Origin of the sequence: Salinarimonas ramus, from assembly GCF_014645695.1 — a bacterium.
In the GTDB taxonomy this organism is placed as follows: domain Bacteria; phylum Pseudomonadota; class Alphaproteobacteria; order Rhizobiales; family Beijerinckiaceae; genus Salinarimonas; species Salinarimonas ramus.
On sequence record NZ_BMMF01000015.1, the window covers coordinates 113,164 to 169,248 of the forward strand.

Consider the following 56,085-nt stretch of genomic DNA (forward strand, 5'->3'; position numbering starts at 1 on the left):
GGTCGAACCGCAGCAGCGAGCCGACGAGGAACACGGTCAGCGCGAGATAGGGAAACCATCCGAAAAGGATGTGATTGAGCGCGGTTTCCATGACACGGGCTCCTCAGCTGCGGTCGGTTGCGGACGAATGGGTGAAGACCGTGCGCGGACCCAGCATGCCGGGCGTCTCGAGCCCCGGCGCGGGGCGGCGCGCCTGGCGCACCTTCGCCGCAAGGGAATCGACCCCGCATTCCGCGGTGGCGGCGCCGGGGCCGAAGCGGACCTCCTCCTCCTCCCAGACCCGGTCGAGGGCTTCGAGGTCGTTGGGGTCCGTCTCCTCGATCTCGGCCAGCGCCTCGAAGGAGGACGCTTCGGGCGCGTGGGCGGCGAGCGCCATGAGCGCCGCGAACACTGCGGCATAGGGGCTCTCCTTGCGGGCGAGCCGGTCGCGCAGCGCCTCGAAGACGTGCGCCGGCTCGGCGAGGAGCGCGCGGGCCTCCTCGCGCGGCAGCGTGGACGCGTACTCGAGGAAGAGCGGCAGGAAGTCCGGCAGCTCGGTCGAGGCGATCTCGAACCCGGCGCCGTCGTAAAGCGCCTTCAAGTCCACCATCGCCTGGCCGCGGTCTCGGCTCTCGCCGTGGACGTGCTCGAACAGGTTGAGCGAATGCGCGCGCGTACGGTCGAAGAGGAGCACGTAGGCCTCCTCCAGATCGTACAGGTCCTCGGTCGCGACGCGCGCGAGGAGCGGCTCCAGTGCATCACGCGCCGGGGCGTCGAGCGCGGCCTCGACGGCGATGCCTTCGCGGATGGCGGGGATCGCGCGCACGAGCTCGCGGCTCGGGTAGGTGAGGAGCGCCGACAGCGCTTTCAGCGTGAGCATGGGTGTGATCCTTCTCTCGCGGCCGCCGTCAGGCGACCTCCATCGGGGTCTTGCCCTGCTTGCGGGTCTTTCCGCCGAACAGGCCAGTCTTGGTGTCGCCGCCGGAGCAGCCGTTTCCGAAGGAGAAGCCGCAGGAGCCGCGCAGGTCGTAGGCGTCCTCGATGCTGGTTTCGCGATGCGAGGTCGGGATCACGAAGCGATCCTCGTAGTTCGCGATCGCCATGATCCGGTACATCTCCTCGATCTGCGCGCCCGAGAGCCCGACCTTGCCGGCGATCGCCTCGTCGAGCACGCCGTCGATCGTCTTGGCGCGCATGTAGGCGCGCATGGCGAGCATGCGCTCGAGGCCGGTCACGACGGGCTCCTCGCGGCCCGCGGTGAGGAGATTGGCGAGATAGCGCACGGGGATGCGCAGGTTCTTGACGTCCGGCATCTCGCCGTCGACGCCGATCTTGCCGGCCTCCGCGGCGGACTGGATCGGCGAGAGCGGCGGCACGTACCAGACCATGGGGAGCGTGCGGTACTCGGGGTGGAGCGGGAAGGCGATCTTCCACTCCATGGCCATCTTGTAGACCGGCGAGCGCTTGGCCGCCTCGAGCCAAGCGTCCGGGATGCTCTCGGCGCGCGCCTTGGCGATGACCGCGGGGTCGTTGGGGTCGAGGAACAGCTTCAGCTGCGCCTCGTAGAGATCGCCCTCGTCCGGGGTCGAGGCGGCCTCCTGGATGCGGTCGGCGTCATACAGCACGACGCCGAGATAGCGGATGCGCCCGACGCAGGTCTCCGAGCACACGGTCGGCTGGCCCGCCTCGAGGCGCGGATAGCAGAGCGTGCACTTCTCCGACTTGCCGCTCTCCCAGTTGAAGTAGATCTTCTTGTAGGGGCACCCCGAAACGCACATGCGCCAGCCGCGGCACTTGTCCTGGTCGATCAGGACGACGCCGTCCTCCTCGCGCTTGTAGATCGCGCCCGAGGGGCAGGCGGCGGCGCAGGTCGGGTTGAGGCAGTGCTCGCACAGCCTCGGCAGGTACATCATGAAGGTGTTCTCGAACTGGCCGTAGATCTCCTTCTCGACGCCCTCGAAATTGGCGTCCTTGGAGCGGCCGGCGAACTCGCCGCCGAGGATCTCCTCCCAGTTCGGGCCCCACTCGATCTTCTGGAGGCGCTCGCCGCTGATCTTGGAGCGCGGGCGCGCGGTAGGGAAGGCCGAGCCTTCGCGGGCGGTCTGGAGATGCTCGTAGTCGAAATCGAAAGGCTCGTAATAATCGTCGATCTCGGGCAGGTCGGGGTTGGCGAAGATGTTCGCCAGAACCCGCCACTTGGAGCCGATGCGCGGCTCGATCTCACCCGACGCCTTGCGACGCCAGCCGCCCTTCCACTTGGCCTGGTTCTCCCAGTCCTTAGGATAGCCGATGCCGGGCTTCGTCTCGACGTTGTTGAACCAGGCGTATTCCATGCCTTCCCGGTTCGTCCAGACGTTCTTGCAGGTCACCGAGCAGGTGTGGCAGCCGATGCACTTGTCGAGATTGAGAACCATCGCGATCTGGGCGCGGATTTTCATGGTCGTATCCCCTTCGCGCGGCGGGCCTCGTCGGCTCTCGGGCGCTTCGTCTGTCGAGGAATGAGTAGCCTGGAAGAAGTCCAGGCAACATTCAGATCATGCCCCTAAGGGCTGCCCCGGAGCCCGCGTCGCGCGGGCTCCGGAGGCATCGCGGCTCACTCGGCGGCGACCGCCGGGACGGGCTCGTCGTCGAGCCAATCGACCTTGGTCATCTTGCGGACGACGACGAATTCGTCGCGGTTGGCGCCCACGGTCCCGTAATAATTGAAGCCGTAGGACAGCTGGGCGTAGCCGCCGATCATGTGGGTCGGCTTCAGCACCGCGCGGGTGACCGAGTTGTGGATGCCGCCGCGGTTGCCGGTAATCGTCGACCCGGGCGTGTTCACGATCTTCTCCTGTGCATGGTACATCATGCACATGCCGTCCTTGACGCGCTGGGAGACCACCGCGCGGGCCGAGATCGCGCCGTTGACATTGTAGACCTCGATCCAGTCGTTATCGACGAGACCCGCCTTCTTCGCGTCATTCTCGGAGATCCAAACGACCGGGCCGCCCCTGTTCAGCGTGAGCATCATCAGGTTGTCGGAATAGGTCGAGTGGATGCCCCATTTCTGGTGCGGTGTGATGAAGTTGAGCACGATTTCCGTCTCGCCGTTCGAGGAGACCGACCCCTGCACCGGCTTGATGGTCTTCATGTCGATCGGCGGCCGGTAGACGCAGAAGCCCTCTCCGAAGGCGCGCATCCACAGGTGATCCTGGTAGAGCTGCTGGCGGCCCGTCAGCGTCCGCCACGGGATCAGCTCGTGGACGTTCGTATAGCAGGCATTGTAGCAGACCTTCTCGGATTCGAGGCCCGACCAGATCGGCGAGGAGATGATCTTGCGCGGCTGGGCGACCACGTCGCGGAAGCGGATCTTCTCGTCCTCCTTCGGCAGCGCCAGGTGCGCGTGCTCGCGGCCGGTGAAGGTCTCGAGCGATTCCCAGGCCTTGACCGCGACCTCGCCGTTCGTCTCCGGCGCCAGCATGAGGAGCACCTCGCAAGCGTCGATGGCGGTTTCGATCTTGGCCAGGCCCTTGGTCGGCCCCTCCTCCGTGACCACACCGTTGAGCTCGCGCAGGAGCTCGACCTCGTGCTCGGTGTTCCAGGCCATGCCCTTGCCGCCGTTGCCGACCTTGGTCATCAGCGGACCGAGCGACGTGAAGCGCTTGTAGAGGTTCGGGTAGTCGCGCTCGACGACCGTCACCTGGGGCATGGTCTTGCCGGGGATCGGCTCGACGGCGCCCGTCTTCCAGTCGTCCACGTCGAAGGGCTGGGCGATCTCGCCGGGCGTGTCGTGCATGATGGGCGTGAGCACGACGTCGGTCTCGACGCCCAGCACCTCCGGCGCGACCTCGGAGAACTTCTCGGCCAGGCCCTTGTAGATGTCCCAGTCCGAGCGGCTCTCCCACACCGGGTCCACGGCCGCGGTGAGCGGGTGGATGAAGGGGTGCATGTCGGACGTGTTCAGATCGTCCTTCTCGTACCAGGATGCGGTCGGGAGCACGATGTCCGAGTAGACGCAGGTCGTCGACATGCGGAAGTCGAGCGTCACGAGCAGGTCGAGCTTCCCCTCGGGCGCTTCGTCGTGCCAGACGACTTCCTTGGACTTGAGCTTGCCTTCCGCGCCGAGGTCTTTGCCGAGCACGCCATGCGTGGTGCCGAGCAGGTGCTTGAGGAAGTATTCGTGCCCCTTGCCCGACGAGCCGAGCAGGTTGGAGCGCCAGACGAAGAGGTTGCGCGGCCAGTTCCTCGGATTGTCCGGGTCCTCGCAGGACATCTTCAACGCTCCGGACTTGAGGCTCTGCGCGACGTAGTCCTTCGGCGAGAGGCCGGCCTCGGTTGCCTTGGCGGCGATGCCGAGCGGGTTCTCCTCGAGCTGCGGCGCGGAGGGCAGCCAGCCCATCCGTTCGGCACGGATGTTGTAGTCGATCATGGCGCCGTCCCACGGCCCGGCGGGTGCGGTCGGTGAGAGGATGTCCTTCACGTCCATCGTCTCGTAGCGCCACTGGTCCGTATGCGCGTAGAAGCAGGACGTCGAGTTCTGCTGACGCGGCGGCCGGCTCCAATCGAGCCCGAAGGCGAGCGGCGCCCAGCCGCTCTGCGGCCTGAGCTTCTCCTGGCCCACATAGTGCGACCAGCCGCCCCCGGACTGCCCCACGCAGCCGCACATCACCAGCATGTTGATGGCGGACCGGTAGTTCATGTCCATGTGGTACCAATGGTTCATCGCTGCCCCGATGATGATCATCGAGCGCCCATTGGTCTTCTCGGCGTTGCGGGCGAACTCGCGCGCCACGGTGACGATCTGGTCGCGCGGAACGCCTGAGATGGCTTCCGCCCAGGCCGGCGAATACGGCGCGTTCTCGTCGAAGCTCTTGGCGACGTTGCCGCCGCCGAAGCCGCGATCCACGCCGTAATTGGCCAGGAACAGGTCGTAGACGGTAGCGACGAGCGCCTCGCCCTCGGCCGTGGCGATCTTCTTCACGGGCAAGCGGCGCTCGAGCACGCTCGCGTGCTGGTCGCTCTTGAAGTGCTCGTGGGCGATGTTGCCGAAATACGGGAAGGCGACGTCCTCGAAGCCGTCCTCGGCGCCCGCGAGCGACAGCCGCAGGTCGACCGGCGCGCCGTCGGCGCGCTTGGCCTCGAGGTTCCACTTGCCCTTCTCGCCCCAGCGGAAGCCCACCGAGCCGTTTGGCACGACGAGCTCGCCGGTGGCCTCGTCGAAGGCCAGCGTCTTCCATTCCGGGTTGTTGGTCTCACCCAGGCCGCCGTCGAGATCGGAGGCGCGCAGGAAGCGCTCGGGCACGAGCTTGCCGTCCTGACGGACGAGACGCACCAGCATCGGCATGTCGGTATAGCGCTTGGCGTAGTCGACGAAGTACGGCACCTGCCGGTCGACGTGGAACTCCTTGAGGATGACGTGGCCCATGGCCATGCCGAGCGCCGCGTCCGTGCCCTGCTTCACCGAGACCCACATGTCGGCGAACTTGGAGGCCTCCGAATAGTCCGGGCAGATCACCACCGACTTCGCGCCGCGATAGCGCACCTCGGTGTAGAAGTGCGCGTCGGGCGTGCGGGTCTGGGGCACGTTGGAGCCCCACAGGATCAGGAAGCCGGAATTGTACCAGTCGGCGCTCTCGGGCACGTCGGTCTGCTCGCCCCAGGTCTGCGGCGAGGCCGGCGGCAGGTCGCAATACCAGTCGTAGAATGACATGCAGACGCCGCCCATCAGCGACAGGTAGCGCGCGCCGGCGGCGTAGCTCACCATCGACATGGCCGGGATCGGCGAGAAGCCGAAGACGCGGTCCGGGCCGTAGGCCTTGACCGTGTAGGCGTTCGCCGCCGCGATCATCTCGTTGACCTCGTCCCAGGTCGAGCGGACGAAGCCGCCGTGGCCGCGGATCGAGGTGTAGGCCTTGCGCTTCGCAGGGTCCTCCTGGATCGAGGCCCAGGCCGCGACGGGCGTGCGCACCGCGCGCGCCTCGCGCCACAGCCGCAGGAGGCGGCCGCGCACCAGCGGGTGCTTCACGCGATTGGCCGAGTAGAGATACCAGGAGTAGGACGCGCCGCGGGCGCAGCCGCGGGGCTCGTGGTTGGGCAGGTCCGGGCGCGTGCGCGGATAGTCCGTCTGCTGCGTCTCCCAGGTGACGATGCCGCCCTTGACGTAGATCTTCCACGAGCACGAGCCCGTGCAGTTCACGCCGTGGGTGGAGCGCACGATCTTGTCGTGCTGCCAGCGCTTGCGGTAGCCGTCCTCCCAGCCGCGATCCTCGCGGGTGGTGATGCCGTGGCCGTCCGAGAAGGCTTCGTCCTTGCGGGTGAAGAAGGTCAGCCGGTCGAGGAAGTGGCTCATGGGTGGGTCCTCTCGGGGTGGTCTCTAGCGAGGCTCGGAACGGCGCGCGACGGGCGCGGGAGTCTGGTCTGGCGAGTCTCGTCTGGAATGAATCTCGGGTACTGGACTTTGGTAGCGTGACCGGGAGCGCGCCGAAATTCAGATGCGCTCCCTAAGGAGGGGCCCGGAGGGGGATCTACTCTCCCCTCCGAAGCCGCGTCAGCACGGCGTCGCCGCGTTCCGACGGGCGTACATCCACCAGTTCAGGACGACGTTGAAGGCGAAGAACACGGCGAGCCCGTAGAAGACGACGTTCGGGTTGCCGAAGGCGGCGAAGGCGGCCGCGAACATCATGCCGAAGACGAAGGGACCGTAGGCCGCGATCGCCGCCGTGAAGCCGATCACGCCGCCCGCCTGGCGCGGCGGGAAGATCATCGGCATCTGCTTGAAGGTCGAGGCGTTGCCCACGCCCGAGAAGGCGAACAGGCCGAGCATCGCGAAGACGAAGAGCGGAAACTGCTCCATGCTCTCCGGCGTGGTGAACATCGGCACCAGCGCCGCGCACACGACCATGCCGATGCCCGCCACCTGCGTGACCCTCGCCCCGCCGAACTTGTCGGAGATCGGACCGCCGACGACGCGCAGAGCCGAGCCGACGAGCGGGCCGAGAAAGGCGTAGGCGAGCGGGTCGGGCGCATTCTCGAGGCCGCCGTAGCACTTGGCGATGAGCAGCGGGAAGGTGCCCGCGAGCCCCGCGAAGGCGCCGAAGGTCATCATGTAGAGGCTCGTCATCGCCCAGGTGTGATGCGAGCGGAAGATGTCCATCTGCTCGCGGATGTTGGCCTTGACCGGCACGCTCTTGAGGAACGCGAGTGCGGAGAGGCCGAAGATCAGGATGAAGGGGATGAACACCGCGGTGGCGTTCTGCATGTAGACCGGCGTCTCCACGCCGTTCTTGGTCAGCACCTGTGCCTTGCCGAGGAAAGTCGCGCCACCGAAGAGCGAGACGGTGATGATCCAGGGCGTCACAAACTGCACGACCGAGACGCCGAAGTTTCCGATGCCGGCCTGGATCGCGAGCGCGGTCCCCTGCAGGCGCTTGGGGAAGAACAGCGAGGTCGAGGGCATGAAGGACGAGAAGTTCCCGCCGCCGAGGCCCGCGAGGAAGGCGAGGCCCATCAGGATCACGAACGGAGTCTCGGGGTTCTGCACCGCGAAGAACCAGCCGATAGCGGGCAGAAGCAGCGAAAGCGTCGACCAGCCCACCACGCTACGCGTTCCGTAGATCGGCGTGAGGAACATGTGCACGAGGCGCAGCGTGCCGCCGGCGAGGCCGGGCATGGCCGCGAGCCAGAACAGCTGGCCCGTGGTCAGCTGAAAGCCCAGCGCCGGCAGGCGCACGACGAGCGCGGAGACCAGGAACCAGATGACGAAGGCGAGGAGAAGGTTCGCCGTGGTGATGGTCAGCGTGCGCCAGGCGAGACGCGAGCCGCCGGCGGCCCAGAAGGCCTCGTCCTCGGGCTCCCAGCGCTCGAGCCAGGGGCCCGATTGAAGCCGCGGATCGGCGGCTGTCTTGGTCGCGACGGACATCGGTCCAGTCCTTTGCAGAAGGGTTTGGTGGACGCCGGGGCGCGCCGACGCGCGTCCCGGCACGGGTTTGCGTCATTCGGCCGGAGCGGGGGCCGCAGACCGACCGACCGGCCGCCTTGCCGGTGCGGCGTCGCTCGCCTTGCGCAGTGTCTCCAGCTCGGCGCGCAGGGCTTCGAGCTCGGGCAGGTACTGGGGTCGGTCGAGCTCGGGATGCGCCTTCTTGTCCATCGCGCGAATGGCGAAGTGCATCCACGTCAGCGACACGGCGCTGATGACGAAGAGCAGCATGAAGCAGGACGTCCAGACGCCGAGGAGATCGTTCATGATGCCGAAGGCGATGGGGATCACGAACCCGCCGAGACCGCCAATGAGGCCGACCACGCCGCCGACAACGCCGACGCGGTCGGGATAGTAGTGGGGAATGTGCTTGTAGATCGCCGCCTTGCCGAGGCTCATGAAGAAGCCCAGCGCGAAGGCGATCACGGTGAACGGCACGAAGCCGAGCGCGAGCGAGAAGGCGATCGGGCCATCCACGCCTTGGACGACGTACCGCGTCGCGGGATAGGACAGGACGAAGGTGCAGGCGACCGAGCCGATCAGCGCCCAGTACATCACCTTGCGGGCGCCGTGCGTGTCGGCGTATCTCCCGCCGACGATCCGGAAGATCGATCCGGGGATCGAGTAGGCGGCGGCGAGTGCGCCGGCGGTGACGATGTCGAGCCCGTAGACTTCGACGTAGTAGTGCGGAAGCCAGAGCGCGAGCGCGACGAAGCCGCCAAACACGAAGAAGTAGTAGAGGGAGAAGCGCCAGACCTGCAGATTCCTCAGGGGCACGAGCATCGCCGAGAGCGGCTCGGCCTGGCACCCTTCGGCCCGGCGACGGATCAGGTCCGGGTCATCCTTCGTAAAGGCGTAGAAGACGAAGGCCAACACGACGAGCGCGAGCGCCCAGATTTGCGCGACCGCCTCCCAGCCATAGGCGACCATCACCATCGGCGCGAGGAGCTTCGTCACCGCGGCGCCCACATTGCCTGCTCCGAAGATGCCCAGTGCGGTGCCCTGCTTCTCGGGGGGGAAGAACTTCGAGACGTAGGTCACTCCGGCCGGGAACGAGCCGCCGGCGACGCCTATGCCCAGGGCGGCCAGGAGGAAGGTCGGGTAGTCGTAGGCGAAGGTCAGGAGGAATGTCGCCGCCGCTCCCATGAGCATGGATACGAACATGACGAAGCGCCCGCCGCGCTGGTCCGCCCAGACGCCCAGTACGAGACGCGAGAGCGAGCCGGTGAGGATCGGTGTCCCGACGAGAACGCCGAACTCGAAGTCGCTGAGCCCAAGCTCCGACTTGATGCGTAGCCCGATAATGGCGAAGATCGTCCACACCGCGAAGCACACGGTGAAGGCGATAGTCGAAAGCCACAGCGCTCGATCCTGCTCGGCCTTTCCGACTGACACGTTGATGCTCATTGTCGTGATCCCTGTAATCGCAAGTTGGCGCGGCGATGATCTGCGATCGGTTCGGTCGAACGCTCGAAGACGATATCGTGTCATCGACAAACAACCGATGGTATACTCTCTACGGAAGATCTCGTAGTGCGAGGACGGCGTGAGCGCCGGTCGCGCGGGGACCACGGCCGGCTTCGCCCGAGCGGAGCGGTGAAGGTCGGAATCGAGACGCAGGCGAACATGCTCGCGGTCCGAAAAGACGGGAGCTATCAGGCGCGAAGATTCGGTTGCGAAAACTGGGGTGCATGTGATTGATCCGGGCACGACGGATGCGGTCTAAGGTGCGCGGAATATGTCACGAGAAGGCCAGTTTCGAACTTGACTTAGGTCAAGTCGGCGGCCGCGGCCTAGCAGCCTCGCGTCACTACCTAAGGAAGGTTCCGTAGCGACTTGACCGCAGATCTGGCTCTGTGAGGGACGCCCACCTCGTCAACGCGCTTACCCGATTCCCTCAGTGCTTGATATTTATCGCTCAACCGAGATGCTGACGGCGATCGGTAGCCCTGGAGAAAGCCAGCTTGAACGAAGTAGCCTCCCCCGCCTGCTCGCTGCATTTCGTGGATCCGTCGTACTCGGGCCTCGATGAGGAAGACCTCGCCCGAGCATACTGGCGCGCGCGCCGTGGCAGCCGTCGGCGCTGTGGCGGGGTGGCGGACCTCGTAGCTGCGGCCGAAGCACGACGCCGCAGGGCGGTGCGGCTCACCCGGCTCGATCGAGCCTGACGATGTGTCGTTTGCGCCAGCGCAACTCACCTGGAAGGCGACGCGGTAATTTGGAACATGCCACGGAGGTGACCATGCTCTCGATCCTGACCGCCCGCACCCAGGCCAACGCCGAAAGCTTCCGGCGCATGTGCGATCGCACCGGCTACGACCCGGCCCGCGCGGGCGAGCATCCGCTCGCCTTCGCTCTGGCGGCCAGGCGCTGCGTCTTCTGTCGCCGCACCGAGGCGTGCCGCGTCTATCTCGAGACGCCGGGCGACGAGGCGCCGGACTTCTGCCCGAACGCCTTCTTCTTCGAGACGCGCGGCGAGATCTGACCGCCGGTCAGCCCGGGAGGCGAAGCGCCTTCGGCCCGATGCCGAGCCCGATCATCAGGCTGTCAGCGATTCGATACGCGCGGTCGACGAAGAAGGCGGCGGCATCCGGCGCGCAGACGTCATGCGCCGTCTCCCCGAAAAGCGCGAGCCAACGCGAGAAGATCGCTTCGTCGAGGCCCATCCCGCCATGGGCGACGTGCGGCTTGCCCTGGTAGCGGCCGGTCCCGCGCGCCACCGAGGACCAGAAGTCCACCATCTTGCCCAGATGCGCGTCCCAGCGCCCGGCGAGCCGCGCCTCGAAGACCGGGCCGAGCACGTCGTCCGCGCGCACGCCGCCGTAGAAGGCGTGCACAAGGCGCGTCACGTCCGCCTCGGAGATCGGCTCCCTCGGCTCCACGAGCCGGATGCGGGTATCGGTCACGGCGTCCTCCGAAAACACGCATTATGAAACCGCCTTTGCATCTATGCCTTTAAAGAGGTATTGTCGAAACCTGTTTTCATGGATGCGTCCCGATGAAGCTCACCCTGCACACCGACTACGCCCTGCGCGTGCTGATGACCCTGGCCGTTTTGGAGGGCCGCGTCGTACCGATCGAGGAGCTGGCGCGCCGGCACCGGGTCTCGGAGAACCACCTGCGCAAGGTCGCGCAGACGCTGGTCGGCATGGGGCTCGTCGCGAGCGTCCGCGGGCGCGCCGGGGGGCTCAGGCTCGCCGTCGAACCCGGAGGCTTGCGAATTGGCGGCGTCGTGCGCGCTCTGGAAGAGGATCTCGCCCTTGTCGAATGCCTCGGAGAAGGCCCGTCCTCCTGCGCCCTCGCCGGCGCCTGCCGCCTGACCGGCGCGCTGGCGCGGGCACTCGACGCCTTCTTCGCCGAGCTCGACCGTCTAACGCTCGCCGATCTCGCCGGTCGCGGGCCGGCGATGCGGGCGAAGCTCGGGCTCGACGCAGCCATCGCTTCCTAAGGGTTCTCCCGGAATTGGCGCGCGGCATTATCGCGCCCAAAAACAGGCACCCAAAGTGCCTCTTTTTCGGAGGCAATCTCGAAGGAGACGGACCATGGTCGCTCTCGACGTCTCTCACGCGACGCGCGCCGCCCGGCTCGGCAAGCCAAAGGCGGAGGCAATGCGCGGCCGGGTGACGCCGCAGGCGGTCTCGGGCCACTTTCGGCGGATCAAGTGGGGCGTGCTCGCGGCCTGCCTCGGGCTCTACTACGCGCTGCCGCTCCTGCGCTGGGATCGGGGTCCCGGACAGCCCGACCAGGCGGTTCTCGTCGATCTCGCCCATGTGCGCGCCTACCTCTTCGGGCTGGAGCTGTGGCCGAGCGACGTGATCCTGGTGACGGGGCTGCTCGTGCTCGCGACGCTCGTCCTCGTACTCGTCAACGCGCTGGCCGGGCGCGTCTGGTGCGGCTTTCTCTGCCCGCAGACGGTCTGGACCGACCTCTTCCTGCTGATCGAGCGGCGCATCGAAGGGGACCGCCGCGAGCGGCTGCGCAAGCGCGAGGGCCCACTCACGCTCCGGCGCTCGGCCGAGATCGGGGTGAAGCACGCGCTCTGGCTCCTCGTGGCGGTCATGACCGGGGGCGCCTTCGCGCTCTATTTCGCCGACGCACCGACCCTGTTGCGCGATCTCGCGACCGGCGCCGCGCCTGCGGCCGCCTACGGCGCCGTCGCCGCGCTGACGCTGACGACCTACCTCCTCGCCGGGCACGCCCGCGAGCAAGTCTGTACCTGGATGTGCCCCTGGCCGCGCCTCCAGAACGCGATCTTCGACCCGAAGGCACTCTCGGTCGCCTACCGCGACGCGCGCGGCGAGCCTCGGCTTCCGGCCAAGCGCGCCCTCGAAAGCCGTGCGCGTGGCGAACCTGCCGGCGACTGCGTCGACTGCGCGCAATGCGTCGCCGTCTGCCCCATCGGCATCGACATCCGCGAGGGTCCGAGCTTCGCCTGCATCAATTGCGGCCTGTGCGTCGACGCGTGCGACAGCGTCATGGCGCGGCTCTCGCGCCCGCACGGGCTCATCGCCTACGCACCCTGGGAGGCGATCGAGGCCGAGCGGGCCGGGACACCCGCCCCGCGCTGGCGCGCCCTGCGCCCGAAGACGCTCGCTCTCGCCGCCGGGATCCTCGTCATCGCGGGCGCGATGATCACGACCCTTGCGCTGCGAACGGACCTCGCCATCACCTCGGTCCACGACCGCAATCCCGCGGCGGTCCTCCTCAGCGACGGACGCGTGCGCAACGGCTACGCCGTGACCGTGGCGAACCGGTCGTTGCAGGAGCGCACGCTCGTGCTCTCGATCGAGGGCCTGGCGGACGCCGAGGTCTCCGTCGTCGGAGCCGATCCGCACGGCCGGATCGTGCTCGAGGCCGGCGCGCGACGTCCCCTGCGCGTCCTCGTCAACAGTGGAGCGCAAGAGAACCGCGACGTCGCGATCGTCGCCGCGGACGTCGTGACCGGAGCGACACGCCGCACCGCCGACGTGTTCGTGCTCCCGGCACGATGATCCGAGGAGGAGAGCGCATGCCCACCGGCCTGCTTCTGCGCGCGCTCGGAACCTGCACCCTCGCGCTGGCGGCGGCCGGGCTCGTCCTGCCGCTCCTGCCGACGACGCCCTTCGTGATCCTCGCCGCATGGTCCTTCACCCGCACGAGCCCGGCGCTGGCGGCCCGCCTGCGCGCCGACCCACGCTTCGGGCCGGCCTTGCGCGACTGGCAGGACGAGCGCGCGATCGCCCCTAAAGCGACGCGCGCGGCGTTCCTGGCGCTCGGGATCTCCTACGCGATCGCCGTCGCGACCACGCGTGATTCGACCATCGCGGTGGCTCTCGCGGCGCTCTTCGTCGCACTCGGCGTCTTCCTGGCGACGCGGCCGGCACCGACGCGCAGCGGACCCTCTACCGACGCCTGACATGCTCGGGCGCGCAGGTCGGCGGGCCAGGACAGGCTCCTGGCTCCGCATCCCCGCACCGCCGGCTGCGAGGCCTACCTCGAAACGCCGGGAAGCCGAGCCCCGGACTTCTGCCCGAACGCTTTCTTCTTTGACCAGCGCCGGCCGGTGGCAACCGCGCCTTCACGACAAAACCTGTTCCGCCGAATGCTTCGGCGATCAGCCCAGCTCGTGGTCGGAACACCACTGAGAACGCGGCATAGCCGGCCTCCGGCGACCACCTACTCCCACCAATATTCGTTAGCTTCGGCGATCGTCGCGAAGTATGTGGCGACCACGCCCGACACCTCGATCAGGCTGTCCGGATCGTGCGCGTAGGCGGGGCGAAGCGCGTGGAGCGCGTCCGTATTCGGCTGCGTCGTGGTGACCGCCTTTCGCGCGATCGTCACCGCGAGGTCGAAGCCCTCCTGCGGGGTTTGCGTCATCAGTGACGGCAGCCACGCCTCATTGCCGGCGTCCTGTGCGAAGGCAGGACAGGTGGCGAGCAGCGTTGCGAGCAGGGCGGACCCCATGGTCTGGCGGAGCAAAGCGCTTCTCCTCGTTCCGGCGGCGGATCGAGGAACGGGCTCGGACGCGGATCGGTTCCGGCTCGGATGTCCCCCGCGGCGCTCCCTAAGGGTCCCTACCGAGTTGCGATCCGTGCCGGCATCGGCAAAATAGGTATATGACATACCTTTTAATCGTACTCCGATGAAGGCTCTCTCCGTCACAGGTGACGCTGAAGCGGTCTGCCCGACGCAGATCGCGATCGGCGGCCCAGGCGACTCCTCGCCCAGCGGAGCCCGGTGATGCCGATCCCGCGGACCTCCAGCCGGTTCGGGCCGCCGATCCTGTCCTACGGCCTGCGGCCGTTCTTCCTTCTCGGTGCGCTCTACGCGGGTTCGGCGATCCTCGTCTGGCTCGTGATGCTGACCGGGCACCTCACGATCCCGACCGGTTTCGGCCCCCGGGACTGGCACGTCCACGAGATGCTCTACGGCTACCTCGCCGCGGTAATCGCGGGCTACCTGCTGGCGTCGATCCCGAACTGGACGGGTCGCCTGCCGCTCGACGGGGGACGCCTCCTCGTCCTCGTGGCGCTGTGGATCACCGGCCGCCTTGCCGTCGGGACATCCGCATGGACGGGATGGGCGCTCGCCGCCGTCATCGATCTGTCGTTCCTCACGGTCCTGGCGCTCGCGGTGCTCCGCGAGACGCTCGTCGGGAAAACCTGGCGAAACATGAAGATCGTGGCCGTACTCGTCGTCCTGCTCGCGGGCAACCTGAGCTTCCACCTGGAGGCGCACCTCCACGGCACCGCGGAGCACGGTGCACGGATCGGAACGGCAGCGATCGTCGTCCTCGTCATGCTGATAGGCGGCCGCGTCGTCCCGAGCTTTACGCGGACTGCGCTCGCGGGGGGAAAGCCTGGGCCCCTCCCAGCGTCCTTCGGCGGCTTCGATCTCGCCGCGCTCGCCGTCGCAGCGGCAGCCCTGGCGAGCTGGGTGGTTGCGCCCGACGCTCCGGCCGCCGGAACTCTTCTCCTCCTCGCGAGCGCGGCGCAGGCGATCCGTCTCGCGCGCTGGGCCGGCTACCGCGCCGCAAGGGATGTTCACGTCCTGGTGCTCCACACCGCGTACGTCTTCGTGCCGGTGGGCTTCCTGCTCGTGGGCCTCGCCGTTCTCCGGCCGGACATGCCCGCGAGCATCGGCATCCACGCCTGGACCGGCGGGGCCTTCGGCACGATGACGATCGCCGTGATGACCCGGCTCGCCGCGCAGCACACGCGCCGCCCGGTCCTGGACGCCCCCGCTCTCCCGGCGCTCTATGCCCTCGTCGTCGGAGCGGCACTGGCGCGGATCGCGGCGGGGTTCGCCGGCTCCCATGCGCTGCCCCTGCTGACCGCGTCGGCGCTGGCCTGGACGGCCGCGTTTCTCGGGTTGTTCGCCCTGCTCTTTCGGCCGCTCACCGCGCCGAGGCTCGCCTCGCCGAAGCCGGTGCGGCCGGCGCCCGGCTCGTGCCGCGCTCAAACCACTCCCGTTCGGCACGGCGCCGAGCTCGACGACGCGCCGCGGGCGCGCAAAGGAGGCTGACATGGCCAAGAAGCTGATCGAGACCGTTTTCCTCGGGCCAGGCAACGCGGTCTGCAACGCGGCGGGCGTGGGCGAGGAGAACAATCGCGATCTCCTGCGGATGCTGGTCAACTCGCTGGTATGGACCGCGGTCGGAACGATCGCCGTCGTGATCCTCGTCTGATCCGCGCGGCGCCTGCAACATCGTGCGGGGCCGCGAGACACCGGGACAGGCTGGCGCCTCGCGGCTTCGGCCTTGCGCGCTCGGCAGGACGAGTGCGCGATTTCCGCGAAGGCCGAGCGCTTCAGGCCAGAAAGAGCCCGAACGCGACCTGCAGGAGCATCAGCGACGCACCGACGGCATTGATCGCCCAGCCGAACGTGAGGACACGCGCCATCCAGCCGAGCGTCGTGCGGTCGATGCCGAACGGCTCGGTCTCGATGTTGAAGGCGCAGCGCCAGGTGCTGACGAGGATGTACGCGGTGTAGGCGAGCCCCAAGAGGACCAAGGCAAGTATCCACCAGGGGCTGACGAGACGGTAGAGCGTCGCCGTCATGATCAGCGCGCCACCCGCGGTGCTGGCGAGCACGCCGTAGATCCAGTAGAGGCGCCAGAGCGGTCCTTCGCCGTTCCAGTAGCGCATGGGGCCGTCCAGCCCCGATCTCGAAAGCGGAAGATAGCTCATGTCCGGCCCTCCTTCTCGAGGGGCTCGTCGCCGCCGGCGAGGACGAGTGCGGCGGAGCGGGTGGAGCGCGATCGGCCACACTCGGCGACCGGGGCGCTCACGCAATGCACGCGCTACTTTAGTAGTTTGCGCCCGATCCCCGCTCTTGTAAACCGCCGTTCGGCTTGCGCCGCTCGGACCCTACCGGGAGACCCGTTCAAGGCTGCGGAGCCGTGGATCTCGAGCTTTCCGCTTTCGCCTCGGATCGCCGCGCCGCGCATGCGATCCACTGGCGATAAACGCCTGCGGCCTCGCGCGAGAAGCGTGCGCGCTTGCGGAGCGAGAGGAAGTCGTCGTGATCGTGGCGACAAGCATCGAAGAGCTGTCGAGCCTGCGCCTCCAACGGCGTCAACTCGTCCGTCTCGCGATCCTGTTCTCGGTAGCGGGCCATGAATGCCTCCGAGATCATGTGAATTTGGTGGCGACGTCTCCGGCCGTATCGTCGGGAGCGCTCGCCTGACGCGATTCTCGTCGCTGGTCGCACTCGCCGATGTGCATGAACACGTAGTGACCGTTCATCCGGACGCTGGCCTCGGCGGCCTTTGGCCTGAATCCGCGGGGCACGCGCCCCGCGGCGTCCACCCTGCCGGCGAACGTCCAGCCTCGATCGATGAAGACCGGCACGGGACGATCCTCCGGAACCGCGCATCGCAGATCGGGCAGCTCCTTCGACGAGAACAGATTGTAGACGATCCCCCGGAGACGGCTGACGAGCAGGCTGGCGGACGGGGGCGCCGCGGCCCCTGGCGCCGAGTGCTGCGCCGCTCCGAGCCGACTCTCCGCCGTGCGCGGCAGCACCGTCGTGCGTGTGCGCAGCAGGACCTCTCCCGACGCGTCGAAGGTGAGACGTACGCGATTCGCCCCGTGCCGGAAGGTGATCCGATGACGGCCGCTGTCCTCGCCGCGTCCTTCCTCGCACAGGCCGGCGATGCGGCCCCGGCGCATCAGGCGCGGCACGTCGGCCGCCGGCAACCCGAGGAGAGACCCGAGTGCGCCGGCATCGACCTGGAAACCGCTCTGTGTCCTTTCGATCCGCATGGCTCCGTCTCCTCGCTCGCCCCTCGCGACAGCGCGTTTTCGCGTGTGATCGCGACCGCGGTGCGACGGGTCCATCGTGTCCGATGAGCGCTCGCCGCGGTCTTGCCTGCGACGCGCATTGATGTTTCCAAAAAACATATTGTCAATAGTTTTTTTAGTGCCTAGGATGGCGCATCTCTCGGACCCGCACGCGGGGCCAAGGGCGGCGCAGGATGCGGACCGGAGACCGAGATGCGGCTGACGATGATGTCGGACTATGCGCTGCGCGTGCTGCTCTTCGCGGCGGCGCATCCCGAGCGGCTGGTGACGATCGACGAGACGCAGGAGATCTATGGCATCTCGCGCGGCCATCTGATGAAGATCGTCGGCTCGCTGGCCGGCGCCGGCATCCTGCGATCCCAGCGCGGCCGCACTGGGGGCTTCACGCTGGGTCGTCCGCCCGCCGAGATTCGGCTGGGCGACGTGCTGCGCCTCACGGAGCCGGATTTCGAGATGGTCGAGTGCTTCGCGCCCACGAACGCCTGCGCAATCACACCGTTCTGTCGGCTGCCCCGCATCGTCGCGGAAGCGCTGGATGCGTTCATGGCGGTGATGGATCGCCACACCCTCGCCGACGTGGTTCTCCGGCCGAAGGATTTCGGAGCGATTTCCAGAGCCGGGCAGGAATCGGCATCGCTGTAGGCATACGGTCCGTGAGCGGGTCTTGCGCCCGAGCAGCCGACGAAAGATCGCGGTCTCCTTGCGCCAGCGCAACCAGACTCGTCCGGCTCTGCCTTAACGAGTGAAACGAACGAACTCGAGGAGAAAAAATGAGCACGATACCCTCGTCAGGCCGTGTACTCGACGTGAGGAGCATCCCACGCGTCGACCGCCATCCGAACATCATGGCGGTTTTCGATGACCTCGCCCCAGGCGAGGCGTTCGTTCTCGTCAACGACCACGATCCGCTCGGTCTGTACAGCAGCATGCAGAACCGCATAGCGGGCTCCTTCACCTGGGAGTATGTCCTGCGAGGCCCCGACGAGTGGCGCGTGGAGATCGGCCGCCGCGCATCCAGCAGCTGCTGCGGCTCGTGCGGCTGAGACCATCAACGGGGCTCTACCGGAATAGGAGCTGATCTTGCACAGCGTATCATCGCACGCGCGGCGCAGGCCGGCGCGAGTGCCGCACTGGCTCACCGGCGGCTTTCGTCCGTTTTTCTTCCTCGGAGCGCTGGCCATAGCGGCCTCGGCGCTGATGTGGATACCCGTCCTGCTCGGAAAGCTCGCGCTGCCGACCCTGCTGGCCCCGCGCGACTGGCACGTGCATGCCATGCTCTTCGGCGGGATTCCCGCCCTGATCGCAGGCTTCCTGTTGACCGCCGTCGCGAACTGGACCGGCCGCAAGCCCGTCGCCGGGGCGACGCTGCTCCTTCTCGTCGTCTCATGGCTCGCCGGGATGATCGCGGTCTCGACGTCCGCGATCATCGGCGCCGGTCCGGCTGCCGCGATCGACATGCTGTTCCCGATCGCCCTGATCTGGGTCGTCGCGAACGAGATCGTCGCGGCCCGCAATTACCGAAACCTGCGGGTCGTCGGCGTCGTCGCGCTTCTGGCGATCGCCAACGGAGCCTTCCATTACGAGGCGCACGCCGTCGGCTTCGCCGAGTTCGCCACCAGGGCCGCCGTGGCGCTCGTCCTGGTCCTCGTCATGCTGATCGGCGGACGCATCATTCCAGCGTTCACGCGCAACTGGCTGAACGCGCGAAAGTCCTCCCGCCTGCCGGCGCCGTTCGACCGGACCGACGCCGCCACGATGGTCGTCTCGGCAGCGGCGCTCGTCCTCTGGGCGTGGGAGCCTTCCGCTCCGGCCACCGCATGGCTGCTCGTGTCCGCTGGCGTGCTGAACCTTTATCGTCTCTCCCGCTGGTGCGGCCTCGAGGCCCGGCGAGAGCCGCTGCTCGCAGTTCTGCATGTCGGCTTCGCCACTATACCGCTCGGTTTCTTCACGCTCGGCGGCGCCCTTCTCGTGCCCGGCGCGATCGACCCCGCCGGGGCACTGCATGTATGGACGATGGGGACTTTCGGCGTGATGACGCTGGCCGTGATGACCCGCGCGAGCCTCGGGCATTCCGGACGAGAGCTGCGCGCGGGGAAGCTCGAGATTGCGATCTTCGCGCTCGTCGTCATCGGTTTCCTCGCCCGGCTGTTCGCGGTATTCGCCGGCGGCGCAGTTGTTCATGTCCTGGAGTTCGCGGGGCTCGCATGGGCGCTGGCGTACCTCGTCTTCGCGGTCGGCTATGCCCGCATGCTCTTGGTAAACTCGGGCGCACCTTGAGCTTTCAGGGCTGCGGAAATTGACGAAAAGCGATCTACAGGGCGAAACGCAATACCACGCTGGTTCGGCCGAACGAATCCGCGCGCCGGGTCCATCTAATCGGATATCGCGATCACTAAAGTCGCCACGATCCCCGATGCTCCGCCTGCAGCGCACGCAAGCTGAACTAAGGCAATCACGATAAATCGCGAGCGGGAGTGAATGTAGTCCTCGGCGATGACCCGAAGCCCGAGCGCAGCGTGGTGGAACGATGCGATCAGCAGAAGGATCATCAAAATAGAGTTGACCGGCGCACCAAGCCAGATCGTCAGATCCCTGTAGTCGGTCACCGAACCGCCTGCCAGCGCCCAGGCGAGCCACAATATCAGAGGCGCCAGTGCAAGGGCAGAGACGCGCTGCGCCCACCAATGGCCCGCCCCGTGTCCTGCTGCACCGAGTCCACGCGCGGCGGAATAAGCGGTGACACGGGGCATCGTCATGCCAGCACCCAAATCCACAGGGCCGAAGTCAGGAAAAGGCTCGCCCCCACGACCGCCCAGCCACCGGCATAGATTGCGCGCAACTCGAAGCCGTGTACGCTGTCCCAGATCAGATGACGGATACCGTTGCAGAGGTGATAAAAGACTGCCAGCGACGCCAGAATGAGCATCACGCGCCCCGCGATCGAGTGCACGACCGCCTGTGCGTCATCGAACACCAAGGGTCCCGCAGCCCCCGCGACTAGCCAAGCGGAAAGGCCGAAAGCAAAAAAAACCAAGGCCGAACCGGACAGCCGATGCCCGAACGACATGACCGAGGTCAACTGCGGTCGATAATTCTGCATGTTCGGTGATTGCGGGCGTGGATTACTCATGACTTGCTCCCTTGTTCAGCCGCCACGCTCCAACATCATCCGCTTGATTTCGCCGATGGCTTTGCCGGGGTTCAGGCCACGGGGGCACGTGCGGGTGCAGTTCAGGATCGTGTGACAACGATAGAGGCGGAAGGGATCGTCCAGCGAATCCAGCCGTTCACCGCGCCCCTCGTCGCGGCTGTCGGCCAGCCACCGCCAGGCGGTCAGCAAGGCGGCGGGGCCGAGAAAACGGTCGCCGTTCCACCAGTGGCTTGGACACCCCGAGGTGCAGCAAAAACACAAGATGCACTCGTAAGAGCCGTCGAGCGCCCGGCGCTGATCGACCGACTGGATGCGCTCACGCTCCGGCGCCGGAGTTTCGGTATGCAGCCACGGCTCGGTAAGCGCGTGTTGTGCGAAAAGGTGGGTTTGGTCCGACACGAGATCCTTGATCACGGGCAGGTTGGCCAGCGGATAGATCGTTGAAGGCTCGGACAGTTCGTCCATTGCGCGGGTGCAGGCAGTCCAGTTGGTGCCGTCGATCGTCATCGCACAGGATCCGCACACTCCCTCGCGGCAGGACCGGCGGAAGGTCAGCGTCGAGTCGACCTTCGACTTGATCCAGATCAGTGCGTCCAGCAGCATCGGGCCGCAATCGTCGAGGTCGACAGCGAAGGTGTCGATCCGGGGCGGGCCGTCATTATCCGGCTCATAGCGGTAGATACGCAGGGTGGCGATTCGTGTGGCTCCTTCTGGCTCAGGCCAGGATTTGCCTTCGATGATGCGCGAGTTCTTCGCAACGCCGAAGTCGCGCGGCACCGGGAAGCGACGCGGCCATTTCAGGCGTGGAACCTGTTCGGAGCTTTCGACAATCATGGTGCCTCGGAGAAGGTTTTGGCCCCGACAAGGCGCTTCAACGCCCATTGCGATCGGATTGTTGGCTGGAGCCATGTTTCGGAAGACTTCGTCGAAATGCACCTCCAAGCAAAATCACGCTCGGCATCAGGATGCCTATAACTCCGGGGCGGGCTTTTCGTTTCTCGAGGTCGGTGTGCCGCGGTCTCACGGCACTGCGCCAGCTGGAAACCCAGGCTGTGGGTGCTCCACCCACGAAAGGCAGCGCGGCAGCCCCAACGCGCCGTACCAGGGAGGGGGTATGGGGTGGCGGGATGGGGCGACCATAACGATGGTTGTCAGTTCTATCTGCATGCGCCGTTATAGTTCCACCCGCCGTAACCGCAGCGCGTTGGTGATCACCGAGACCGAAGAAAGGCTCATCGCCGCCGCTGCGATCATGGGCGAGAGCAGAAGGCCGGTGACCGGGTAGAGCGGCCCCGCCGCGATCGGCACGCCGAGCGCGTTGTAGGCGAAGGCGAAGAACAGATTCTGCTTGATGTTGCGCAAGGTGGCGCGCGCAAGCTTGCGTGCTCGGACGATGCCCATCAGGTCGCCGCCCAAGAGGGTGATGCCCGCACTCTCCATCGCGACATTGGCAACCGTTCCCATGGCGATCCCGACATCAGCGGCGGCGAGTGCGGGCGCATCGTTCACGCCGTCGCCCGCCATGGCGATCTCGTGGCCATCGCGTCTCAACTGGTCGATCAGGTCCTTCTTGGCCTCCGGCAGGACGCCCGCGCGCACCTCGTCGATGCCGAGCGTGCCCGCGACCGCCCGAGCCGTGCGTTCGTTATCCCCGTTCGCCATGATGACGTGCAGCCCCTGTGCATGCAGTTCGCGGATGGCTATCGCCGTCGAGTCCTTGATCGGGTCGGCCACCGCCACGATGCCGACGAGTGCGCCGTCGACCGCGATGAACATCGCGGTCTTGCCATCGGCGCGCAGGGTGTCGGCCTTCGCATCGGCCGCGCCCGTGTCCAGCCCCATCTCGTGCATCATCGCCGCGTTGCCGAGCGCCACCGCGCGTCCGCCGACCTTGCCGCGTACGCCCTTGCCGGTGACGGCTTCGAAGTCCGCAGCCGCATGCCGGGGCGCCCTCTGCGCCTCGGCGCCGTCGACGATCGCCTCGCCCAGCGGATGTTCCGAGCCCCGCTCCAGTGCCGCCGCCAGCGACAGCAACTCCGTCTCCGGCAGGTCCCCGAGCGCCACCGTATCGGACAGCTTCGGCTTGCCCATGGTCAGGGTGCCGGTCTTATCGACGATCAGCGTATCGACGCCCGCCATGCGCTCCAGCGCCTCGGCGTCCTTGATCAGCACGCCCGCCTGCGCCCCGCGCCCCGCGCCCCGCGCCCTGCCGCTGTCGTGATCGAAATCGGCGTGGCAAGGCCGAGCGCGCAGGGGCAGGCGATGATCAGCACCGACACGGCGGAGGCGATGGCGAAGATGCCGCAGACCGGGTCGATGGAGGTCGGCCCGGTGGCCGCCTCCTCGTGACGCTGCGGTATATCGGAATGAGGATGGGCGTGACCTGCATGCGGATCGACGTGGGACATGGCGTTTCCCTTTCGCGGCCCGCACCGCGTCGAGGTCATTGCGCGGGGGGCTTCTTCTTCGAGCTGCTACCGCCTGAGCCGAGGGTGCAAGGATTCGGGCTGTTGGAAGTTCGGGAGAGGCGATTGATTACAAAATTATGGCGGGTATTCCGTTCCGAATGCGCGGGCGATACCAAGCAGATTGGTGGCCGGGGGGCGAACCTCGACATTTCTGCCGACGCGCAGCATCCGGGAACGAACGCGGCCGTGATCGAGTTGAAAAGGCGCGCGACATCGACCCCGCCGCTGCGATCGACTTTGCCGCAGGAACCGATCCCGTGAGGGTCGGATATCTCATCGTCGAAGGCGACGAAAACCCGGAAATCTTCACGGCGCTCGAAGCAGCTTCGGAATAGGCGCCGCTTCATCATCAGTTCCGCCGACATCGCACCCGAACGACGCCGGGATCAGGAGACGAAGATATGTTCGTGAATGACATATCCGAAGTGGCGCGCGGAAGGCTCGTGCTGATCGCCGCCGATGCAGAGCTGATCGAAGCCGCAAAGTTCCTGACATCCGGAACCGACATCGTGGTCGTCCGAGACGGCGATGGTATTGTGCAAGGCGTGGTGACCAAAACCGACGTGGTCAAACAGATGAGCGTCTGCCGAGGCGCAGCGTGCCACTGCCCCGTCTCCACGGTCATGACCCCGAACCCCATGACGTGTCACGGCAGTGACCTCTTGCAGGACGTCTCCCTGAAAATGAAGACGCGACATCTCAAGAACATCGTCCTGGTGGACGAAAGCAATCGACCGATCGGGCTACTGACCGCCCGGTCCATTCTCCGCGTCTTGTTGGGCGATGCCCAGCACGAGGAGGAGCAGTTGGTCGATTACATCAGCGGCGCTGGTTATCGATGAGCGTTTCTCACGCCATGGACACCGCACTCGCGAGGATAATGCAATGCCCGATCCAGATTTGCCCCAAGGCATGCCCGATGCTCGGATGAGTGCTCTGTCGCGGTGGGACAACGAAGGCGGCGCTATCGCCGCTGCGACGCGCGAGGCGCGCCCGGACGTGCCGGACATGACGAACGTCGAGCTGGTGCTCCTGCGCGTGCGCGTGATCGCGCTCGAGAATGTGTTGATCGCCGTCCTTGCGGAAGGCTCGGACCGGCAGCGCCAGGCGGCCCGCGAAATGGCCGACGTCATCTCCCCGCGAGCCGGTTCTACCCAGCATACCCTCACGATCCGGGCGGCCCAGCACATGACAGACCTCGTGGAGCGCGCCGTCCATGTCCGGGCTCGGCCGTGACGAAACAGACATTGTGTCGAGAACGAGCGGGGCGGGCGCGAAGTCCAATGAGGTACCGAGGCTGATCTAATGCACGCACGGATGGCGGCGTCGCAGTTGTCGTGGTCCGACGCGCCAGCGGATCAGAGCGAGTGTTGAAGGTACGCGACTACTTCAGAGCTACCGTTCAAGGCCCCTAGAATGACACGCCCTGCCGAACCCGAATTGCCGCTACTCGTCGATGCGCCGCCCGAAAATATTTCGAGCAAACGCCATCGATTTCGCAAGCGGTACCTCCTGGTGCTGATGATACCGGTCTTGATGTTCACGGGCGCGGTCATCGGTCTCTTTTTCCAGCCGCCGGCCTTGCAGAAATTCTACGCGCTGACAGGCCTTCAACCGGGCGGAGGTTCGGGTGCGCCGATCGCGCTGCCCCCGGACATCGAACTGCCACAGGACATGGTCGAGACGATGCTACCCACCGACGTCGTGGGTCTGGCGCGGGTGATGCCGCGGGGCGATGTGGCCTTCGTGGCGGCGCCCTATGGCGCAGGTGATGCGCGGGTGGCGGAGATCCTCGTCGCTGTCGGGGATCGGGTCGAGCGCGGATCACCGCTCGCCTATCTCGACAACCGGTCGGCGCTGGAAAGCGCCGTGTTCCTCGCCGAAGCCAATCTCTCCGTGCGACAGGCGACGCTTCTGCAGACGCGCAGCACGGTGCAGGCCAGCCGGGACGAGGCGCAAGCGACGCTGGACCAGGCCCGTGGCACATACGGCGAAGCGCAGGCGGCCCTCGCGCGGGCTGAAGAACTCGTGGCACGCGGCGTTTCGACCAGCGTCACGCTCGACGCCGCCCGCGCTGCGGCGCAGGAGGCTGCGCTTGCGATCACGCGCGCGGAAGCCACCCTCGCGCGGTTTTCATCCGCCGAGACCGACGACCAGCCCGACGTCGTGGTCGCGGCCCGCAACGTGGAGGCGGCCGAGGCCGAACTCGCGCGGGTGGAACTCGATCTGGCCCGCGGCATCGTCGTCGCGCCGATCGCAGGGACGATCCTCGACATTCACGCCACGCCCGGACAGCGCCCCCCGGCCGCGGGTATGATGGAGATGGGCGACATCAGCCAGATGACGGCCGAGGTGGAAATCTACCAGGACCGGATCGCCACGGTCAGGCCGGGGCAGCCCGTGGAGCTCGTGGCCGGCGCCATCGGGCGCACCCTGCACGGAACCATCGAGAGCATCGGTTTGACGGTCGGGCGGCAAGGACTCATGTCGGATGACGTGGCGGCGAATACCGATGCTCGGGTGATCAGGGTCGTGGTCGCGCTCGACGCGGCATCGTCGGAGATCGCCTCACGGTTCACCAACCTCGAGGTCATCGCCCGGATCGACACCGGCGCCGGCGGGCGGGCCGCCCGATGAGCCGCCTTCTCGAGCGGCTCTTGGGCCGATTGCCAATAGGCTGGCTGCAACTGGTCCACCAGCGCGGTCGGTTCGCGGCCGCGCTGTCAGGGGTGGCCTTCGCGAATGTCCTGGTCTTCGTCCAGCTCGGACTCATGAGCTCGATGGGCGTCTCGACGGTACGCCCGTACCAATTCTTCCAGAGTGACATCCTGATCTCCGCCGCCGACGCCAATACGCTGGTCGATGGCGGGAACGTCGCCCGGCAATGGATGCTTCAGGCACTCGCCGACCCGGATGTCGTGAGCGGCATGGGATTGTTCGTCGCTATCGTGCCGTGGGACCGGGGCGACACCGACATCAGCCTGACGACTTTCGGCATCAACCCGTTCCAGGCCGATTTCCTCGCGCCCGACATCGCCGCCGACATCGATATGCTGCAGGTTCAGGACGCAGCCATCCTCGACCGGCTCGCCCGCGGGCTCACGCGCGAGGAAGCGGCAGCGGTCCGATTGCACACGCCGCTCTCCTTCGAAACTCAGGGCCGGACCCTGACCGCCTACGACACCTTCGCAGGGGGCGGTGGCTTCGGCGCAGACGGGTATCTCCTCGTGTCCGATCAGACCTTTCTGTCGCTGTTTCCCGCGCGCAGCTCCGGCGCCCCGGATCACATCCTGTTGCGCCTCCGGCCGGGGGCACAGCCCGACGCGGTGGCGAACCGTCTGAGGGGCCTGATCGCCGACCGGACGCTGCGCATTCGCAGCTATTCTGATGCGATGGACGAAGAGGTGCGATTTCAGCAGACGCAGCGGCCCACCGGCGTTATCTTCGGTTTCGGCGTGCTGATCGGCATCCTGGTGGGGATCGTCATCGTGTTCCAGGTCTTGTCCGCCGATGTCGCCGATCACATGCGGGAATACGCGACGTTCAAAGCGATGGGCTACGGACAGGGCTTCTTTCTCGGCGTAGTCGTCGAGGAGGCCGTTATCCTCGGCGTGCTCGGCTTCATCCCGGGCGTCATCGCCGGTTGGGCCATCCTGACGCTGATGGCTGAGGTGACGACCCTGCCCCTGTTCATCTCGTTCGGGATGGCGGTCACCGTCTTCATCGGCACCGTCGTGTTCTCGGCCTTGTCCGGAATCATCGCGACCCGGCGACTGGCCGCGGCCGATCCGGCGGAGCTGTTCTGAAGATGGCAGACGATGATATCTCCATCCGAACCAGTGGCTTGAACCACTGGTTCGGAACCGGCGAGGCGCGCAAACAAGCTTTGTTTGACATCGGCCTGCGGATCGCACGCGGCAGTTTCATCGTGATGGTCGGCCCCTCGGGGTCCGGCAAGACCACGCTCCTAACCCTGCTGGGCTGTCTTCGCGAAGTCCAGGAAGGGTCCGTCGTCCTGTTGGGTCAGGAACTGCGCCACGCGACGACCGCGCAGAGCGTTCGGCTGCGGCGTCGCCTCGGGTTCATCTTCCAGGCCCACAACCTCCACGAAAGTCTGACCGCGCGCCAGAACGTTATGATGGGTCTGCAGGTGAAGGGGCGCCTCAACCGGGAGACAGCGGACGAAGCCGCGGCCCATGTCCTCAGCATCCTCGGTCTTTCGGACCGGCTGGACTATCTCCCCGCGAATTTGTCGGGCGGACAAAACCAACGTGTGGCGATCGGCCGCGCTCTCGTCGGCAACCCTGATGTCGTGCTGGCGGACGAACCCACCGCCGCGCTCGATTGGGAAACCGCCGCCAAGGTGGTCGACCTCTTGAAGCAGCTGGGGCAGGCACGCGGCACGACGACGGTGATGGTCACGCATGACAACCGCATCCTCGATCGCGCGGACCGCATTCTGACGCTGCAGGATGGACGTCTCGTCGCGGATGATAGCCGGCGCGTCTAGGGCGCGCAGCCTCCGACGACTGCGCCGGCAACGCGGGCGAGGCGCTGCATGATCTTGGCCAGATATTGCGCGACAGGTCGAACTCGTCGGCCAGCTCGGTCGTTGAGGATGCATCATGGCTGTCCCGAGACCTTCCCCGCAGATCGGCTCCGCCAGCCCGGCAATCTCTGTCGCCATGATGGTCGGACGGTGCCGTGGCCCACCAAGCAACTTTACAGTCGGAATGAAGAGGACTTGAACCATGACTGCGCGCTCGTCTTCCAGCTGGCCGCTGAGGGTCGCGGCAGGCGTGGCGGTCGTCTTCGGCCTCCTGACTATCGTATCCGGCGGAAGGACGCTGTTCGGGGGGCCCGCCGCAATTGCCGCAGCGGGAGATGCGGTCCCCTTCGTCCTGTGGTTCAATTTTCTGTCGGGTTTCATCTACGTGCTCGCCGGAATTGGCATCGCCATGGATCGCCGCTGGGCGGCCATGCTTTCCATGGGTCTGGCGGCGACGATCGCAGCGGTGTTCGCTCTCTTCGGCCTGTACGCCCTCCAAGGTGCGGCGTTCGAGATGCGCACCGTTGGTGCGATGAGCCTTCGCTTGATTGTTTGGGTCGCTATCGCTGCGGTAGCGGCACGGCACATTGATGGACGCAAAGCCGGACATCGGGTGGACAGCGCTCTCTGCGCTGTTCCCCGACTGTGGATCGGCCTGGTTTTTCTGCGCCGAACGGCGCGGGGTCCCGGAGCTTGCTCTATGCAGGCGAGGATCCGCTGCGCGTAGGTGGGGTCGCCACGACGGAGCCGAGTGACACCGAATCCATCGTGCAAGGGCTGGCAAGGGCTGGGCATTCGCAGGGCGCAAACGCCGCGTTAGCTTCGATCATTACACACCCGCTCTCGGTCTCCAGCGCTGAGCAGCAGCCGGCTTCGAGTTCGGCAGGTAGAATGCTGCCGATGAGCTCGAGGAGACGGCGATGGTCGATCGGCTGATCGCCCACTCGGGCCGTCAGGTCCCCACGAGCCGTGTGCCCTCCGCAAAGAACGGGTGCGGCCCGTCGAACGCGCCGACGAACGAGAGGTGGGTCACGAGTCGCCCCCCCGACACCGCATGCAGCAGCACGCCGGGCGGCTCCAGATGGAAGGTCGACGGCGCGTCCGGCGCGAGGTCGAGGGTCACCGCGTGGGCGGGGGAGGGCGCGACGATCACCGGCGTCGCGCCGAGCCGCCCGACGATCATGCGGTGGATGTGCCCGCACAGGATCGCCATCGGCGCCGGCCCCGCCGCGAGCGCGGCCTCGAGCCGGTCGACGCCGTCGAGCCCGATCGCGTCCATGTGCCCGATCCCGGTCGGGATCGGCGGGTGGTGCATGACGAGGAGCGCCGGCGCGTCGCTCTCCGAAAGGCGCTCCGAGAGCCAGCGTGCGCGGGTCTCGTCGATCGCGCCGCCCAGCGCGTCCGGCACTCGCGTGTCGAGGAGCACGATCCGCGTGTCCGCCACCCGGGCGACCCAGCCGACGCCGCGCACGGGCGCGGCCATCCGGTCGGCGCAGGCGTCCCAGAAGGCGTCGCCGTCGTGATTGCCGGGGATCGGCAGCCACGGCATCGCGAGGCGATCGAGCTCGGCGCGCGCCATCGCGTATTCGGACGCCGTGCCCAGGTCGACGAGGTCCCCCGAGACGACGACCGCGTCGGGCCGGGGCAGGAGCGCGTTCAGGTGATCGACGGCGCGGGCCAGGAAGGCGCGGGTGTCGACCAGGCCGTAGGCGAGGGCGCCGCCCTCGCGGATGTGCAGGTCGGAGAGCTGGGCTAAGAGGGTCAAGACGGTCGGGGCTCCGGCGCGGGCTGCGTGGGAAAGGTCATCACCCGGCTCTCGTCGACGCGCACGCCGATCGCGTCTCCGGGCGCGAGGCGGCGCGCCTCGTGGTCGAGGACGCGCATCGGCCCGGCCTCGCTGTCGAGCGTGACACGGGTCGCCGCGCCGAGATAGGTGGTCGCCACCACGCGCGCGGCGATGCCCTCGCCGGGCGGAACGAGGCGCATGTGCTCGGGACGCACGAGGTGCGTGCGCCCGTCCGTATCCGGCAGGCGGTTCGTCTCGCCGAAGAAGGTCGCCACGAAGAGGTTCTGCGGGCGCTCGTAGACGTCGCGGGGCGTCCCGATCTGCTCGATCCGCCCGGCGCTCATCACCACGATGCGGTCGGCGATCGCCATCGCCTCCACCTGGTCGTGGGTGACGTAGACGGAGGTGACGGAGAGCTCCGCCAGCAGCGCGCCGATCTCCTCGCGCAGGGTCTCGCGCAGGCTCGCGTCGAGCGCGGTAAGCGGCTCGTCGAGGAACAGCGCGCGGGGCTCGGCGGCCAGCGCCCGGGCGAGCGCGACGCGCTGGCGCTGCCCGCCGGAGAGCTGGTCGATGCGCCGCGCGCCGAGCGCCTCGATGCGGCACAGGCGCATGTAATGCGCTGCGCGCGCCTCCCGCTCGGCGCGCGGCAGCCCCTTCAGGCGCAGGCCGTAGGCGACGTTCTGCGCGACGCACATGTTGGGGAAGAGCGCGTAGGACTGGAACACCATGCCGACATTGCGCCGCTCGATCGGCCGGTCCGTGACGTCGTCGTCGCCGAACAGCACGCGCCCGCCCGGATCGGGGCGGTCGAGGCCCGAGAGGATGCGCAGCATCGTGGTCTTGCCGCAGCCCGACGGCCCGAGCAGGACGAGCCGCTCGCCGGGCTCGACGCCGAGGTCCGTGGGATGCAGCGCGCGCGTGCCGTTGGGATAGGTGCGGGCGCAGGCGCGCGCCTCGATGCGGGTCGGGTCGATCATCGCCGCGCCTTTCCGCCGGGCGCGCCGAGGCCGCCGAGCCATTGGATGGCGACGAGAAGGGGTATGATCATGACGAAGAACACCAGCGTGTAGGCGGAGGCCACCTCGAGCCGCATCGAGGCGTAGGCGTCGGCGAGGCCGACGGGCAGCGTCTTGGTCAGCGGCGTGTGCAGCATCCAGGTGAGGTTGAACTCGCCGACCGACAGCGTCACCACCATGAGCGAGCCCGCGAGGATCCCCGGGCGGGCGTTGGGCACGATCACCTCGAGGAAGCGCCGCCACGGTCCCGCGCCGAGCGAGGCGGCGCCCTCCTCCAGCGTGCGCGCGTCGATGGCCTGGAGGTTGGCCACGACCGCGCGCATCATGAAGGGCAGCGTGAACAGCACATGCCCGATCAGGATGAACACCCAGGAGGTGCGCAGGTCGCCGACGCCGCCCCAGACCAGGATCATGGCGAGCGCGATGGCGAGGCCGGGCACGGCGATCGGCAGCGTGAGGAGTTCCTCGATCGCCCGGCTGGCGCGGCCCGGGTTGCGCACGAGGAACCAGGCGGCGGGCACGCCGAGCACGAGCGTCGTCGCGAGCGTCGCCAGCGCGAGGCCGAGCGTGAGCACGATCGTGTCGGAATAGAGCGCCAGCACCTCGCCGACCCAGCGCAGCGTCAGGCCGGACGAGAGGCCGCGGAAGTAGTTCGCCGTGACGCCCGCGAGCATCGAGAGGATCGCGGGAAGGATGAGGAAGCCGGCGATGGCGAGCGTGAGCGCGAGACCGGCGGCGAAGGAGAGCCGCGAGCCGTAGCCCGTTCGCCGCGCCGGCGTCTTCGAGGGCAACGGCGCGCCCCTCATCCGGCCGCCGCCACGCTGGCGCCTCCGAACGCGCGGGCGACGAGCAGCGCCGCCCAGGTGACGAGGCCGAGCACGATGGCGAGCGCGCCGGCCGTGGCGAAGTTCGCCTGCAGCGTGAACTCGGTATAGATCAGCATGGGCATCACGTCGATGTCGGTGGCCAGCGTGAAGGCCGTGCCGAACGCCCCCATCGCGGTCGCGAAGGCGATGGCGCCCGACGCGACGAGGGCGGGCTTCAAAGCGGGCAGCGTCACGTCGCGCAGGACGTGCCAGGGCTTCGCGCCGAGCGAGCGCGCGGCTTCCGCCATCGCCGGATCGATCGTCTCCACGCCCGACATCACGGTGATCAGGACCCGCGGCAGCGAGAAGTAGAGGTAGCCCGTGAACAGCCCCGCCATGGAATAGGCGAAGACGATCTTGTCGCCGACGAGCGCGTCGCTCACCTGGCCGATCAGCCCCTGCCGGCCCGCCAGCAGAATGATCATGAAGCCGATCACGACGCCGGGAAAGGCGAGGGGGAACGTCAGCATCGCGACGAGCAGCCCACGCCCCGGAAAGCGATGACGCGCCAGGAACAGCGCGGCGGCGGTGGCGAGGACGAGCGTCGCGACCGTCACCGCCGCCGACAGCGCGAGGGTCGCGAGCATCACCTCGCGGTGGCGCGCGTTCGTGACGACGGAGAAATAGGCGCCGAGCCCCTCCGGACCCGAGGCGCCCACGAGGGCGAGGCGCGCCATCGGCACGACGAAGAAGGCGAGCGCGAACAGCCCGGCCGGCAGGATCAGGAGGAGGTCGAAGCGGGTGCGCATCGCGGGGCTCTGTGGCAATGGCGGGAGGGCTCCGGCCGGAGCCCTCCCGGTTGGTGCGGCTCGGCGCGCGTCGCGTCAGCGCACCTCGGCGAGATAGCGCTCGCCGAAGGCGGCCTGGACGCGCTCCATCTCGGCGTAGTCGACCGGCGTCGCGCGCTCGTACTCGGAGGCCGGCAGGAAGCGCGCCGCGACGTCCTCGGGCAGCTCGATCGGCCGCGCGGGGCGCAGGTAGGCGTTCGTCCAGATCGCCTGTCCTTCGTCTGAGAGGATGAAGTCGAGGATGCGCTTGCCGTTCTCGACGTTGGGCGCGCCGGCGACGAGGCTCATGACGTAGGGCACGACGACCGAGCCCTCGCAGGGCAGCACGAACTCGAAATTGCCCTCCTCGGTATACTTGGCGCGATAGGCGTTGAAGTCGTAGTCGAACAGGATCGGGATCTCGCCCGAGACGACGCGGGCGTAGGAGGTCTGCTTGGGAACGATCGGGTCGTTCTCGGCGAGGCGGCCGAAGTAGTCGATCGCCGGATCGAAGTTCGACAGGTCGCCGCCGAACGCCCGGTTCACCGCCACCGCGCCGGCATAGCCGACGAAGGCCGAGGACGGGTCGAGATAGCCGACCATGCCGTTGTATTCCGGCTTCAGGAGGTCCTCGAAGCAGGCCGGCACCGGCGCGCCGCCGAGCGCGTCGACGTTGACGAACAGCCCGAGCGTGCCCTGGTGGATGGTGAACCAGCGCCCTTCCGGATCCTTCAGGCCCTCGGGGATCTCGTCGAAGCCCGTCGGCATGTAGGGCTCGACCACGCCCTCGGCGCCCGCCTTGATGCCGGTCGTCACGCCGTAATAGGCGACGTCGGCCACGGGGTTGCCGCGCTCGGCCAGGAGCTGGGTGAGGGTCTGGCCGGAATTCTTGTTGTCGTGGGGCACCTCGAGGCCGAGCTCGGTCTCGATGGCGGAGAGCATGGACGCCCAGTCCGCCCATTCGGGCGGGCAATTGTAGCAGATCGCGTCCGCGGCCTGCGCCGAGGGGGCTGCGAGCGCGAGGAGCGCGCTGGCGGCGAGGCTCGCGGCGAGGCTCGCCTTGAGAAACGTGCGGGTCATCTGGGGCTCCGGTTGGGCTTCGTTGGTCCGAGGATGGTCGCCGATCCGGCTCGCAACGGATCGGCATCCGCGCGGGCGGCTGCGAGCGTGCCCCCCTCGAGGAACGTGTGCGGCAGGATCAGCTGACGGGGCGGCCCGCCGGCGATCAGGCCGAAGAGGAGATCGACGGCGGCCTCGCCCATGCGGCGCGCCGGCTGCGCCACCGTCGCGAGGCTCGGCTCGGCGATGCGCGCCATCGGCATGCCGTCGAAGCCGACGACCGAGAGGTCGCCCGGCACGGCGAGTCCGTGGCGCCGCGCGGCCGCCACCGCATGGAGGCCGAGCAGGTCGTTCGAGCAGATCAGCGCGGTCGGCGCCACGAGCCGCCCGATCAGGTCGCCGAGCGCGGCCTCGAAGGCTTCGTCCTGCGCGTCGAAAGGGATCTCGGCGGGGTCCCAGGCCGGGAGCCCGGCGGCGTCCATGGCTGCGCGGTAGCCCTCGTAGCGGGCGCGCGAGCGGTCGGACGAGGCGAACGCGCCGCCCAGGAAGGCGACGCGGCGATGGCCGAGCGCGATGAGCTGCTCGGTCGCCTCCTGCAGCGCCACCCGGCTGTCGACCGTCGCGAGGGAGAAGCGGGGCGCGCCGCCGTTCGGCTTGGGCTGATTGTAGGCGAGCACGAAGGGGACGCCGTGGCCGGCAACCGCGTCGATCCGGTCCGGCTTCGTGTCCGTGAGGGTGAGGACGAGCCCCTCGACGCCGCGGGCGACGAGCGTCGCCACCACGTCGAGCTCGCGCACGGGGTCGTAGCCGGAGCTCGCGATGACGGTCGAGAAGCCCCGCTGCGCCGCGGCCCGCTCGATGCCCTCGAGCGAGCGCGCGAAGATCGGGTTCGACAGGGTCGGCACGAGGACGCCGATCGCGCGGCTCGCGCCGGAACGCAGCGACCGCCCGGCGGCGTCCGGCATGAAGCCCAGGACCGCGATGGCCTGGCGCACCCGGGATGCGGTCTGCGGGGCGACGGCGCCGGACCCGTTGAGGACGCGGGACACCGTCCCGACGGCCACGCCGGCCGCAGTTGCCACGTCCCGGATCGTCGCCTTGTGTCGCCTCGACATGTCGCCGCCTATGGAACCGTTTCCAATCGCGACCCTACGGGCGCCGGGTGACGCGTCGATGACGCCGGGCAGGGTTTCGCCGCCGATCTGCAGCGCCGTCACGGCGCCGCGGTCTGGCCTGTCTCCGCGCGCGTCGGGGGTATCCGGAAGAGGCGGCGCCGGATCGGCATCAGCGCGGCGCCGACGACGCTGGGATCGGCGTCGATCTCGCCGACCACGAGCTCCGGCCCAGGAATTTGGCGGCCGTAGCGGTCGATCCGCTCGCCCTGCGCAGCGACGATCAGCCGGTGCCGCAGGTCGCGTGGCGCTTCGCCCCCGAAGATCACCGCGGCCGGATCGACGATGCCGATCAACGCGCGGATCATCTGCGCGAGCGCCGGCGTCACGCGCGCGATCCAGGCAGCGATCGCCGGCCAGGCGGGATCGTAGCGGGTTCGCAGGGCCGAGACGTTGGCGACGTCGAGGCCGTTCGCCCGGAGCTGCTCGAGCAGGCCCGACAGGGCCGGCCGGTCCGCGAACTCGGCCGGCGTGTAGATCGAGGATATCTCCGCCGCGTTGCCGTGCGCGCCGTGCCACGGCAGCCCGCCGAGGACGAGCCCGCCACCGAAGCCGTGATTGAGGGACAAATATGCGAAGGTGTCGTAGCGCCGGCCGGCCCCGGCCCAGAGCTCCGCGACCGCACCCAGGTTGGCGTTGTTCTCGGCGTAGACCGGTCCGTCGACATCCGGCGCGAAGGTCGCGACCACGTCGACGGACGTCCAGCCGTCCAGCGGCGAAGGCGGGACGAACGCGTTTCCGCGGACCTGGCGGAATCCCTGCATCGAGACGCCCAGGCCGGCGACGCGCTCGCGCGGCAGCGCAAGTCGCGCGAGCGCGTCGGACAGCGCCTCGGCCGCCGCCGCGCGCACGGCGTCGCGATCGTTCGGCGGGGCCGTGAGCTCGGACCGGTGGAGGACCTCGCCGACGAGGTTCACGACCGCGATGCGCACGCGGTCCGTGTCGACGGCCACCCCGAGGCCGAAGGCGCCGTCGGGGCGCAGCGACAACCGGGGGCTGGGCTTGCCCGGCCCGGTTATCGTGGGCGGGTCGGATCTCAAGAGGCCCCGGGCCAAGAGGTCCTCGGCGATCCGGTGCACCGATTGCTGCGAGAGCAGCGTCATCTCGGGCAGGGCCGAGCGCGCAACGCCGCCGGCCCGCCGCACCGCGTCGAGGACGACGCCGGTGCTGGGACCGATCTCGAAGATCGAAGAGGGATCCGCCGCCCGCCCTGTCCCGGTCATGGGAGTCCGCGCCTGCGCCTTACGAAGCGTCACAATAGTTTCACTCGACGTAAGTAATGCCCCGTGACGCGACGGAACGCAACGGCCATCGAGGCGCGGGCATGATCGGGGTTTCGGCGAACGGCCTGGTGATGCGCTTCGACGGGGTCACCGCGGTCGACGACGTGACGTTCGACGTCGCCCCCGGCGAGTTCGTCACCCTGCTCGGCCCGTCCGGCTGCGGGAAGACCACGCTTCTCAAGATGATCTCCGGTTTCCTCCAGCCGCACGCCGGCAGCATCCGGCTCGGCGACGAGGATATCACCAGGGTCCCGCCAGAGGCGCGCGACACCGCCCTCTGCTTCCAGTCCTACGCGCTGTTTCCACACCTCAGCGTTCGCGAGAACCTGGAGTTCGGCCTGCGCCAGAAGCGGCTGTCGCGCGACGAGCGCCGTCGGCGGGTGGAGGAGGTCGCGAGCACGCTCGAGCTCGATCCGCAGATGGACAAGCTGCCCAACCAGCTGTCGGGCGGGCAGCAGCAGCGGGTCTCGCTGGGGCGGGCGCTCGTCATGCGCCCGGGCGTGATCCTGTTCGACGAGCCGTTGTCCAATCTCGACGCGCGGCTGCGCGACCAGGTCCGGATCCTGATCCGGCGCGTGCAGCGCGATTTCGGCCTCACGGCGATCTACGTCACCCACGACCAGTCCGAGGCGCTGGCGCTGTCCGACCGGATCTTCGTGATGAACGCCGGCCGGGTGGAGCAGGCCGATACGCCCGAGGCGCTCTACTACCGCCCGCGCACCGGCTTCGTCGCCGACTTCATCGGCGGCGCCAACATCCTGCGGGGCCGGCTGACGGCGCAGACCGCTCCCGGCGAGTGGGCGGTCGACACCCCGATCGGCGTCCTCACCGCGCGCGTCGACGCGCCGCGACGGGGCGCCGAGGTGCATCTGTGCTGGCGGCCGGAGACCGCGGAGCTCGCCGCCGACGGCCTGCCGGCGCAGGTTCTCCACCGGGCCTTCCAGGGCCATTTCACGGACCTCGCGGTCGCCACGAACGGGGTTCCCTACCGCATCCAGGTTCCGCGCACGCAGGCGCGCGAAGGCGACGAGATCCGCTTTCGGATCGCGCCGGAGCACGTCGTCGTGCTGGAGGCCGGTCCATGACGCTCGGCCGCGCCGCCTACATCCTGATGCTGCTGAGCCCCGGCATCGGCCTGATCGTCGTCTTCATCGGGGCGGTCGTCTACATCGCCGTCGCCCAGAGCTTCGGATACTACAACCTGATCGGCGAGAGCGGCTTCTCCTGGAGCTTCTGGATCGAGGGTATCGATCGAAAGTCGTATCTTCGCGCAGTCCGTTACTCCCTCTACGTCGGCTTAACGAGCGCGTTCCTCTCGGTCGCGCTGGCCTATCCGCTCGCGCTCTGGCTGCGTAAGCCCTTCCCCGGCTCGATGACGATCTCGGCGATCCTCAAGGCGCCGCTGCTCGTCCACGGCATCGTCGCGGCTTTCCTGTTTCTCAACGTCATCAGCTATCACGGCATCCTCAACCAGATGATGGTCTGGCTCGGGATCTTCGACGAGCCGCGGCGGCTTCAGAACGACGAGCACGCGATCGGGCTCATCTTCCTGCAGGTGTGGAAAAACATGCCCTTCGCGCTGCTGCTGCTGACGGGCGCGGTGCAAGCGATCTCGGACGACGTCCTGAATGCGGCGCAGGACCTGGGCGCTGGGGCCTGGCAGCGCTTTCTGACAGTGATCGCGCCGCTGACCGTCTCGGCCATGCAGGCATCGCTGATCATCATATTCATCGGCGCGCTGGCGGATTTCACCTTCCAGACCACGATCGGCCCCACCAACGAGCGAAGCCTCGCGCAATACATGACCTTCATGAAGGACCGCGGCCGCTGGAACGACGCGGCCGTGGTCGGCGTGACGCTGATGGCGCTGTCGCTGGCGGGCTCCGTCCTGCTCGCGGTGGTCAGCCGCCTCGCGTTTCGGGGGCGGCGGAAATGATTGCCCGGCTGCGTATCGACCAGGCGCCGATACTGGTTCTGCTGCTGATCTGCACTCTCTGGCTGCTGATCCCCTTCACGATGGCGGTGCTCTGGTCCCTGGTCGACCCGTCCGGCACCTGGACGCCGGACACGCTGCTGCCGCCGGTGATCTCGCTCTATCGCTGGGAGTTCATGTGGAACAACTCCCTGCTGCAGCCCGCTCTGTTGAACTCCTACACGCTGGCGCCGACCGCCGCGGTCGTGACGCTGCTCTTGGCGATGCCCACCGCCTACGCGCTGGGCCGCTACGACTTTCCCGGCAAGGAGACGGTGAAGCTGATCGCGCTCCTACCGCTGGTGGTGCCCACGTTCGTCACCGCGATCTTCTTCTCGTCGATCCTGTTCCAGATGGGCCTCGCGCAGTACCGCTTCTTCGCGATCCTGCTCGCCCACGCGGTCCTGTTCCTGCCCTTCGCCATCCGCATCCTAACCGTCAGCTTCGAGCAGGTGCGGCAGGACCACGTCGACGCGGCCCGCGACCTCGGCGCCTCGCCGCTGGAGCGGTTCCGGGTGGCCTACTGGCCGGCCCTCAAGCCCGGGATCATGGCCACGCTGCTGATCGTCTTCATCCAGTCGATCGAGGAATTCGCGATCGCCTACATCGTGGGCACGCCCGACTTCACCACCGTGCCGACGCTGCTCTACTCGCAGCTCGGCCAGGATTTCAACCGGTCCAATGCGGCCGTGTTGGCCCTCATTCTCGCCGTCCCGAACGTGATCCTGATGCTGATCCTGGAGCGGTTCCTCAAGTCCGCGAACCCGGCTCTGTCATCGGGAAAGGGGTGACGAGATGTCGTCCGAAAGCTCTGGAGAACGCACATGCTCAACCGTCTGATGTCCGCCACCGCCGCACTGGCGCTCACCCTGTCTCTCGCGCCCGCCCAGGCCCAGACCATGGACTGGGACGCCGTCGTCGCCGCCGCCCAGGAAGAAGGCGAGGTGACCTGGTTCGTCTGGTATTTCGAGGATCGCTTCCGCGAGTTCACCAAGGCCTTCACGGAAGAATACGGGATCGAGGTCAGGATCCCGGATGGCGACCACATCGCCAACATCGACAAGATGATCGCCGAAGCGGGCCGCGAGACGGGCGACATCGACGTGCTGGCTTACGGCTTCGACCAGCTGCCGAACATCAACCCGGAGCTGTTCATCGCGCTCGACGGGCTCCCCGCCGACGAGGGCCGGGTTGCGACTGTCGCAGGCATCGAGGGCGGCGCGGTGGCGGTGGCCTATTGGGGCAACCAAACCGGCATCGCCTACGACCCGGCCAAGATCGCCGACGAGGACCTGCCGCAGACGCCTGAGGACTTCGCCGCCTTCTGGACCTCGAACCCCGGCCAGTTCGGGTTCAATTACGAGAACGGCGGCTCGGGGCCGTCCTTCTACATGAGCGTGCTGCGCGCCGTCTCGGATGTCGACTTCTCCGAAAGCGACGACTCGGCCGAGCGCATCGCGGCCCTGCAGGGTGGAATCGACTTCTTCAACGAGCACGCCGACGACTACGTGATCACCGCCTCCAACGCCGATTCGATCACCCGCCTCTCCGACGGCGAGTTCACCATGGTCGCCGCGTGGGAAGATCATCTGGCCGGCCTGCAGGTGAACGGCGAGGTGCGCGACGAGATCCGCTTCTACATCCCCGAGATGGGCATGTTCGGCGGCGGCAACGCAGTCTCGATCCCGGCCAACGCGCCGAACGCCAACGCCGCGCTGGTCTTCGTCGACTGGCTCACCTCGCCCGAGGTGCAGAGCCGCTTCAACGTCGAGTTCGGCACCGCGCCGATGAACCTCGCGGCGGACGATTCCGCGGCGCTGGTCTCGATGGAGATGCGCGAGCGGCAGACGGCGTGGCCCATGCGGCCGTTCCGCGACGCGGTCGAGGCCCACTTCATCGACGCCGTTATCCTCGAGCGCTGACCCGCGCACCGGCGGCCCCCGTCCCGGGGGCCGCCACCCCGACCAGGAAAGAAGGACGCGCATGTCCACCGTTCGCCCCAGGATCGTGAATTCGCCGCTCGTGGCGCACCGCGGCGCCTCCGCGCTCGCGCCCGAGAACACGCTGCCCGCTGTCGAGCTGGCGGCGGCCCGCGGCGCGCGCTGGATCGAGACCGACGTGCGGCTCACCACCGACGGCGGGCTGGTGATGATCCACGACACGACGCTGGAGCGCACGACGAACGGCGTCGGCGCCGTGGCGCGCACCCCACTCGCGGCGATCGGCGCGCTCGACGCCGGAGCCTGGTTCTCGCCCGCTTTCGCCGGCACCCGGGTACCTGAGCTGGCCGAGTTCCTGAAGGCCGTCCTCGACTGCGGGCTGTGCCTGCAGCTCGAGCTCAAGGAGAACAGCGGGCTCGAGGAAGAGCTGGTCTCGTCCGTCGCCCGGACGCTCGAGGCGCATTGGCCGATCGGCGACCGCGGACTTTTCCTCTCTAGCTTCTCGGAGCGGTGCATGCGGCTCGCGGCGCAGGCGCTGCCGCAGGTCCCGCGCGCGCTCGCCGTGGAATACGCGCCGCGCGACCCCGTGGAACGGCTCGCGGAGGCGCGCTGCCAGATCCTGCACGTCCAGGCCGCCGCGACGGGTCCCGAGGCGCGCGCCCGGCTAAGCGCTGCGGGTCTCGAATGGGCGGCCGCGACGATCAACGATCCGGCCGAGGCCCACGCCTTCCTCGCCGCCGGCGCGACCTCGATCCTGACCGATCACCCCGACCTCCTCGGCTGAGCGCGGCGCAGGCGGGCGAGACGAAATCCGAGGCGCCGACCGACGGGAGCGCAGCATGAGGCAAGCGGTGGAACGTGTCGTCGTCGTCGTCTTCGACGGCCTTCGCCCCGACATGGTCGCCGGGCGCATGCCGCGGCTCGAGGCTTTCGCAGGCGAGGGCGTTCGGTTCCCCGGCGCGCGCTCGGTGTTTCCCTCGCTGACGCGGGTGGCGACCTCGTCGGTGTCGACCGGCGTCATGCCGGGCTCGCACGGTATCGTCTCGAACGCCTTCCACCAGCCCGCCATCCTCACCGGGGCCGCGCTCGACACGTCGAGCCTCACGGATCTGATGCGCGCCCGCGTGGCCTGGGGCGGAACGGTCCAGACGGCGCGATCGCTGGGAGAGCGCCTCGGGCCGGCGGGAATGCGCATGGCCGCCGTCCATTGCGGCTCCGCCGGCGGCGGCTTCATGCTCAACGCCGCCGCGGCCGACCACGGCCATTGGACCTTCTCCGCTCACGGCGAGGCGGGCACGCTTACGCCGGATGCGGTGCGCCGCGCGGTCGCCGCCTTCGGGCCGCTTCCCGAGGCGGAGGTGCCGAAATTCGCCGCCGTCGAGTACGCGCGCCGGGTCGCCATCGACCAGGCGCTCGCGCCCGACGGGCCGGACGTCGTCGTCGTCTGGTTTCCCGAGCCGGACACGTCCTTCCACTATTGCGGCCTCGGCGCGCCCGAGACCGCCGCCGTGATGGGCGCCGTCGACCGCGCCTTCGGCGACATCGTGGACGCCGCGCGCGCCGGCCCCAAGGGCGCGCGCACCGCCGTCGTCGCGATGAGCGATCACGGGCAGATCTCGACGACCGGCCTGTTCGAGATCGAGGCGCGGATGCGCGCCGCCGGCCTCGCCTCAGCTGTGCGGCCGCAGCCGGGGGACGCGGTCGCCCTGACGCTCGGCGCGTCGGGAGAGGCGCGCCTCCTCGCCGAGGATCGCGCGCTCGCCGCCGACGTGGCGCGCTGGCTGATGGAGCAGGACGAGATCGGCATGGTCTTCGCGCGCGAGGACCGGCTCGCCGATGCGCCCGGCGCATTGCCGCTCTCGGCCGTCGGCCTCGCGCACCCGCGCGCCGCCGACTTCGTCTACGTGATGCGCTCGGACGACGGGCCGGACCGCTACGGCCTGCCGGGCCGCGGGCTCCTCACGGGGGGCGTCCCCGTCGGCGGCGGCATGCACGGCGGGCTCAATCGTCACGAGCTGGCGATCCTGCTCGCGATCGCGACGCCCGGCGGCCCGAGCGGGATCGTCGACGACAGGCCGTGCGGCCTCATCGACGTCGCCCCGACGATCCTCTCGCTGCTCGGCGCGCCGCCCGACGACATGGAGGGGGCCCCGCTGCCGTGCGACGGGTCCGGCTGCAAGGCCGCGAGCGCAGAGGTGCTGGATGCCCGGTCTGGAGGCTTCGCTCAGCGGCTCATTCGGCGGCGGCTCGACGATCGCTTCTATCTCGAAGCCGGAGGGCGAACCGCAGTGGGCGGCAGCGTCGCGGAGCACAGCGGCAGCGACCCTGCTTCTTCAATGCTCTGCTAGATCAATACAAGCCGGCACTTGACGTCTGTCCCAGAGGGGCGCCGCGCTGGATTTCGGCGATTTGTTTTCCAGGCGGGCCTCATCGAATGTGCTGAATGGTGATCTCCGCATTCAACGGAGGTCGACGTGAGTAGCAGCAGCGATAAGCCCAATCCGGCTAACCCCGAGCCCCTGCACGACACCGAGCCGATGCCGCTTGTCCGCATGGCGCCCGCCGGCGCACCATACCCGATGGCGGCGCTCGGCCCGCTGCGCCGCGCTGCCGAGGCCCTGCATGACATCACGCAGGCGCCGCCGGCGATCGCGGCCCACAGCGTGCTCGGGGTCGCCTCGCTCGCCGTCCAGGGGATCGCAGACGCCGAGACCCTGCATGGGTCCGCTCCCAGCTCGCTCTACTTGCTGACGATCGCACAGACGGGCGAGAGGAAAAGCGCGTGCGATCGCCGAGCCATGGCGGCTGTGCGAGCTTTCGAGGCCGAGCTCGCCGATATCCAACGGAAGGAGATTGCTGCACACCGGTTTATGCTCGATATCTGGAGGAAGCGGTACGACAAGATTCTCAGGTCGGCGCTCGCGGATCCAGAGAACGCAAAGCGCGAGCTGGCCGAGCTTGGCCCGGAGCCCGAGTCACCGCTGCTGCCCAGCATCGTTTCCGACGCGCCGACACTCGAAGGGCTGACCAAGAATTTCGGTGCGATGAGGCCGTCGCTCGGAATCTTCGCCGACGATGCCGGCACGTTCATCGGCGGCTACGGCATGCAGGCGGAGCATCGGCTGAAGACGATGGCTGGCTTCTCCGGCCTTTGGGACGGGTCTCCGACGAGCCGCTGGCGGGCTCAGGACGGGGTCACGTATCAAAAGGGCCGCCGCATCTCCATGCACCTCATGACCCAGCCGGTCGCCGCGGCGGGACTGCTCGCCGACCCGGTCGCCAACGGCCAGGGCTTCCTCGCGCGCTTCCTCGTCAGCGAGCCGGCGAGCACGATCGGAGCGCGGCTGCGCACCGGCCACATGGATGAGAGCGATATTGTCCTCGCGAGCTTCAACGCAAAAGTCGGCGCGCTGCTGCGTTTCCCGCTCGCGCTGGCCGACGGTGCACGCAACGAGCTGGCTCCCCGCATGCTGAAGCTGGCGGCACACGCCCGGATCGGGCTCGAGGAATTCGCGCGCGCTGCCGAGCAGGCGCAGGCGCCCGGCGGCGATCTGGAAAATGTGCGCCCATTCGCGTCGAAGGCGGCAGAGCATGCCGCCCGGCTTGGCGCCGTCATGGCGCTGTTCGACGATCCCGAAACGGAAGTCGTGAGCGCCACGACCATGAGGGATGCGATCGAACTCGTGTTGTTCTACATCAAGGAAGCGAGGCGTCTGGCGGACCGCGCGACCATCTCGCGGGAAACCGAGGACGCCGAGAGATTGCGCCGCTGGCTGGTCGAAAAGTGGCCCGAACAGTTCATCTCGGCGAGCGACGCTGCGCAGTCCGGTCCTTTCCCGGAGACCGAGCGGGCGCGTCGCGCCCTCGCGGTGCTGGAGCGTCACGACTGGGTGAAGCGTGCGCCCGGCAAGGTCATAATCCGGGGCAAGGTCCGGCGCGAAGCGTGGCGGATCTGGCGAGGGAGGGTATGACTATTTCACCGTCGGCGTGGACGCGGCGCTGGTCCGTGCCCGCGAGATGGCTCGGCTCGGACGCGTCCTACACTTCCTATTCCTCCTACAGATCTGGGCACGCCGGCCGAGCTGTAGGAGCAATCGGAACTTTAGGGTTGGGCTATGCGCCGGCAGCCGTCGGCCTCCGAGAGCGGAAACAGGTCAGGAGTTCTGGCCGGAGCGTTCTGCCGGGCTATTGAGCACCAGCTTCATCTGTCGCGACGCGACCTCTCGCAATTGATGGCAGGCAGACACGCTGGTGTTTGGTGTGTATCCGCGCGGAGTCCCGGATCTGAACACCTTGATCCAGCAGGCGTCCGTCGTGCCCACGAGCGTTTCGCCGCGAAGCCGAGTGACACCTAAAGCCCCGGTCTGCTCTCAAAGTAGACCTTGTCGAACGCCCGCTCCAGCAGCCACCCGCGGAACGCCGGATTGTCCATGAACACCTTGTAGAGGGTCATTTCGTCCCCCATTCGCGCGTTCATCGCGCGCCGGAAAGCCGCGTCAAACTCCAGCCGAGCGGTATCCCGATCCATGTTTTCGCGCGCGTTCCGGAACGCGCTGTCGGCAGCCGCAGCGGCGGGAAGCTCCTCGTCGATCATTCGTCGAACCCGGTCCGCGTCCGTCCAGTCGAGGTTGGCGAATTGGGCGTTGAACTCCTCGATGATCACGCTCAGCCGCTCGATCTGCGGGTCGGGGCGCTCGCCGCCGCCGCCCACCGTCACCGGCTCGACCGGGCCGTCGGCGTCGGCGAGCGTGATCGCCATCGCGGCCTCGACCTCGGCGCGGTAGCTGTCCATGTCGACGGCGTCGAGGACGCCGGCGGCGAGGTCCTCCTCGCGCGGGGCCGGCAGCTTGGGGATGAGGAGGTTGAGGAAGGTGGCGAGCTTCTCCCAGGCGGGCTGCCCGGCGGGCATGATCATGGCGAGGAAGCCGTAGGTGCGCACGAAGGCCTTGGCGTCGCCCTTGAAGGCGATCTGCCCGTCCTCGTCGAGCCGCCCGTAGGCCGCCGCGCAGGCGTCCAGCAGCGGATCGAGCGCGCCCCGGTCGGCGCCGGAGAGGAAGCGCTCGACGACGAGATCGACGTCGGCCTGCGTGAAGACCTGCGCCTCCTCCAGCCGGCGCTCGAGGTCGTTGAGGCGATTCGGATCGGTCTCGCCGCTCAGCACCGTGGTGCGGTAGTAGGGCGCGAAGGCGGCCACGATCGTCTCGGTCTCGTTCATGAAGTCGAGGACGAAGGTGCCGCTCTTCTGCGGATGCGCGCGGTTGAGCCGCGACAGCGTCTGCACCGCCTTCACGCCCGAGAGCGGCTTGTCGACGTACATCGTGTGCAGCAGGGGCTCGTCGTAGCCGGTCAGGAACTTGTCCGCGACGATCAGGAATCGGTAGGGGTCCGTGCGGACCATCGCCTCGATCTTGTTCGCGGGAAAGCCGTTGAGGCTCGCCTCCGTCACCTTCACGCCCCGGTTCTCGTGCTCGCCGGAGAACGCCACAATCGCCTTCCAGGGGCTCTTGCGCTCGGCGAGATAGTCGTTGAAGGCGTGGAAATAGGCGATGGCGCGCTCGATCCCGCCGGTCGCGACCAGCGCGCGCGCCTTGCCGCCGACGAGGCGCCGCGCGAGCACGTGGTCGTGGAAATGGTCGATCATGATCTCCGCCTTCTTGCGGATCGCGTGATCGTGCCCTTCGACATAGGCGCGCAGCTTCTTCATCGCCTTGCGCGCGTCGTATTCGGGGTCCTCCTCGACGGTGCTCGCGAGGCGGTACCAGCTGCGCACCGGCGTGTAGGAGGCGAGCACGTCCATGATGAAGCGCTCCTGGATCGCCTGCTTCATCGTGTAGACGTGGAAGGGCCGGAAGCGCACGCCCTCGGCGTCCTCCTCGCGGGCGCCGAAGATCTCGAGCGTCTTGTTCTTCGGCGTCGCCGTGAAGGCGAAATAGCTCGCGTTCGGAAGGAGCCGGCGCCCCTCCATCATGCGCACGATCCGGTCCTCGACCGTCTCCTCCTCCTCGCGCTCGACCGTGGAGAGCGCCTGGTTGACCGCGCCCGCCATGCCGCCGCCCTGGCTCGAATGCGCCTCGTCGATGAGGAGCGCGAAGCGCCGGCCGCGGTGCTCGTTGCCGATCTCGTCGAGGATGAGCGGGAACTTGTGGATGAGCGTGATGATGATGCTCTTCCCCTCCTCGAGCAGGCGCTTCAGGTCGCCCGAGCGGTCGGCGTGACCCACCACCTTGTCGACCTGGGCGAACTGCTTGATCGTTGCGGTGATCTGCTTGTCGAGGTTGGTGCGGTCGGTGACGACCACGATCGAGTCGAACGCGACCTGCCCGCCGTTGAGATGCCCGACCAGCTGGTGCGCGAGCCAGGCGATCGAGTTCGACTTGCCGGACCCGGCCGAGTGCTGGATCAGGTAGCTCTGCCCCGCGCCCTTCGCGCCGACGTCGGCGAGCAGGCGACGCACGACGTCGAGCTGGTGGTAGCGCGGGAATATCTGCTCGCGCTTCACCACGCGGCCGCGCTCGTCGCGCCGCTCGACGATCTGGGCGTAGGCCTCGAGGATGTTGGCGAGGCTGCGCTTCGCCAGCGTCTCGCGCCAGAGATAGTCGGTCTTCACCCCCGAGGGGTCGGGCGGGTTGCCGGCGCCGTCGTTCCAGCCGCGGTTGAAGGGCAGGAACCAGCTGTCCTTGCCCTTCAGCTCGGTGCACATGTGCGCCTCGACGTCGTCGACGGCGAAATGGACGACGCAGCGGCCGAATTGCAGCAGCGGCTCGCGCGGATCGCGGTCGCGCTTGTACTGCTCGACCGCGTCGCGCCAGGTCTGGCGGGTGAGGCTGTTCTTCAGCTCGACCGTCGCGACCGGCAGGCCGTTGACGAAAAGCACGAGATCGAGCGCGCGGCGCGTCTCGTCGCGCGAATAGCGCACCTGGCGCGTGACGCTGAACCTGTTCGCCGCGAAGACCCGCGCCGCCTCGAGATTGCCGGAGGTCGGGGTGGGGTAGTAGAGGCGCACGCGGTGGTGCAGGTGGCGCACGCCCTTGCGCAGGACGTCGACGACGCCGCGGCTCGTCAGCTCGCCGGCGAGGCGTGCGAGGAAAGCGCGGCGCTTGACGGCGTTGTCGAGGTCGAGCGCGGCGAGGATGTCGGGCTGCGTCGCCTGGAGGAAGGCGACGAGCTGGGGGATGTCGAGCGCGTGCTCGGCATCGTAGTCCGCCGCGCGCCCCTCGATCCAGTCGTCGGGGCCGACGAAGTGCTCGCCGCCTTCGTCGAGCTCCGGCTTGTCGGTCACAGCCTCGATCGGGCGCCCGGTCAGGAGCGCGACCGCGCGCCTCTCGAACGCCCCCTCGCTGACGTCACTCGGCCGCATCGGCATGGATCGCGTCGCCCTCGTCCTCGTCGTCCTCCGCGTCGAGGAGCGCGTCCTCGTCGCTCTCCACACTTAGAGTTTTGTCGTCGAGTTGAACAGAGCGCACGTCCAGCTTGCCGGTGACCACGTCGGCGACCAACCGCTCGCGGTACTCGCGGACGAGGGCGATCTCGCGCTCGATCCGGGCGATGGCGGCGTCGATTTCGGCGGTTTCGGAGTCGATTCGGGCAGCCAGATCTTGCTGCGTACCGTGATCGCTCGGAAGCGCCAGCTTGAAACGGGACAGCCGAGTCTCCGAGATCGCCGGATAGGCGACGCCAATTGATTCCCGCGTCACCCTGTCGGTAAACTCCTTGCTCATGATCGCGCGCGCGAGTAACCGAGCGCTGGTGCCGGGCCGCGCGCTCAGGACTGCAAACCCCGTAGAGGCGACGGCTGGCTCCGGCCAATGTTCGAGGAAGTACACCGCGCGAAGATAGGTTCGGACCGTGGAGACCAATACGTCGCCGGCAGACAGAACCCGTCGCGCCCGACTGGGCGCTTCCTCGAAACTCAACCTGGTCGGCCGCTCCAAGAGCCTCCCGGTCCCTATGCAGCCGATATCGAAGTAGTCGAACTCGAAATCAAAGGGAGTGTTCTCCGGCAGATCGCACGCGTTGACCACGGCCCAGTCCTTGAGGCGCTTCTCGGTCCATCCGTCCTTCTGAGGCTGGAGATAGTGCGCAATGAGGCTCTGCTTCCGCTCCTCCAGAACCCCGATCATCCGCCGCTTCGCCCGCACGAAGCGCCGCACCTTGGCGTCGTGGGCGTCGAGGACGGCGACGATCCGGCGCTGCTCGTCCAGCGGCGGGACGGGCACGCGAATATCGCCGAAGTCGTCCGTGTACAGCCGCCAGAAGCCCTCGACGATGCCCCTGACTGCCTTTCGGAGCTCGGCTTTCAGCTGCGGAGTCTTGTAAGTATACTCGAAATAGGCCGTCTCAAGCTCGGCTCTCTTCCTGAAAACCGTATAGTCGGGACTGATTACACCCGCCATTGGCGCGCGAGCGAAGACGCCGAGATGAGCCTTGAGCCGGTTGAGAACGAGGTCGTCTTCTTCGCATAGTTTCCCGCCTGCATAGCTCTCGGACACCATGCGCCAGCTCTCGACCTGAGAGTTCGGCACGAGTCCATGAAGTTGGCTCATCGACAGGTGTGTCTCAGATCCGTCGTCAGACCGACGGTCAATCTCCCGGAAAAGAAGCTTCGACCGCAGCACCTCCCAATGCGCCGGCACCTCCCCCAGCCAAGCCAGCCCGCTGTCCCGGTACTCCGGATACCGCCCCGCGCCCTTCATGCTCAGCCCTCCGCCACGATGTCGGAGAGGAGCGCCTCGGTCTCGGCCTCGAGGGCCTCGATGTCGGCGCGGATCTCGGCGAGGCTGCGCAGGGGCTTGGGCTTGTAGAAGTAGCGGGTGAAGGAGATCTCGTAGCCGATCTTGGTCGCGTCCTCGTCGATCCAGGCGTCGGGCGCGTGCGGCGCCACCTCGCGGGCGAAGAAGGCCTCGATGCCGCCCTCCTCGCGCAGCGGCACGACCTCGGTGTCGCGCAGGGCGACGTCCGGCTCGTACGCGACGAGCGCCGGGCGGCCCGCGATCCGCGCGGGGAAGAGCCCGTAGACCGGGTCCGCCTCGCCGGCCTTGTAGGTCTTGGCGATCACCGGCGCCGCCTGCGGATCGCGCGTCCCGCAATGCGCGAGAATCGCCTTGCGGCGCGCCGCGTTCTTGCGCAGGCCGAGCGCGGCGGCCGCCTCCTCGACGGCGGCGAGGACCGCGTTCATGTCCCGATGCGGCCCCGGCCCGAGCCGCTGCGCCGCCTTCGCCGCCGCGTCGGCGACGTCCGCGCCCGCTTCGGCGCGCAGCCGCGCGAGGGCGCGCGGGGAGAGGTCGGCGGAGAGGCGCAACGGGCGCTCCACCACGATCTTCCAATAGCCGAACTCGTCGTTGGGGAAGACCTTCGACTGCTCCGTCTCGGCAAGCGCCCGATAGGCCTCGCAGACGCGCTCGATGTCGGCGGCGGTGAGTTCGCAGTTCTTCTTGCCGAGGTTGCGCGGCAGCGGCCGGAACCAGGTCGTCGCGTCGATGAGCTGCACCTTGCCGCGGCGCGCCTCGTCCTTCTCGCGCGAGAGGATCCAGAGGTAGGTGGCGATGCCGGTGTTGTAGAAGCTGTTGAGCGGCAGGGCGACGATGGCCTCGAGCCAGTCGTTCTCGATGATCCAGCGGCGCGCGTTGCTCTCGCCGCCGCCGGCGTCGCCGGTGAAGAGCGCCGAGCCGTTGTGGATCTCGGCGATGCGGCTCGGCACCGGGCCGCCCTCGCGCATCTTCGAGATCATGTTGGCGAGGAACATCATCTGCCCGTCGCTGGAGCGGGTGACGAGCGACATGGCCGGCTCCCCCGCATGCGAGACGACGAAGCGCGGATCGACCACCCCGGCCTTGCCGCCGAGTTTCTCGAGGTCGGTCTTCCAGCTCTTGCCGAAGGGCGGGTTCGAGAGGAGGAAGTCGAACTTGCGGCCGGGGAAGCCGTCGGCGGCGAGCGTCGACTTGTCCTTGATGTTCTCCGCGGCCTGGCCCTCGCCCTTGAGCAGGAGGTCGGCCTTGCAGATGGCGTAGGTCTCGCCGTTCAGCTCCTGCCCGAACAGGTGGATCGAGACCTGCTTGCCGCGTTCCCGGGCGAGCTCGCGCAGGGTGTCCTCGGCCACCGTGAGCATGCCGCCGGTGCCGCAGGCGCCGTCGTAGAGGAGATAGGTGCCGTCCTTGATCCGGTCGGCGACGGGCAGGAAGACGAGCCGCGCCATCAGGTCGACGATGTCGCGCGGGGTGAAGTGCTCGCCCGCCTCCTCGTTGTTCTCGTCGTTGAATTGCCGCAGCAGCTCCTCGAACACCGTACCCATGCGGTGGTTGTCGAGCCCGGGCAGGATCTCGACGCCGTCGCCGTCGAGGACCGGGCGCGGCGAGAGGTTGATCTTCGGCGAGCAGAACTTCTCGATCAGCGGGTAGAGGCAGTCGTTCTCCTCGAGCCGATCGAGCTGCGCGTGGAACTCGAAGTTCTTCAGGATGTCCCGCACGTTCTCGGAGAAGCCCGCGAGATAGGCCTCGAAATCCGCCCGCAGCCGCTGGGCGTTGTTCGTCGACAGCAGGCCGCGCAGGGTGAAGGGAGAGGCGTTGTAGAAGGCCTCCCCGGCGGCGAGCGTCAGCGCCGCCTCCTGATTCACCAATCCCTCGCTGTCGAGCCTCGCCTTCTCCGCCAGAACCCGCTCCTTCGTGGGCTCGAGCACCGCGTCGAGCCGACGAATGACGGTCATCGGCAGGATGACATCCCGGTACTTCCCGCGCCGGTAGACGTCCCGCAGCACGTCGTCGGCGATGCCCCAGATGAAGGAGGTGATGTTGGTCAAGGCGCTACTCCGCATTTTCGGGGACCGTAGCGCAGCGGGAGGGGGAGGCAAAGAGGATTGGCCGGCGGGCAGGGCCGCCCCGGACCGTCGAGCGGCCCCGGAGGCCCTTCTTCGGTCAGCCGAGCTTCAGCTTCTCGCCCGGTCTTCATTCGGCTTTGCCGAGGAACGCTGAATGCCGCTCGACCGCAACACCCCATCGGGCCCGCCGGAAACCCGGGCACATCGGCGAAAATCGCCGGTTTGTTTTCCAGAAACCCGCCGCAGGAAAGAGGAAAGTCTCGCCCATCGTGACGGAGGAAAACGATGGTCACTCGCCAGATCCAAGCGCCGGAATATCGCCGCGCCGTCGGTGCCGAGCAGAAAGTTTCCCTATGGGCAATGAAACTTTCTGCGGGGCGAAGGTCGGAGGCCGTGCGCTTGCGCGGTGACCGCTGATGGTCATCGTCTTCACGGTCGAGCGGGCGAGCGCGTCGGACCTGATCGCCCACGACCGGCACGAGCGCCTGCGCGTCGCCGAAACGAGCGTAATCGATCCCAAGCGCACGCCCGATAATAGAGTCCTGCGTGGTCCGACATCGCCGAAGGAGGCCGTCGAAAAGTACGTCAGCCGCATTCGGCCGCCGTCTCGGCGGCAGGAGGAACCCTACGCTCGCATAGTGCTCAGTGCGTCGGAAGTCTATTTCAGACCCAATCCTCGCGCGAAGCGCGGCACCTGGAATGCCGAGCGGCTCGCCGCTTGGAGTACGGCATCCCAAAGCTGGCTGGAATCGACGTTTGGTGACGACCTGGTGCACCTCGCACTGCACCTCGACGAGACCACGCCGCATATGCACGCATTCATCGTGCCAACCTACGAAAAGCGTGCTAGAGTTCCGGGGCGGCCGATGGCGAGCCGCGGCGAAACCGACGACGAATTCGAGCAGCGTCGCGCCGCCGCTCTGGAGGCCCTTCCTGAGCGGGCAATCTCCTACAGCAGCAACCTCATCTTCAAGCGACGGGACAGCTACAACGAATTGAGGCGATCCTATGCCGAGGCTCTCGCCCATCTCGGGCTTGGGTATGGCCGCGATGCCGCCACGGTCCTGAAGGAGGGCGGCCTCCCCGCGACGCCGACCGGAGCCAAACAATACCTGGCAAAGACAGTCGTGTCGGTGGAGGAGGAAAGGAGCCGGTTGAAGGGCGTCGCACGCGCCGTCGAGACGAAGCGGATGAAATTGCTCAAGATGGTGTTGGACCTCAAGAACGTGGTCAAGCGTCGGGTCGAGCACGGGCTCGCCGCTGAGCGAGAGGTTCTCTCGCGCCGGGAAGCGGAGCTCGACAGGGCAGAGAAAAAAGCGGCCATCCGCGATCTCGAGCTGCGCACCAGAGCGATCGACCTCGACCAACGGGATCGCACCCAGCGGGCGGCGTCCATTAAGCTGCAGGCCGCGGCCGACCGGATCAGGAATGTTTTGAGCGCTGTAAGCGCCGTCCTGGAGCTGGACACATCAGCAGACGAGCTCTTCGCCGCTCTCGACGCGGTGGAGCAGGCCGCCGAGGAGATCGAGCGGGGTCTCGGCGGCGGCGCAAAGCCAAAGCTTCGACGGTAAGGGCATTTACAGAATCGGTCGTACCGGACATCTACTAACTGTTTCCGGTTACACAACCGCCTCAGCCAGCTTCGGCGCTGGCGAGGCATCGCGAGCATACAGTGCAGCTGGCGGCCCCGGCTTGAACACATGCGCCGCAGCCCCAGACTACAGGCTGGATCTCGCTCTGACGCGAATCCTCGGCTTGTGGGCGGCCGCGATGGCCTCCGCCTCCGACCCCGTGAGCGCCCGCCGGCTCAGCAGCGCCTCGGCGACGGCACGGATCGAATCTCGGCGTGCGCGGACGATCGCCTCGGCCTGCTCCATGAGCCGGTGGAGCTCGCCATCGACGCGCGCGGCGAGATCTGGATCGTCACGCACGAGCGACTGGATCGCCGCGGTGTTGGACCGGACGACCAGGGGGCCAGCGAGGCCCAGCGCCGCATGGGACGCCGCAATCGTCCTCGTGGCCTCGCTCAGATCGCTCGCCGCCCCCGCGGTGGCTCCGGCGCCGAGGACGACGTCGGTCGCGCGCCCAGCGAGCAGGGCGATGACTCGACGGTCCAGAGCGGTACGGCTGGGCAGGGCATCGGCGAAGCTGATGGTCGTCACACCCTCCGCGCCGGTGGACGCGACGATCGAGACCTGCGAGACCGCGAGCCCGAGAGCGAGCGCCACGACGGCGTGACCAGCCTCGTGCAACGCGATCGCACGCAGTGCAGCCGGGTCGCGTTGGTCCGGCGGAGCGACCTCGGCGAGGAGGTCGTCGACGGTGACGGGCCGCTCCCCGGCCCGAGCGCGCGCGCCTCTCACGAAGCCCGCGATCTGCGCGCCGGTGGCGCCGTGGGAGAGGCGTGCGAGGAGCTCGTCGTCCGCATCCGGCAGGTCGCCGCCGAGGTGCTGGCGGAAAATGCAGGCGCGCGCCGCTTCGTCGGGAAGGCCAATGAACAGGCTCCGATCGAATCGGCCCGGTCTTCGCAATGCAGAATCAATTCTCTCGAGGTGATTCGTAGCCGCGAGGAGCACCACGCCCTCGCGGCGCAATGCTTCCACGCGCATGAGGACGGACGTGATCACTGGTAGCCACCAATCTGCCCCGCGCGGGCTCAGGGTTGCACGATCCGGCAGGGCATCGAGCTCATCGATGAAGCCGATCGCAGTTCCGGAATTGAGAGTGTCTCGTGCCAATAGTAGTCTATCGCAGTATTGATCGAAGGCCTTTATGACGCCATCGAGATTTCCCGAGCTGGAGGAAAAGAGCTGCGCGATCGACGTCTGCAGATACGGGACCCCCGCCGCCGCGGCGATCGCCCGCGCCAGGGTCGTCTTGCCGGTGCCCGGCGGGCCGTGGAGGATCGCGGACTCCAACGTCTGGGCGGAAGCCGCGCCAGCGGCGACACGCCGAATCGCGTGCACCGTCTGCACGGCCCACGTATGAGCCTCGCCGTATCCGACGAGCGTCGTCAAATCGGGCGCGTCGATGGGCTCGGCGGGCCGAATGCGCGCGGCGCTCGCCCTCTGGAGGCGGTTGATGCATGCCCGCTGAGATGCCCCCCGGCGGAGGCCGGCAGCGAGGTCGGGCAGGTCGAGGCCGGCGATGTCGGCTGCCGTGACCCGCACGCATCGGCGAGCGCCGCACCAGCGCTTCACCGCCTCGGCGACGAGATCGGGCGCCGGCGCCCGGACGGTGATCACCACGTCGGCCGCCGCGACCACGACGGGCGAGAGCCACGCGATATCCGCAGTGACGGCGACTGTCGGTGTCGAGGCGGATACGCGAGCGATCTCCGACGTCCCCGGCCGCGGCCGTGCAGACGCGATGATGCTCGCGACGTTCCAGCCCGGCGCGAGCGCGGCAATGGCCTCGAACACGCGCGCGCACCATGCACCGCCGGGAACCAGGACAAGGATCACATTCGGCCGACCCTCGAGGAGCGCGCGGCGCACAGGCGCCGGGAGCGCGGCATCGACCGCGAGCTCGGCGATCAGCCGCTCGCTCGACCGCGGGAGGTCGACAGTCGTGGTCGCGCTGGCGCCCTCCAAGCCGGCCTCGGCCTCGGCATCGGCGTCGTAGTCCGGGAGCGAATCGAGGTCGTCAGCGACCTCCGTCGGTTCGACGCTGCGAAGGTTGGCGACGCTGGCGAACATGCCGTACTGATGCGAGAGGCGCATGGGGCGCTCCTAAACAGAGAGTGAGTCAGAGGCGGCAAAGCGCGGTCCGGTGGCCATCATGCCCCGGTCAGATTGGACGCCAGACGTCCACGCCCGTGTTGGACCCGGTCACGACTCGCGCGCCATTGATCAGCGACGGCAGCCTGACGGGCTTGGCCAGGCGCAGCAGCTGAGGATTGCGGGTCGGCGCGAGGACTCCCTCGGCCTGCAGTCGCGCGCGCTTCCGTGCGATGCAGGGCTGAATGCAGGGGGTCTCCGTTGCCATAACCAGGGATCCGCTCTCGACCACGGTGACGCCGTCGACCACGGCCGCCGAGGCGCGAGCGCCGCGCCACTCGAGGCGATAGCGCATGGCGTCGGGCCAGAGCGCGACGCCGCCGGGGACATCGAGCGCGTAACCGACGCTGACGGGGCGCAGCACGCCGACCGGCGGCTCGGGCGGCGTGGCCTCGACAGCGCGCGGCTGCAGCCGCGCGGCGCACGGCTCGAACAGCGGTCCGATGCCCGCGAGCAGCAGGCCTCGGATGTCCGACGCCCAGCGGGCGACGAGGGCGGAATCGCTCGACTCGAGCGGCGAAGGGCTCGGAGCAGCACCGATGAGCGCGCAGCGGCCCGACTCGCGGGCGAGTCGATGAAGGATCGACTGCAAGGCGAGCGTCGTGTCGCGGCCGGCCCTGAGTTCGGGCAGGGACGCCACGATGAAGACCTGCTCGATCGGCAGCGGCGGGGCGCCGCGATGCGCCGCCCAGCGCCCGGCCATGTCGAGCGTCTCGCCCACGCGGACGGCGTGCGGCCAGTCGATCAGGACATAACCGGCCGCGCCGCCGAGAGCGGGCTCCTCCAGCAACATGTCGGCCTCGCAGGCCGACGCGACGCCAGCGATGAGCGGCGAGCCCGGCGACAGGATGAGCCGCGCGCCGGCGGGATCCGGGGTGAGATGGCGCACCCAGACGGGTGCGCGCGGCGAGGCGGGCGCCTCGCCAGATGAGGTGAGAATCATGAGAGCGTGCTCGCGTCAGGGCCGAGCGCGCGCGAAGGCAATGGCCTCGCGCGGCACTACGGCATCAGCCGATGGTCGGATTCAGGCCGCGGCGGTGCGCCAGATGCGCAGGTCGGCATCGAACGGCGCGCCGGGATCGGCCGCGAGCAGGCCCGCGGAGACGAGGGCCCAGACGGCGCTGATCGGGCGCGGGTGGCCCGGAATCGCGAGGACGAGATCGCCGAGGCCGATCACGCCGGCGTCGCCCACGGCCGCGAGGATCGCGACCTGAGCGTCAGCGTCCAACAGCGGGGAGGCGACGGGGCCGGGAGCGGCGGGGGCGCGCGGAGCCACGAGGCTCGACGTGGGCGCATCGGGGGTCTTGCAGGCGTGCGACTGCACGCGATAGATGGACGTAACCATCGCGAACTCCTGTCCTAGCAGGATGACGGGTGGCCAGGCCGCTGGCGCAGCTCGAACTGCGCTGGCGGCCGCTCGCTCGAACGAGCAGACGCCGGATCTGGCACCACGGACGACGCCCGTGGTCCTATCCACTTGGAGCTGGCTTGGCCATAAATCAAGAGTGACGATTCCCGAGCGAGGCCGTCGCGCTTCACATGGTTAACAAAGCACGAGGCTTACGCGCCGCAGAACGCAATTCTCAGCATTTTTACCGGTCTGGTCTCCGCGGGAGAGCGCGACGATTCAATTGAAAATGTAGAGCGACGATCCTGGCGAGAGTTCCAGCTGCGGTATACTCTAGCAGCGCTTCTCCTTTTGAGGTGAAAGCTTTGAGATACATTCTTTTATGATCTTCGGGCATCTCGACTCCGTCGTGGAGATACGAAGAGAACGCCCTCGCGCATTCTATCACCTTATGATACAATAAATGATCGGAGCAAATTTCGAAGGGGTCAACATTTGCAAATATGGCGAGGCCGATCATATCATCAAGACGTAAACTGTCATCGCCGAAGTTCTGCGGATTTTCCACCCTTAAATCAGCTGAATTTACGTTCGTGGCAGCTGTTGCGGCCTTTTTCCCAAATCTCTTTAGTATTTGCTCGTAAGACATATCTTGCATGACATGAGTGCCACCACCCTTCGCGTCTAAAGCCCGAAGCACATCACCATACTTGCGCTCAATCCTGTCGGTACGGGCATTGACAGCGGCGACAGTCGTCGCTCGTAAGCAGCCGCGCGCGATAAACCTGATGAGAGTACAGACACCTTCAATTCTTTGATCAAAAACATCAGCACTTTCGGTCTTATATGTATGCTCCAATGCGTTAACGTAGCGCGCGCGCAGGGCCTCGCCTGTC

At 67.8% G+C, this 56,085-nt stretch carries 52 protein-coding genes and 1 pseudogene (2 of these 53 cut by a window edge); 24 read left to right on the forward strand and 29 right to left on the reverse strand.

From position 1 onward, the window contains the following. The 6 genes from narI to IEX89_RS21520 all read right to left on the reverse strand — a co-directional run. On the reverse strand, positions 1–91 hold the 5' portion of the coding sequence (gene narI / locus IEX89_RS21495; RefSeq protein ID WP_188915335.1) for a respiratory nitrate reductase subunit gamma. 674 nt of this gene lie to the left of the window's left edge; the window shows 91 of its 765 coding nt (coding positions 1–91); it begins with the start codon at positions 89–91; the stop codon falls past the left edge of the window. A gap of 12 nt (positions 92–103) precedes the next feature. Continuing rightward, entirely contained in the window at positions 104–859 is a 756-nt protein-coding gene (gene narJ, locus IEX89_RS21500; RefSeq protein ID WP_188915336.1) for a nitrate reductase molybdenum cofactor assembly chaperone, read from the reverse strand. 28 nt (positions 860–887) lie between these two features. After that, positions 888–2,417: a nitrate reductase subunit beta gene (gene narH, locus IEX89_RS21505; protein WP_188915337.1), complete on the reverse strand. Its 1,530-nt coding sequence runs from the start codon at positions 2,415–2,417 to the stop codon at positions 888–890. A gap of 155 nt (positions 2,418–2,572) precedes the next feature. Next, a complete protein-coding gene (locus IEX89_RS21510; protein ID WP_188915338.1) occupies positions 2,573–6,310 on the reverse strand; it encodes a nitrate reductase subunit alpha in 3,738 nt (1,245 codons plus the stop codon). A 198-nt stretch (positions 6,311–6,508) separates the two neighbouring features. Beyond that, the gene (locus IEX89_RS21515; protein WP_188915339.1) at positions 6,509–7,879 is read right to left on the reverse strand and encodes an MFS transporter; all 1,371 of its coding nucleotides are present in this window, start codon (positions 7,877–7,879) and stop codon (positions 6,509–6,511) included. Positions 7,880–7,951: 72 nt separating this feature from the next. Further along, a complete protein-coding gene (locus tag IEX89_RS21520; protein ID WP_373290622.1) occupies positions 7,952–9,646 on the reverse strand; it encodes an MFS transporter in 1,695 nt (564 codons plus the stop codon). A gap of 532 nt (positions 9,647–10,178) precedes the next feature. On the opposite strand from IEX89_RS21520, the gene IEX89_RS21525 reads away from it, so the two are divergent. Further along, positions 10,179–10,421 carry a DUF6455 family protein gene (locus tag IEX89_RS21525; RefSeq protein WP_188915340.1) on the forward strand — a complete coding sequence of 81 codons (243 nt, stop codon included), beginning with the start codon at positions 10,179–10,181 and terminating at the stop codon, positions 10,419–10,421. 7 nt (positions 10,422–10,428) lie between these two features. On the opposite strand, the gene IEX89_RS21530 is transcribed toward IEX89_RS21525, so the two are convergent. Continuing rightward, positions 10,429–10,842 (reverse strand): group III truncated hemoglobin, encoded by a 414-nt coding sequence (locus tag IEX89_RS21530; protein WP_188915341.1) that lies wholly within the window; start codon positions 10,840–10,842, stop codon positions 10,429–10,431. A gap of 92 nt (positions 10,843–10,934) precedes the next feature. Between IEX89_RS21530 and IEX89_RS21535 the strand changes: the two genes are divergently transcribed. The 3 genes from IEX89_RS21535 to IEX89_RS21545 all read left to right on the forward strand — a co-directional run bounded on the left by IEX89_RS21535 (position 10,935) and on the right by IEX89_RS21545 (position 13,331). Beyond that, entirely contained in the window at positions 10,935–11,384 is a 450-nt protein-coding gene (locus IEX89_RS21535; RefSeq protein ID WP_188915342.1) for an RrF2 family transcriptional regulator, read from the forward strand. A gap of 94 nt (positions 11,385–11,478) precedes the next feature. Continuing rightward, positions 11,479–12,927, forward strand: coding sequence for a cytochrome c oxidase accessory protein CcoG (ccoG, locus tag IEX89_RS21540; protein ID WP_188915343.1), 1,449 nt, complete (start codon positions 11,479–11,481; stop codon positions 12,925–12,927). A gap of 17 nt (positions 12,928–12,944) precedes the next feature. Next, positions 12,945–13,331, forward strand: coding sequence for a YbaN family protein (locus tag IEX89_RS21545; protein ID WP_244645627.1), 387 nt, complete (start codon positions 12,945–12,947; stop codon positions 13,329–13,331). Positions 13,332–13,591: 260 nt separating this feature from the next. Here IEX89_RS21545 and IEX89_RS21550 read toward each other — a convergent pair whose 3' ends face one another. Then, positions 13,592–13,897, reverse strand: coding sequence for a hexameric tyrosine-coordinated heme protein (locus IEX89_RS21550; protein ID WP_244645628.1), 306 nt, complete (start codon positions 13,895–13,897; stop codon positions 13,592–13,594). A 261-nt stretch (positions 13,898–14,158) separates the two neighbouring features. On the opposite strand from IEX89_RS21550, the gene IEX89_RS21555 reads away from it, so the two are divergent. Both IEX89_RS21555 and IEX89_RS21560 read left to right on the forward strand, forming a co-directional pair. Further along, complete coding sequence (locus IEX89_RS21555) at positions 14,159–15,442, forward strand: NnrS family protein (protein WP_188915345.1); 1,284 nt, start codon at positions 14,159–14,161, stop codon at positions 15,440–15,442. Position 15,443: 1 nt separating this feature from the next. Then, the gene (locus tag IEX89_RS21560) at positions 15,444–15,605 is read left to right on the forward strand and encodes a hypothetical protein (RefSeq protein WP_188915346.1); all 162 of its coding nucleotides are present in this window, start codon (positions 15,444–15,446) and stop codon (positions 15,603–15,605) included. Between the two features lie 121 nt (positions 15,606–15,726). Here the strand turns inward: IEX89_RS21560 and IEX89_RS21565 are convergent, their stop codons facing one another. From IEX89_RS21565 to IEX89_RS24545, 3 genes are all read right to left on the reverse strand, one after another. Beyond that, a complete protein-coding gene (locus tag IEX89_RS21565) occupies positions 15,727–16,107 on the reverse strand; it encodes a hypothetical protein (RefSeq protein ID WP_188915347.1) in 381 nt (126 codons plus the stop codon). Between the two features lie 196 nt (positions 16,108–16,303). Further along, positions 16,304–16,537: a hypothetical protein gene (locus IEX89_RS21570; protein WP_188915348.1), complete on the reverse strand. Its 234-nt coding sequence runs from the start codon at positions 16,535–16,537 to the stop codon at positions 16,304–16,306. A gap of 14 nt (positions 16,538–16,551) precedes the next feature. Continuing rightward, on the reverse strand, positions 16,552–17,184 hold the full coding sequence (locus IEX89_RS24545; protein WP_244645632.1) for a DUF6522 family protein: 633 nt from the start codon (positions 17,182–17,184) through the stop codon (positions 16,552–16,554). 231 nt (positions 17,185–17,415) lie between these two features. Here IEX89_RS24545 and IEX89_RS21580 point away from each other — a divergent pair, with 231 nt between their 5' ends. From IEX89_RS21580 to IEX89_RS21590, 3 genes are all read left to right on the forward strand, one after another. Then, the gene (locus IEX89_RS21580) at positions 17,416–17,865 is read left to right on the forward strand and encodes an RrF2 family transcriptional regulator (RefSeq protein WP_188915349.1); all 450 of its coding nucleotides are present in this window, start codon (positions 17,416–17,418) and stop codon (positions 17,863–17,865) included. 128 nt (positions 17,866–17,993) lie between these two features. Continuing rightward, the gene (locus IEX89_RS21585) at positions 17,994–18,266 is read left to right on the forward strand and encodes a DUF2249 domain-containing protein (RefSeq protein ID WP_188915350.1); all 273 of its coding nucleotides are present in this window, start codon (positions 17,994–17,996) and stop codon (positions 18,264–18,266) included. Positions 18,267–18,303: 37 nt separating this feature from the next. Continuing rightward, complete coding sequence (locus tag IEX89_RS21590; RefSeq protein WP_244645633.1) at positions 18,304–19,500, forward strand: NnrS family protein; 1,197 nt, start codon at positions 18,304–18,306, stop codon at positions 19,498–19,500. Positions 19,501–19,595: 95 nt separating this feature from the next. Here the strand turns inward: IEX89_RS21590 and sdhD are convergent, their stop codons facing one another. From sdhD to IEX89_RS21610, 4 genes and pseudogenes are all read right to left on the reverse strand, one after another. Next, positions 19,596–19,979, reverse strand: coding sequence for a succinate dehydrogenase, hydrophobic membrane anchor protein (gene sdhD, locus IEX89_RS21595; protein WP_188915351.1), 384 nt, complete (start codon positions 19,977–19,979; stop codon positions 19,596–19,598). Next, entirely contained in the window at positions 19,976–20,353 is a 378-nt protein-coding gene (gene sdhC, locus IEX89_RS21600; protein ID WP_188915352.1) for a succinate dehydrogenase, cytochrome b556 subunit, read from the reverse strand. The genes sdhD and sdhC overlap by 4 nt, the downstream gene beginning before the upstream one ends. Before the next feature lie 15 nt (positions 20,354–20,368). Continuing rightward, positions 20,369–21,208: a succinate dehydrogenase iron-sulfur subunit gene (locus IEX89_RS21605; RefSeq protein WP_188915353.1), complete on the reverse strand. Its 840-nt coding sequence runs from the start codon at positions 21,206–21,208 to the stop codon at positions 20,369–20,371. 339 nt (positions 21,209–21,547) lie between these two features. Further along, positions 21,548–22,665, reverse strand: a pseudogene (locus IEX89_RS21610) (heavy metal translocating P-type ATPase); the annotation flags it as partial. Between the two features lie 96 nt (positions 22,666–22,761). Here IEX89_RS21610 and IEX89_RS21615 point away from each other — a divergent pair. The 7 genes from IEX89_RS21615 to IEX89_RS21645 all read left to right on the forward strand — a co-directional run bounded on the left by IEX89_RS21615 (position 22,762) and on the right by IEX89_RS21645 (position 28,118). Further along, positions 22,762–23,103, forward strand: coding sequence for a hypothetical protein (locus IEX89_RS21615; protein ID WP_188915354.1), 342 nt, complete (start codon positions 22,762–22,764; stop codon positions 23,101–23,103). Between the two features lie 140 nt (positions 23,104–23,243). After that, positions 23,244–23,684 (forward strand): CBS domain-containing protein, encoded by a 441-nt coding sequence (locus IEX89_RS21620; protein ID WP_188915355.1) that lies wholly within the window; start codon positions 23,244–23,246, stop codon positions 23,682–23,684. 43 nt (positions 23,685–23,727) lie between these two features. Next, entirely contained in the window at positions 23,728–24,078 is a 351-nt protein-coding gene (locus IEX89_RS21625) for a hypothetical protein (protein WP_188915356.1), read from the forward strand. 180 nt (positions 24,079–24,258) lie between these two features. Continuing rightward, positions 24,259–25,479, forward strand: coding sequence for an HlyD family efflux transporter periplasmic adaptor subunit (locus IEX89_RS21630; protein ID WP_188915357.1), 1,221 nt, complete (start codon positions 24,259–24,261; stop codon positions 25,477–25,479). Continuing rightward, positions 25,476–26,648, forward strand: coding sequence for an FtsX-like permease family protein (locus IEX89_RS21635; protein ID WP_188915358.1), 1,173 nt, complete (start codon positions 25,476–25,478; stop codon positions 26,646–26,648). Before IEX89_RS21630 ends, IEX89_RS21635 begins: the two co-directional genes overlap by 4 nt. Positions 26,649–26,650: 2 nt before the next feature. Beyond that, the gene (locus IEX89_RS21640) at positions 26,651–27,352 is read left to right on the forward strand and encodes an ATP-binding cassette domain-containing protein (protein WP_188915359.1); all 702 of its coding nucleotides are present in this window, start codon (positions 26,651–26,653) and stop codon (positions 27,350–27,352) included. Between the two features lie 241 nt (positions 27,353–27,593). Further along, positions 27,594–28,118 (forward strand): hypothetical protein, encoded by a 525-nt coding sequence (locus IEX89_RS21645; protein WP_244645634.1) that lies wholly within the window; start codon positions 27,594–27,596, stop codon positions 28,116–28,118. 225 nt (positions 28,119–28,343) lie between these two features. Here IEX89_RS21645 and IEX89_RS21650 read toward each other — a convergent pair whose 3' ends face one another. The 7 genes from IEX89_RS21650 to IEX89_RS21680 all read right to left on the reverse strand — a co-directional run bounded on the left by IEX89_RS21650 (position 28,344) and on the right by IEX89_RS21680 (position 35,280). After that, the gene (locus IEX89_RS21650) at positions 28,344–29,156 is read right to left on the reverse strand and encodes a phosphodiesterase (RefSeq protein WP_188915360.1); all 813 of its coding nucleotides are present in this window, start codon (positions 29,154–29,156) and stop codon (positions 28,344–28,346) included. Then, on the reverse strand, positions 29,153–30,154 hold the full coding sequence (locus tag IEX89_RS21655) for an ABC transporter ATP-binding protein (protein WP_188915361.1): 1,002 nt from the start codon (positions 30,152–30,154) through the stop codon (positions 29,153–29,155). The genes IEX89_RS21650 and IEX89_RS21655 overlap by 4 nt, the downstream gene beginning before the upstream one ends. Then, on the reverse strand, positions 30,151–30,984 hold the full coding sequence (locus IEX89_RS21660) for an ABC transporter permease (RefSeq protein ID WP_373290623.1): 834 nt from the start codon (positions 30,982–30,984) through the stop codon (positions 30,151–30,153). Before IEX89_RS21660 ends, IEX89_RS21655 begins: the two co-directional genes overlap by 4 nt. 11 nt (positions 30,985–30,995) lie before the next feature. Beyond that, positions 30,996–31,808, reverse strand: a complete 813-nt coding sequence (locus tag IEX89_RS21665; protein WP_188915363.1) for an ABC transporter permease — start codon at positions 31,806–31,808, stop codon at positions 30,996–30,998. Between the two features lie 75 nt (positions 31,809–31,883). After that, entirely contained in the window at positions 31,884–32,906 is a 1,023-nt protein-coding gene (locus IEX89_RS21670) for an ABC transporter substrate-binding protein (protein ID WP_188915364.1), read from the reverse strand. Continuing rightward, complete coding sequence (locus IEX89_RS21675; protein ID WP_188915365.1) at positions 32,903–33,967, reverse strand: LacI family DNA-binding transcriptional regulator; 1,065 nt, start codon at positions 33,965–33,967, stop codon at positions 32,903–32,905. The genes IEX89_RS21670 and IEX89_RS21675 overlap by 4 nt, the downstream gene beginning before the upstream one ends. A 131-nt stretch (positions 33,968–34,098) precedes the next feature. Then, entirely contained in the window at positions 34,099–35,280 is a 1,182-nt protein-coding gene (locus tag IEX89_RS21680; RefSeq protein WP_188915366.1) for an ROK family transcriptional regulator, read from the reverse strand. 101 nt (positions 35,281–35,381) lie between these two features. Between IEX89_RS21680 and IEX89_RS21685 the strand changes: the two genes are divergently transcribed. From IEX89_RS21685 to IEX89_RS21715, 7 genes are all read left to right on the forward strand, one after another. After that, positions 35,382–36,425, forward strand: a complete 1,044-nt coding sequence (locus IEX89_RS21685; RefSeq protein WP_188915367.1) for an ABC transporter ATP-binding protein — start codon at positions 35,382–35,384, stop codon at positions 36,423–36,425. Then, entirely contained in the window at positions 36,422–37,276 is an 855-nt protein-coding gene (locus IEX89_RS21690; RefSeq protein ID WP_188915368.1) for an ABC transporter permease, read from the forward strand. Before IEX89_RS21685 ends, IEX89_RS21690 begins: the two co-directional genes overlap by 4 nt. Continuing rightward, positions 37,273–38,103, forward strand: a complete 831-nt coding sequence (locus IEX89_RS21695) for an ABC transporter permease (protein WP_188915369.1) — start codon at positions 37,273–37,275, stop codon at positions 38,101–38,103. Before IEX89_RS21690 ends, IEX89_RS21695 begins: the two co-directional genes overlap by 4 nt. 33 nt (positions 38,104–38,136) lie before the next feature. Then, positions 38,137–39,234 (forward strand): extracellular solute-binding protein, encoded by a 1,098-nt coding sequence (locus tag IEX89_RS21700; protein WP_188915370.1) that lies wholly within the window; start codon positions 38,137–38,139, stop codon positions 39,232–39,234. Positions 39,235–39,295: 61 nt separating this feature from the next. Beyond that, the gene (locus tag IEX89_RS21705; protein WP_188915371.1) at positions 39,296–40,036 is read left to right on the forward strand and encodes a glycerophosphodiester phosphodiesterase family protein; all 741 of its coding nucleotides are present in this window, start codon (positions 39,296–39,298) and stop codon (positions 40,034–40,036) included. 55 nt (positions 40,037–40,091) lie between these two features. Then, entirely contained in the window at positions 40,092–41,600 is a 1,509-nt protein-coding gene (locus IEX89_RS21710) for an alkaline phosphatase family protein (RefSeq protein WP_188915372.1), read from the forward strand. Positions 41,601–41,726: 126 nt separating this feature from the next. Further along, positions 41,727–43,223: a YfjI family protein gene (locus IEX89_RS21715; protein WP_210317689.1), complete on the forward strand. Its 1,497-nt coding sequence runs from the start codon at positions 41,727–41,729 to the stop codon at positions 43,221–43,223. A gap of 380 nt (positions 43,224–43,603) precedes the next feature. Here IEX89_RS21715 and IEX89_RS21720 read toward each other — a convergent pair whose 3' ends face one another. The 3 genes from IEX89_RS21720 to IEX89_RS21730 are packed head-to-tail and all read right to left on the reverse strand — an operon-like array spanning position 43,604 to position 50,044. Continuing rightward, a complete protein-coding gene (locus IEX89_RS21720) occupies positions 43,604–46,615 on the reverse strand; it encodes a type I restriction endonuclease subunit R (RefSeq protein ID WP_244645635.1) in 3,012 nt (1,003 codons plus the stop codon). Continuing rightward, a complete protein-coding gene (locus IEX89_RS21725) occupies positions 46,596–47,945 on the reverse strand; it encodes a restriction endonuclease subunit S (RefSeq protein ID WP_188915373.1) in 1,350 nt (449 codons plus the stop codon). Before IEX89_RS21725 ends, IEX89_RS21720 begins: the two co-directional genes overlap by 20 nt. 2 nt (positions 47,946–47,947) lie before the next feature. Next, a complete protein-coding gene (locus tag IEX89_RS21730; RefSeq protein WP_244645636.1) occupies positions 47,948–50,044 on the reverse strand; it encodes a type I restriction-modification system subunit M in 2,097 nt (698 codons plus the stop codon). 434 nt (positions 50,045–50,478) lie between these two features. Between IEX89_RS21730 and IEX89_RS21735 the strand changes: the two genes are divergently transcribed. Beyond that, the gene (locus tag IEX89_RS21735) at positions 50,479–51,633 is read left to right on the forward strand and encodes a plasmid recombination protein (RefSeq protein WP_188915375.1); all 1,155 of its coding nucleotides are present in this window, start codon (positions 50,479–50,481) and stop codon (positions 51,631–51,633) included. 147 nt (positions 51,634–51,780) lie between these two features. Here IEX89_RS21735 and IEX89_RS21740 read toward each other — a convergent pair whose 3' ends face one another. The 4 genes from IEX89_RS21740 to IEX89_RS21755 all read right to left on the reverse strand — a co-directional run. After that, positions 51,781–53,784, reverse strand: coding sequence for an AAA family ATPase (locus IEX89_RS21740; protein ID WP_188915376.1), 2,004 nt, complete (start codon positions 53,782–53,784; stop codon positions 51,781–51,783). Between the two features lie 67 nt (positions 53,785–53,851). Beyond that, positions 53,852–54,784, reverse strand: coding sequence for a hypothetical protein (locus IEX89_RS21745; RefSeq protein WP_188915377.1), 933 nt, complete (start codon positions 54,782–54,784; stop codon positions 53,852–53,854). Positions 54,785–54,865: 81 nt separating this feature from the next. Next, on the reverse strand, positions 54,866–55,186 hold the full coding sequence (locus IEX89_RS21750; protein WP_188915378.1) for a hypothetical protein: 321 nt from the start codon (positions 55,184–55,186) through the stop codon (positions 54,866–54,868). Between the two features lie 247 nt (positions 55,187–55,433). Further along, on the reverse strand, positions 55,434–56,085 hold the 3' portion of the coding sequence (locus IEX89_RS21755; protein ID WP_188915379.1) for a hypothetical protein. It continues 635 nt past the right edge of the window; 652 of the gene's 1,287 nt are visible here — the last part of the coding sequence; the start codon falls outside the window, past its right edge — the gene reads right to left on this strand; the stop codon is at positions 55,434–55,436.

Bases quoted from the DNA above. Each gene is read 5' to 3' on its own strand.
- IEX89_RS21700 (WP_188915370.1), top strand. From the start codon at position 38,137: ATGCTCAACCGTCTGATGTCCGCCACCGCCGCACTGGCGCTCACCCTG.
- IEX89_RS21710 (WP_188915372.1), top strand. From the start codon at position 40,092: ATGAGGCAAGCGGTGGAACGTGTCGTCGTCGTCGTCTTCGACGGCCTT.
- IEX89_RS21615 (WP_188915354.1), top strand. From the start codon at position 22,762: ATGCGGATCGACGTGGGACATGGCGTTTCCCTTTCGCGGCCCGCACCG.
- IEX89_RS21705 (WP_188915371.1), top strand. From the start codon at position 39,296: ATGTCCACCGTTCGCCCCAGGATCGTGAATTCGCCGCTCGTGGCGCAC.
- IEX89_RS21515 (WP_188915339.1), bottom strand. From the start codon at position 7,879: ATGTCCGTCGCGACCAAGACAGCCGCCGATCCGCGGCTTCAATCGGGC.
- IEX89_RS21510 (WP_188915338.1), bottom strand. From the start codon at position 6,310: ATGAGCCACTTCCTCGACCGGCTGACCTTCTTCACCCGCAAGGACGAA.
- IEX89_RS21555 (WP_188915345.1), top strand. From the start codon at position 14,159: ATGCCGATCCCGCGGACCTCCAGCCGGTTCGGGCCGCCGATCCTGTCC.
- IEX89_RS21685 (WP_188915367.1), top strand. From the start codon at position 35,382: ATGATCGGGGTTTCGGCGAACGGCCTGGTGATGCGCTTCGACGGGGTC.
- IEX89_RS21565 (WP_188915347.1), bottom strand. From the start codon at position 16,107: ATGAGCTATCTTCCGCTTTCGAGATCGGGGCTGGACGGCCCCATGCGC.
- IEX89_RS21690 (WP_188915368.1), top strand. From the start codon at position 36,422: ATGACGCTCGGCCGCGCCGCCTACATCCTGATGCTGCTGAGCCCCGGC.
- narJ (WP_188915336.1), bottom strand. From the start codon at position 859: ATGCTCACGCTGAAAGCGCTGTCGGCGCTCCTCACCTACCCGAGCCGC.
- IEX89_RS21740 (WP_188915376.1), bottom strand. From the start codon at position 53,784: ATGCGCCTCTCGCATCAGTACGGCATGTTCGCCAGCGTCGCCAACCTT.
- IEX89_RS21640 (WP_188915359.1), top strand. From the start codon at position 26,651: ATGGCAGACGATGATATCTCCATCCGAACCAGTGGCTTGAACCACTGG.
- IEX89_RS21735 (WP_188915375.1), top strand. From the start codon at position 50,479: ATGGTCATCGTCTTCACGGTCGAGCGGGCGAGCGCGTCGGACCTGATC.
- IEX89_RS21545 (WP_244645627.1), top strand. From the start codon at position 12,945: ATGCCCACCGGCCTGCTTCTGCGCGCGCTCGGAACCTGCACCCTCGCG.
- narH (WP_188915337.1), bottom strand. From the start codon at position 2,417: ATGAAAATCCGCGCCCAGATCGCGATGGTTCTCAATCTCGACAAGTGC.
- IEX89_RS21580 (WP_188915349.1), top strand. From the start codon at position 17,416: ATGCGGCTGACGATGATGTCGGACTATGCGCTGCGCGTGCTGCTCTTC.
- IEX89_RS21665 (WP_188915363.1), bottom strand. From the start codon at position 31,808: ATGCGCACCCGCTTCGACCTCCTCCTGATCCTGCCGGCCGGGCTGTTC.
- ccoG (WP_188915343.1), top strand. From the start codon at position 11,479: ATGGTCGCTCTCGACGTCTCTCACGCGACGCGCGCCGCCCGGCTCGGC.
- IEX89_RS21625 (WP_188915356.1), top strand. From the start codon at position 23,728: ATGCCCGATCCAGATTTGCCCCAAGGCATGCCCGATGCTCGGATGAGT.
- sdhD (WP_188915351.1), bottom strand. From the start codon at position 19,979: ATGACGATGCCCCGTGTCACCGCTTATTCCGCCGCGCGTGGACTCGGT.
- IEX89_RS21670 (WP_188915364.1), bottom strand. From the start codon at position 32,906: ATGACCCGCACGTTTCTCAAGGCGAGCCTCGCCGCGAGCCTCGCCGCC.
- IEX89_RS21570 (WP_188915348.1), bottom strand. From the start codon at position 16,537: ATGGCCCGCTACCGAGAACAGGATCGCGAGACGGACGAGTTGACGCCG.
- IEX89_RS21635 (WP_188915358.1), top strand. From the start codon at position 25,476: ATGAGCCGCCTTCTCGAGCGGCTCTTGGGCCGATTGCCAATAGGCTGG.
- IEX89_RS21695 (WP_188915369.1), top strand. From the start codon at position 37,273: ATGATTGCCCGGCTGCGTATCGACCAGGCGCCGATACTGGTTCTGCTG.
- IEX89_RS21585 (WP_188915350.1), top strand. From the start codon at position 17,994: ATGAGCACGATACCCTCGTCAGGCCGTGTACTCGACGTGAGGAGCATC.
- IEX89_RS21605 (WP_188915353.1), bottom strand. From the start codon at position 21,208: ATGATTGTCGAAAGCTCCGAACAGGTTCCACGCCTGAAATGGCCGCGT.
- IEX89_RS21725 (WP_188915373.1), bottom strand. From the start codon at position 47,945: ATGAAGGGCGCGGGGCGGTATCCGGAGTACCGGGACAGCGGGCTGGCT.
- IEX89_RS21630 (WP_188915357.1), top strand. From the start codon at position 24,259: ATGACACGCCCTGCCGAACCCGAATTGCCGCTACTCGTCGATGCGCCG.
- IEX89_RS21525 (WP_188915340.1), top strand. From the start codon at position 10,179: ATGCTCTCGATCCTGACCGCCCGCACCCAGGCCAACGCCGAAAGCTTC.
- IEX89_RS21745 (WP_188915377.1), bottom strand. From the start codon at position 54,784: ATGATTCTCACCTCATCTGGCGAGGCGCCCGCCTCGCCGCGCGCACCC.
- IEX89_RS21535 (WP_188915342.1), top strand. From the start codon at position 10,935: ATGAAGCTCACCCTGCACACCGACTACGCCCTGCGCGTGCTGATGACC.
- IEX89_RS21655 (WP_188915361.1), bottom strand. From the start codon at position 30,154: ATGATCGACCCGACCCGCATCGAGGCGCGCGCCTGCGCCCGCACCTAT.
- IEX89_RS21620 (WP_188915355.1), top strand. From the start codon at position 23,244: ATGTTCGTGAATGACATATCCGAAGTGGCGCGCGGAAGGCTCGTGCTG.
- IEX89_RS21680 (WP_188915366.1), bottom strand. From the start codon at position 35,280: ATGACCGGGACAGGGCGGGCGGCGGATCCCTCTTCGATCTTCGAGATC.
- IEX89_RS21560 (WP_188915346.1), top strand. From the start codon at position 15,444: ATGGCCAAGAAGCTGATCGAGACCGTTTTCCTCGGGCCAGGCAACGCG.
- IEX89_RS24545 (WP_244645632.1), bottom strand. From the start codon at position 17,184: ATGCGGATCGAAAGGACACAGAGCGGTTTCCAGGTCGATGCCGGCGCA.
- sdhC (WP_188915352.1), bottom strand. From the start codon at position 20,353: ATGAGTAATCCACGCCCGCAATCACCGAACATGCAGAATTATCGACCG.
- IEX89_RS21750 (WP_188915378.1), bottom strand. From the start codon at position 55,186: ATGGTTACGTCCATCTATCGCGTGCAGTCGCACGCCTGCAAGACCCCC.
- IEX89_RS21645 (WP_244645634.1), top strand. From the start codon at position 27,594: ATGACTGCGCGCTCGTCTTCCAGCTGGCCGCTGAGGGTCGCGGCAGGC.
- IEX89_RS21720 (WP_244645635.1), bottom strand. From the start codon at position 46,615: ATGCCGATGCGGCCGAGTGACGTCAGCGAGGGGGCGTTCGAGAGGCGC.